Consider the following 57,671-nt stretch of genomic DNA (forward strand, 5'->3'; position numbering starts at 1 on the left):
TGGTTCCTGCACTTCTGGAGACATTTTGAATCGTTTTATGATTCTTCTGTTTACCAAGAGTCCATGTAAAGAGTCCCTCTCCTTTATCTGTATCCTCTGGAGCGTCATACTCTTTCAGCACTCTTTCCAGAAAACGCTCTGGATCTTCTCCTTTTTTACTACAATCCCAGTCAAGCCAGGTTGACAAATATTTTCTGCGATTCCGTCGAGTTCGACGTGGTTGAGCTTTGTACGACAATGTAACTTCTACCAGAATCTCTAACTCTTCTCCCTGAGAGCGCAGTTCTTCTGGCAGTTTCACTTGATAAATGTGAGCATGTCGAGCTTTGATAGAACGCTCTCCTCCTCGCGTAAGTAAAGTAATGCGGTTGGGAGCATTACCTAAAGCGCGATCAAGATTTGGAATGCCATAACCTATTTGACGAAGGACGTGAAGTTTATCTACATCATCCGCCCTTGCCCAGTCTGGCCATCTGGCTGACTGAACTATTAATGCACGGTACAAAAGGCAGCTTTCGTCAGGCAACTCAGCAGCCAGACAAGCTACAATGTGGCTCACTTTTGGTGCTGCAAATGATGTCCCAACTTGGTCACTTGCGATCGCAGGACCACCATCTAGGGTTGAGCGCACTAGTTCAGGGCATAAATCTTTCGGGTAACTAAGGTTAGGTGGGAAGCCTCCATCGTGAGCAAAATCGCCGCCATACTCGACTACTTCCGGTTTAATCGTGTCCCAGATTCCTAAGCCAGAGCAGGAAAATGCTGAAGGTTTATCCTTCTGGGAGAGGGAGAACCAAGGCAATACGTTGCAAGAATCTAAAGCAATTGAGCCAACTGTTAAAGCTTGAACACTTTGTGCGGGATTCGCAATCCTACAGGAATCCTCTAAAAGATAATCCGGGTATAGTCGATTGGCTGAGAGATGTTCTCTGACAGATAATCTTGTATGCCCTATCCTAATGCTTAAAGGTAAGTTTCCAGCAGCCACGATGAAGAGGATATCCTTTTGCCAAGTTAGTTGATCGATAGCAGATGCCCAAGCACTCATGTATCGGGTTTGGCAAGGAACAGATCCAGTAATCGAATGGTTAAAAATCCTCGTTCCTGTTTGCTCGTGGTAAAACTTCACAATATCACCCAGGAGATTAGGGGGAAATAGTGTTTTAGGTAGCTTGCAGTTTGCATCAAGAACTCTCGCATTTTGAATCCGACAAACTGCTTGTTGCTTTCCACTCCGGGGTATAGTCCTTGGATACAGTACTGCACCAGCTACTCTAGTTCCGTGTCCGCCATTGCTAACGTAGTCAGCAGTTTTATTATTCTCTCCAGGCACCCAAGATGTTGAATTTTGTGAATCAATGGCTTCTTTTAGCAGCGAATGCCTCTCTTGAATACCACTATCCATAACACATACTTTAGGAGCATTTGATTCGGGAGGTTCTAAGTGAAAAGAGCTATCATCACCATTGGATAAACCTTGATGTTGAACAAAATCAGAAAATATATCTGGTTCACTAATATCAAAAACATAAGGGAAGTTGAGAACTAAATCTTTTAATCCTTTTCCTGATATTTGGATTCGACAGGAAAAACTGTCTGGCAAGTGAGCTGCAAGATTAATTGCACCATCTCTAATCGATAAAATCCTCCCAGAATAAGGTTCATCTTCAACAAATCTTGTTAACTCCTGCTGTCTTTCCCAAGCTAAATCGTCCCACTGGTCTTCTCTTAGCTCTCGTTCATTAATCCAACGATTAACTCGCTCGGTAAATTTATCATCACTCTCATCAGGTTTTCGTTTTGGATAATCAGGCAGTTGAGACTGATTCCCTACACAAGCAACTCCTACATCCACCGTATAGACTTGCTCACCTTCAATCCGATCCCAGCGAGCGAGTAATTCTGGAGAAAGGATGTACTCCGGTCGCCTTGTTCCATCAAGGATTTCCCAGATTCCTGCAACTTTGCCACCGCCATGCTCTTCCCTGATAAATTTCTCTATCTTTTTTTGCAGGTCACTAAGCTCTACATCTGCCGATGCACCGATGATATACCCATCTTCTAATTCAGCGATTATCTCAATGCCATAGGTCTTAAGACCGTCTGGATCGAACGAAGAAGGATCGATCTGTAATATGAGAGGTAATGCCTCAGGAAGAGGCGGCTTTTCCTCATCCTCCCGTTGCTCTTGAGTTTCTTTCCAATCGGCAACCAAGGATAAGGCTGAACTCTTAAGCCTGCTTCCGTGTCCCCAGCGGTCATCCGCATTGGCAGCAGTTTGAGGATGCTGTTTCCTTGGTCCTGATGAAGCAGGTGCAGCGTTTCCCTGTTTGGTCAGCTTAAGCTCGATATGGGGGTATTGGTTAGCTCGTTCAACCATTTAGTTCTCCAGACAAGCCAACGATCAGCTCCAGGAAATTTTGATTTCTTCGATCGCTTCTGCTAAGTGTTCCTGGATTACTAGCTCCTCTCGTTCGAGAATCGCTCGTTTGGCAGCATCTTGCGCTGCTCTCACAGCTTGATCTGCCGAGAAGCCTTTCATTTGCTTGATAATCAACGACCAGTTAATCGAGCCAACTTCAATGCCAGATAGGGTTTGCTTTAGTATAAATTCTAGCTCTTGTTCTCCTGGCTTGGGGACTTCAATCAAGTCATCAAAGCGTCTCCAAAGAGCAGTATCTAGAGACTTATTCAGGTTTGTCGCTGCGACTAAAAGACCAGACGAAGACTCGTACTCGTCCAGGATTTGGAGAAACGTGTTCACCACTCGCTTGATTTCTCCGACTTCCTGGGTATCCTCTCGCGATTTGGCGATCGAGTCACATTCATCCAGAAACAACAAACACGGCTCTGCTGAAGCCTTGTCGAACACTAGCCTCAAATTGTTTGCTGTCTCGCCTAGAAAGGACGACACCATTGCATCAAAGCGGACTTTAAGCAGAGGCAAACCAGTGTTCCAAGCTAAACGCTCAGCTCCCAGTGTCTTTCCACAACCTGGGAGACCATACAAAAGAATTTTTTGCCTGTAGCGTAGTCCGTGATGAGCCAATCTATCTCTTGCCGCATACTCACGCTCAATCCGCTGGAAACGTTTCTCAACAGCTTCAGGCAGTACCATGTGATGCCGCAGTTTCTCTCTGGGTATGACGGTGGCTAGGGGAAGATTGAATCGCTTACTGGTGGGCAGTTCGCTGAGAGCTTGTAGGTTCTCCGATATCGGAGAGATTGGCTTGCTCTTTGATGCAGGCTTTTCCTTTTGGCTCTTTTTCGTGATGTTTTCTAGCTGATCGGCTAGCAGCGTATGTCCTTTTTGGCGCTCTTCCTCTATTACTAGGTACGTCAGTTTGTCGATCGCCTCTGGGTCGGAACTAGCGATCGCTCTAAACAATCTCTTGAGAAGCTCTGCTTTCATATCGCCCCTCAGTATAAGGGGTAGTGTCCGGCTATTTTAGCCAATTACTACCTCTATCCGTACATGGATGCCCATGTACTACTATTTTAGTACAAATGTACTAATCAGGAGGTAATCGCCCTTCAAGCATAGACTTTGACTGAGAAGGGGCATCGCACTCTGGAATTTTTAGGGCATTCTAGAATAGGCGAGTTTTGTCACCCTGCCATCTGTCCCTCTTAAACAGTAGCTTCATGCCCTTCAGCAATTTCACCAATCCTTACGAAAAACCGGAAAATGTGCCAGAGAGGTATCGCAAGCACTCAGTAACCAGTAAGCGCTTCTTACCAAATGGCTCCTACGTCAATGCTAAGGAAGACCCTGTAACTATCTGGGCGATTGAAATTCTGGAGACAGAATATGGTGTGCCGTTAGAAGCGATGGAGTTAGAAGCTTCTGCCACGACTGATCGGACACAGCAAACTAGCAGAGTAGCATTTGGCAGAGCAGATTTAATAATCAAAGATGACCGCTACATTGGCTCTGGCTTGGATGTTGCTTTCATCATGTTGGAAGCAATGGAACCAGGCAAGAGGTTTGAAGGCGATGAAGAACTGGGGTGGAACTATCATTTTAAGCAGCTCAATATTTATATGAGTGCTTCGCCGTCAGCGCGTTACGCGATTTTGACTAGCGGCAAGCATACAGTTATATATCGTCGTGATTTAGAATACCCCCGTGCCTTGGAGCCAATTGGAGATTTACCCAAGTACGAAAGCGCCCGTGAGGCAGCGAAGCACAGTCCTTTTACTGTAATCCTCAATCCTAGTGAGCCGGATGGTATTCAAACAGGACTAACGCCGCTAACCCGCGATAAGTTTCGAGAGGTTCTGGGAGATACGCGCTCTGGATGTCATTCAATCTTGCGAGACAATGAGGGCTTGCAGCCACAGGAAGCGGTTGATGCGATGGTTAAGTTCCTGTTTGCTAAGTGGTACGACGAGCAGGCAACGATTGACTTAGTAAAAGAGACGGGTGAGTCACGAGCCTATGTGTTTAGCGTGAGTGTTGAGACTGACCCAGAACGCCTATTAGTTCAGGTGCGAGAAACGTTTGAGCAGGCGAAGCAGTGGGAACGCGACACGCTGGCAAAAAAGTTTGGCAAAGACCTTTCTGCACGGTTGGCGTTTAATGAGGCGGATGTCCTGCAATTTAAGCCTCATACGACGGTTAAAATTGTTGAGCGTTTACAACCTTGGAGTCTGCGAAAATCTACGGCAGATGTGAAGGGTGGAGTGTTTGAGGATTTTTTGAGCAAGACGTTTCGAGATGACTTGGGGCAGTATTTCACGCCTACGCCAGTTATCAATTTAATGGTGGGGATACTGCAACCAACTGTAGATGATTATGTGGGCGATCCAGCTTGCGGTTCAGCCCGGATGCTGACGCACGTTTTGGATTATGTGCGTAAACGGGAGTATGAGAAAGCTGTTGCCAATAATGGGGGTAGCGCTGATGGGATTAATCCTGAAGAACCCACCGAGGAGTTTATCAAGTTTCGGGATAATCACTTATTTGGTGCTGAATACTCCCGCAACGTGATGCACGTAGCGCGAGTTAATACGTTGATGAATGGCGCACAGTATGCTGATTTGAAGGTAATGGACTCGTTAGAGCGATTGAGTAGCATTACCGGAGGGATTACAGAAGGACTTCCAGCACGTCCGGGGTTTTATCCTGGGGGGCTGACGATGATTCTGACTAACCCTCCTTTTGGGTCTAAGGTGACAAATGCTAATGTTTTGAAGGATTTTGCGGCACGGGATGGGGTGACAAAGAAAAATGGCAAGGTTGTCAAAAGTATTGCCCAGGAGGTGGCTTTTGTTAATCGTTGCCTGGAGTTTCTTGCACCAAAGGGTAAGTTAGCGATCGTGTTGCCTGATGGGGTATTGGCGAATAGTTCAATGCAGGATATTCGGGACTGGATTTTACGGTGGGCAAGGTTAAAGGCAGTGGTCAGTTTGCCACAGGCTACGTTTGCGCCTTATGGTGCGGGTGTGAAAACTAGCATTATCTTTCTCGAAAAGCGTGAAAAGCCTTTAACTGCGGGAGGTCAGCTAGAACTAGGACAAGAAGTTTTTGAAGCTGATGAAGACTATGAAGTTTATATGGCTCGGATTGATGATATAGGTTATGACCCTACTGGACGGGTTTCTGCCTTAACAGATGAAGCTCATAACTCTTTAGATCTCAAAGAGGCAATTGCAGATTTTTCGGCTCGTCTGGGGTGGTAAGTAATGAAATCAACAATCCGAAGCTTAAGTGAGGTTGAATCTTCTCAGCGATGGGATTTTGGTTATCACGATCCAGATTATCTAGCAGTAATGAAAAGCCTAGATCGATGCTATCCCGTTTCTCGACTAGGTAATATTATCACTCTCTTAACAGACATGGGAGCATTTTCTTTATATAAAACAGAGTTTTTTGTCGATGAAGGTGTGCCATTTCTGCGCGTTCAAAATATTCAAGAGTATGGGGTCGATCTGACAAAAAATACAAAATATATTTCTGTGGAGTATCACGAACAACTCAAAAAATCTCAACTTCAACCAGGTGATATCTTACTTACAACCAAGGCAGTAATTGGTGTTGCGGCTGTTGTAGACGAACATCTTGGAAAATGCAATATCAGTCAGAATCTAGTACGCATCCGTTTAAAAAATGGTATTAATCCCCATTATGTAGCAGTTTTACTGAACACAAAATTAGGACGAATGCAAACTGAAACTGCCGCTACAGGACCGAATCAGAAATATCTAAACTTTGAGCGAATACAGGATTTAAAAATTACTTTGCCACCTCAGCCTATTCAAGACTGCATTGCTCAGGTAATGCAAGATGCTTATGCTACAAAGCTAAAAAAGATTACAGAAGCCGAAAAAGTAGACCTATATGCTAGTAATTATGTTTTAAAAAAGCTCGGAATTCATTGGTCAGGAATTGAGGATGTAAAGCAGTTCAACGTACCAATTACTGAATTAGTAGGGTCAAGATTTGATACCCGATATCAATCACCTAGAGTTAAGTATGCTCTAGCTTTATTAGAGAGTTGTGATTATCCTGTAAAGCCTCTTGGAGAATTGATTGCACAAATACACTACGGTGCATCAGTCAAGAATGCCTATTCAGATCAGGGTATTCCATTCATCCGTATTGGAAACCTAAAGCCAAATTATCTAGATGTTGCTGATATTGTCTATTTTGATGAAAGTCAACGAAACCTCCTTGGCAAAGCCTTTGTAAAAACAGAAGATTTGCTAATGTCTCGTAGTGGTTCTGTAGGTATAGTGGCGGTTGTGCCACCAGAAGCAGATGGGTTCGCCTTCGGTTCATTTCAAATTAAGTTTCGTCTTCATCATGGCTCGGCAAATCCGTTTTTTATTGCATATGTCCTGAATTCACCAATTGGCAACGCCCAAGTTGAACAGCAGAAGACAGGTTCAATTCAGATGAACATTACCATAGAGGGTATCAAGGCACTGAAAGTTCCTCTCCCAGCGATTGGCCTTCAAAATGAAATAGTTCAAGAAGCAGATGAGCAACGTGTTCAAGCAAAGCGTTTACGGACTGAAGCTGAAACTATAGTCACTGAAGCAAAAGCGCGTGTAGAGCGGATGATTTTGGGAGAAGAAGACGCGGTATGAAGGAGGGCAGCAAATATAAGCCACTCCTTGAATTTCTGCGTGACAGTAATCAAGACGAAGTAACCCTAACTTTTGCAGAAATCGAGGCGCTAATAAATGACACCTTGCCTGATTCAGCGCGAAGTAAACGGGCATGGTGGAGCAATCGCAGCAAAGGCGCACTGCAAGCATCAGCCTGGATGGAAGCTGGGTATCAGGTTGAGGATGTCGATTTTGCTGAGCAACGGGTGACATTTCGCAAACCTATTACTAAACCACCAGTTGAACTTGTGACTGACACTAGGGTGTGGAATAGCGAACAAATCAAGGTACTGCGTCGCCACATGGGTTTAACACAGGCAGAGTTTGCAGAAAGGCTCGGTGTGCGACAAGCGACAGTTAGCGAATGGGAAAAAGGTATCCATGCACCAAGTCGTGCTATGTCAAAATATCTGACCATAGTTTCAAAGCAAGCAGAGTTTTATAAGGAAGAAGGAAGCTAAGGTTTCTGCCTTCGTTGATTGACATTTTAATACTAATTCGTATAAATTGCCAGATAGCCAAACAAAGTTTTCTGGCAATAGTCAAGCATGAACGCTCACCGAGGCGAACCCAAAGCCCTCTTCCTTTCCCCAGACGGCAACATCTACCCCGACACCCTAATTTGCTCCAGCATCCTACCCGCCGAACTCAACGGCAAACCCTGTCCCTATTCCCAAGCAGGTCGCATTCCAGAACCCTTACCCCTCAATCCCGACGACCCAAACTACAGCATCGACAAAGGGCAACCCGGCGACCTCTGCCCACCATGCGCCAAACAAAACCTTAGCAACCTCGGACACTGGCAAGGTCACGACAAGCAAAAATTCCCTCAAGAACTCCTATCGCTGCGCTTGTTCAAGTGCCGGATGTGGTTTTGGCTAGTCGTCCCAGGACTCCACGAGGCTGACCCCACCAAGCTTGTAGCCCAAAACGGCTCGGATAAAGAGTCACGGCGAATGGAATTCTCGGCTACAAAAACAAAGTCCGCCTGCGCGAACTGAAATTCGAGAAATTTGAAACCTGTGTAGGCAGGTTTTGTCTGTGTAGCTGCGGTTTCAACCGCCAAGCACTTACCAACGAAAACAACCATGCAACCGCTACGCCACCGCATCAACCCCAAAACCTTCGTCATCACCCTCAGACAAATTGCCAAACATCTGAAAATCAACCAAGAGCGCATCCTCAACTGGGAAAAATGGCACAACGTCCTTTGGATACACATCCAAGGACTCGGCGGTTACTTCGTCAGTTACCGCAAATTAGAACAATGGATTGCCGCCTGTCGCGCCCTAATTCGCTGCTGTCCCAACCTCAACGCCCTCGATACCCTCTGGCAGTCCATTTTGCAAGAAGCCCAGCGCTATACCGAAGACGCGATCGCACGACTCAAAACCATCTGGCAGCAACGATACACCGACTTATCCAACCACCAACAAACCTAAAAGCGTCAGAAGTCAGCAGACAAGTTTCCTACGCTCCCTGCTGACTTCAGGCTCCCCTATCAAAGGAGACTTTAACTATGGTAAAACCATCCGAGAGTGGGCAAGATTCCTCTGCCTATCAACAAGCCTTAGACGACTTCAGCATCACCCAACTACTCTCCCGGATCAGCAACTACTCCGATGCCAATTTTGATAGCGCTTGGATGCATCTGACAGAACAAGAACTAGAAAGCATAGCCGCCCTCCTCATCCAGCAGCTAACTGCCAACCTCAAAGGCAATCTAATTGCCAGCTACCTGAATATCCTCAGACATCCACAAGAGGAGATAATTTTCGACCTTCCCACTGCTGAACTCAAAGCACTCTCTACGCCAACTGCGTTACCACCAAACTTCCCGCAACAGACAACTGCACCTCTATTCTGGTGCGGCGACCCTATCCGCTGGATTCCTCAACTAGACGAGAGCGAAACCAATACAGGCATCATTATCGGGCGCTTCTATGCATATGCTCAACATCGAGCGCAGTGGGCATGGAAATACCTGATTTGGCTCACCGACTCGTCGTCGCTTGTTGTCGCCGACACCGCCTGGGAGCAAGACATCCAACCCCTTGTCGAGGAGAACGCCGCATGAGCAATCCTCGCCCCCTCGGTGAGCGAGAACGCACCCTAATTGAACTCTACACCAACTGTCAACTGGAACTCTCACCTCGAAGGTTTTATGCCAAGTGGGATGTCGATTACCAGATAATTGCCAACATTTGTTCCCGCTCCCCTTCCACTGTCCGGCGCTGGTTCAGAAGAGGTCAGAACTACCGCGCCCCCACAAGCTGCGATATGCGTCATCTCGCCATGATGGACTTCCTCCTAGAGCATTTTGAGGAGATTCCTGCCGAAATCTTCAACCTGGTTTGCCCTCCAAATTGAGGAGCAGGAAATAGAGAGCAAGAAAATGCTCCACATAATTCAAACTTTGTCAACCTTTTTCAAGTACCCATCGTACCCCTCTAGGCTCCTCATCCTCTCCTAGGGTAACTACAGCGCACTCATCTTTCTAGCCATTGAATACTAACAACCCATGAAACATACCGAGTGGTTGCGCCTCAAAACTGAAGGCGAAAACATTTGTTCAATTCTTAGCCAACAGGGTTATCGCTGCACCAAGCAAACTCGCCGCCTCTCCTGGAAAGTCACTACTGAAGGTGTCTCCTACGTCCTCACCTGGCTCCCTGCCCCAGCAGGAGATTGGGCTGTCATTCCCAAAGACGATTCCTCAGCACGAGAACAACTCGTATCAGTTGTGCAAAACGCCTTGACTAAAGGAGAAAAAACTTCGGCTTCTCAACTAATTTCTTCAATCGAAGACCTTCACCGTCCTTGGGCGATCGCACGCATCTTACCCGACGCTCGACACTACATAGTGGCGCGTTTCTTCAACCGCCAAGATGCGGAGGATCACAAAAGAGTTTTACAGCGGTTTATGCCAGCGGCAGTGTTCGATATTGTGCTTGACTTACCTGATGAGAGAAAGCAAGAGATTGAGATTAAACCTTAAGCCTCTTAAGCTTTGGGGTTTTAGAAAGACTTCCAACTCAATATCATAATCACTATCATCTATTGGAGAGATTGTAGTACTCTGAGAATAGCTTCCTGAAGCTAGGAAGGAAGAATCAGTTAAGTGCAAGAAACATCCTTCACTATCTGACAATCTCTTCAATTTTTTTTTAACTAAATCAGCGGTAGTAGCTTCAGTATTTTCTTCAAAACTGAGATGGATTGTCATCTCATTTTGCTTTGTTATCTCATTTAGCGCAGGCTGAAGTACTCTAATTAATGCGCCTTGGATAACTGACAGTAAACTTACCTCACTACACTCAACTCGGCAGAGGCGAATGTTATTCTCTTTGGCTTCGAGTTCTTGCAAAACTGAAGATCGCAGAGGGTTCATTTTTAACTCCGCAGTATTTCCTATGTAAAGGATGCGATCGCCTTCCAGAACTAAGTAGATGGCTGGATAATCTGGCAAGGAGTGGCGTTGACTAAGTGATTGTGGCAGAAAAGCCGTGGTAGAAAGCAGACCACGCCCAATTTGTTCGACAATCTCCGATCTAGAGAGTCGCAGTTGGGCAGCCAAGGTATCAAGTCCTTCTATAGCTTTAGGCGTTAGGGAGAGGTTGACTGGCTTTTTTAGTTCGTCATGCAGTTCAGGGACTCCTTTGACTTTCTTACGTCCTCTTGGCATGAATTTCTCTCACTCTCAGGCTTTCGGGTGTTTTTTTAGCATAGTAGCTGGCGCTGTTTTTGTCTTGGGTCAAACCAAATGTGGAAGTTTCGTCTGAGTATGTATATAATTTACGCATACTCAAAAACCAAATAGATAAGCTCTATCTGATACCACTTGCTAGGGGTGAGTGGTAGAAGTTTTGCAGCAGTTACTGAGAAGCTTCAGAAGCAGTTTTCTTTCCCACACTTCAGTTCCCTCAATTACCTGTCAATCTCTGTTGCATTATTTCTGCCAGCCTCCCCGAAAAACATGGAAGTCTTAGCAAGGCGAATAGTTAGTACTTGCTAATTCAATCAGTCTTATTAGTAGATAGCAGCAAGTTTTGAGTAATACAGCCTGAGGTAGGTGTGATATGCGACACAGGACGAGCGTATGGCTAAACGGAAAAGGCAAACAGATCAGGAAGTTATTGACAAACGAATTAAAGAGGGACGAGGTAAGGGCAGAGGGGCTGATTACAAACCGTGGCTGTTGATTCAAGATGTTCCCTCTCAAGGACTGGCAACGCGAATCAAGGGCTGGAAGACCAAGCGAGTCCATCACTTTCTCAGCAATCTCGAACTGAGCTATTTTTACGTTCTCGAATGGTCACCAATCGTCTTTGATATTCGGGAACAGTATCCCCTGCTTCCCCTAGAAGACACTCTTACCATTGCCGAACAGTGCGGCATCCGTCACCCCACAGACCCGAAAACGAAAGAACCTGTTGTCATGACAACAGATTTCTTTATCACAGTCCCTCGGACTATTGAGGTAATTGAGCAGGCTCGTACAGTGAAGACAGCAAAAGACTTACAGTCAGAGCGGACGCTAGAAAAGCTAGAAATCGAACGCCGTTACTGGCAAGGTAGAAACATCAATTGGGGAATTGTCTCTGAACGAGAAATTCCAGAAGCACTTGCTAAGAATGTTGAGTGGTTACACCCATTCTTCCAGGTTGAAAACCTCTCATCCTTGGCAAAGCGTGAACTGGCTCGAATCACAACTGTACTAACCCTAGAGATATCCAAAGATGACACACCACTGGCTGACATTGCTGCTGACTGTGATGATCGGCTTGGTCTAAAGCCTGGTACTAGCCTGTCAGTTTCTCGTTATCTAATCGCCAATCGGCAGTGGTCGGTTGATATGAATAGATTAATCGAACCCAGTAAGCCGTTAGTTCTTCTAAATACCCGATTGGTAGAGCCATACCAGGCAATAGGAGGTGCAGGATGAATTTGTGCCTGAACATACTGTTTGAGTGGCAGAGTGAGGAAGCTGAAACTCGTATCGAGCGCGTGCTATTGCTCGATCCGTCCGGTACTGACGTGGTGACAATCGAGATTAATAACCCAAAGGCTCTACCAATCTGGCAAAAATCTAAAGAGTTGCAAGCAGCACTCACATCTAGGGAAGTTCGTCTCCTGGAAGTTGACCCATATGCAGCACTTCTTCGACCTGAAAATGCGATTCCTGAAAGTCACCGAAAGCATAGAGATCGGGCTTGGGAAGCGATCGCCCCATTGGTTGAAGGTGAAAGTGAGAAGGTATTTAATCCAAGCGATCGAGGTCCTCTTGTGGAGGCAGCGGTAGAACGCACAGGACATTCAAAGGCGACAATTTACAGTTACCTGCGGCGCTACTGGCAGGCAGGACAAACAAAAAATGCCCTCCTTCCTTTATTTGACAAGCGTGGCGGAAGAGGTAAGCCGCGTCAGAGTCACGGTTGCAAACGCGGTCGTCCGAGTAAGCTTGCCAAGGCATCGGAGACACCCCTTGGAGTCAATGTTGATGATGAGATTCGGCAAAGCTTTCGCCGTGGTCTCAAATTGTTTTACGAGAACCAAAAAGGCAGAACCCTAAAAGACGCTTATCAGCTAACACTGGAAAAATTCTTTCACAGGGGTTACGAAATGCAGGACGGAGTACTAGTGCCTGTCTTACCACCTGCCAGCGAACTACCGAGCTTTGCTCAATTTCGCTACTGGTACGAAAAAGAGCGCGATATCACTCAAGTACAAATATCCCGTAAGGGCGAACGTCGATTCAACTTACGTCACCGAGCTGTACTTGGAGATTCAACCCAGATGGCATTTGGTCCGGGGTCACTCTACCAAATTGACGCAACGATTGGTGACATCTATTTGGTAAGTTCTCTAGACCGAAACCGCATTATTGGTCGCCCTGTAATCTACTTTGTCATCGATACCTTTAGCCGACTGATTGTAGGATTTAGCGTCAGCCTGGAAGGACCGAGCTGGCTAGGTGCTATGTTGGCTCTTGAAAATGCCACTACAAATAAAGTGGCTTTTTGTCAGGAGGAGTTCGGAATTCGGATTGATGAAGGTGATTGGCCCAGCCATCATCTCCCTGAAGGAATCCTGGCAGACCGAGGAGAGCTTGAAGGTTATAACGCCGACAATCTTGTCAATGCCCTTAACGTCCGGGTATCCAATACACCTCCCTATCGAGCTGATTGGAAAGGCATTGTTGAGCGAAATTTCCGTCTCAGCAATGACAAGATGATTCACTGGATACCTGGAGCGGTCAACCGCAACCGCGAACGGGGTGATAAAGACTATAGGCTTGATGCCGTTCTCGATCTCCACCAGTTTGAAAAGCTGATAACTTTGTGCGTTCTTGAACACAATAATAACCACCGCATGAACTGGTATCGCCTAGACGAGTTCATGATTCAGGAGTATGTTGACCCTTACCCGATTGAACTCTGGAATTGGGGAGTCAAAAACCGGGTCGGTCATCTCCGCACAATGGCACCGGAAATCATCCGCTTAAACCTGCTTCCGGCAGCAGAAGCTTCCGTCACGCATCGAGGTATTTACTATCAAGGCTTATACTACACCAGCGAACTAGCTCTGCGCGAACAATGGTTTGTCAAGGCTAGAGCAAAGGGTAGATGGAAGATTCCTATTGCCTACGAGCCTCGTAGGCTTGACAGCATATACCTGCGCCTCAATGGTGGTATGCGTCTGGAATCATGTCACCTAATCGACGTAGAGAAGACATTCAAAGGTCGAGATTGGTATGAAATCATTGACTACTTTGAGCGGCAAAAACAATCCGAGCAAGCTTCTAGGACACGGCAACAGCAATCCAGTGCTACTTTCCACGCTCAAGTAGACCAGATTGTTGCCCAGGCCACAGAGCAGACTGAGAAAGCATCTACAGTCCAGAGTAAGCGCTCCCGCATCCAGGAAATTCGGGGAAATCGCAAGTTAGAACGCGAACACGAACGGGAGACTGGGGCTTGGCAATTGGGGATAGATGAGGTTTCTAAGCCACCAGGGCAAGTAATTCCGCTGCCATCAGTTGCTCAGCCCGAAGAGGATGACGAAGCTTACGTGGCACCACCCAAGCCTATTGATAAATTACGCAAACTGCGGGAGAAGAACTGGAACAATGACCAATAGTAATTCAGCACCATCGCTCTTAGTCGGTAAGGGAGCGGTTGAATTGGCTTCATACCGTGACCCGCTAATTTCCAGCTATCGCGGCAATCCACTTATAGAAGCACTACCCCCCATTCTCTCAGAAGAAGAAGCGATGACGCTTTTAGGACACTATCCAAGTTATGACCAAAACGAGCGCACTCTACCCAACCACTTACGTTTCCATCTAGTACGTAACGCCTTGAAATTTGTCGAACCCCTTCCAATTCATTTGGATTTAGAGCAGCGCTTTTCTTGCATGATTCGGACAGGATACGAAGCTCGCAATCCGTTAACGCCAGAGTTCCGCAGAGACTTCCAAAAGCGATTAAATGCTCTAGATTTCGATGGGTTGCCTCAAAATTATCTACGTTCAACCGCTACAGGTTTCACGATTATCGGCATCAGCGGTGTGGGTAAAACAACTGCAGTGGAGGCAATCCTGTCTATTTATCCCCAAGTGATTGTTCACAGCCACTATGGTGATCGAGATTTTACGCTGATGCAAATTGTGTGGCTGAAGCTAGACTGTCCCTTTGATGGTTCAATCAAAGGTTTGTGCCTTAACTTCTTTCAAGCAGTTGACGATCTCCTAGGAACCAACTACTCCAAGAACTATGGTCGAGGTCGCTTTACCGTAGACCAGTTAATACCATACATAGCTCGTGTAGCTTCCCTCCACTGTATTGGGGCCTTGGTAATTGATGAAATTCAACACCTGAACGAAGCAAAAAGTGGTGGCTCCAAAAAAATGCTCAATTTCTTCGTTCAACTGGTCAATACCATTGGTATTCCTGTTGTTCTGGTAGGGACTTATAAAGCCATATCTATTTTGAGTGGAGAGTTCCGCCAAACCCGTCGAGCTAGCGGTCAGGGAGATTTGGTTTGGGACAGGATGGAACAAGACGATGTTTGGGATTTATTTGTCGAATCACTTTGGCGATACCAGTACATCAGCAAACCTTGCCCGCTGAAGCCAGAGCTAAGTCAGGTTCTCTATGACGTAACTCAGGGAATTACTGACTTTGCTGTCAAGGTCTATATGTTGGCACAAGTCCGGGCGATCGCAACTGGGAAAGAGAGTGTGACAGAAAGCATTATTCGGTCAGTAGCAAAGGATAGTCTGCGTTTAGCACAACCAATTTTGTCAGCTTTAAAAACAGGTGATATCAAAGTCCTCCATAGCGTTGAGGATGTCCATCCTATCGACATTATAGCCTTTTTAAAAGAGGCTCAAAAGACTACCAAGATCGTAGGTCATCTCGGTTCTTCACCAACTATTCAGAAAAGCTTGGAGGACAGTGAAGAAGAGGTTGAGGTTCACCTCCAAAATCCAGCTCCTGATTCCCCTACAACAGAAGCAGGATGCAATTCAATAGATGTTACTTCCCAGCCTGAAATCAAGAAGAGACAGAAGAAACCTCGTAAAAACGCTTTACAAAAGGAGGGTTTAATGAAAGTTGTGGCTTTCGGAGAGGAACGAGAAATTGCTGCCTATCAAGCTCTCAAACAAGAGGGCTATATCCGGTCTGCTACCGAATATCTCCCAGAGGAGGTCGTAAGATGATTGGTTTCTTCCCCGATCCCTATCCGGATGAACTGCTTTATAGCATCTGTGCAAGATTTCAAAACCTAGTACAGTATTCAAACTCTGAACTACTAGTCCAAGAACTTTTTGGAATCAGACATGCAAGGGCAGTTGTTGGCCTGCCTAGTCATCTAGGTCACTTAGTTGCAACTATTCCATCTGGACATCGTTATACAGTTGATCGCCTAATTGATGAAGCTACGCTATTGCCTTTCTACAGCCCATTCCTTCCACCCGATCGCGTTCGCTCTGTTCGAGAGCAAATGGGTGGCTCTGGCAGCAACATTCATTGCCATATAGGCATCAGCAGCACTATCCGTTCACCAGCTTATCTCCAGTTCTGTCCCCTATGCGCGGTAAAAGATAAAGAACAATTGGGTGAACGATACTGGCATCGCCTCCATCAAGTTCCAGGTGTTGAAGTCTGTCCTACTCATGCTGTTTTTTTGGAGAAGAGCAGCGTTTGTCCGAGAACCCAAATTAACCCATATAACTTTATTTCTGCTGAACAGGCAATACAAGTAACCTCGTGGCGATTGTTGGATCTATCAGATCCCTGTCATGAAAAGCTTTTGAAACTTGCTTATGATGCTGCTTGGCTGTTAAAACAGCACGGTTTAGTGTTTAGTCTTCAATCTATACGGGATCGTTATATGTATCTTTTGCCTGAGCGAGGACTCGCTACATATAGTGGTAGAGTTCATCAAGGTCAGCTACTTAAAGCTTTTAAAAACTCCTATCCTCTCGATCTTTTACAATTACTTCAGAGTGAGCTTGATGAGGAGATTCGCGCAAATTGGTTGTGTCGCTTAGTTTGGCATTCACAAGGAAGCCACCATCCTTTACATCATTTGTTGTTGATTCACTTTCTAGGACATACAGCAGAAACATTTTTCAAACTCCCTAGTGAATTCAAACCTTTTGGGGAAGGTCCCTGGTCCTGCCTCAACCCTGTTTGTAAGCACTTCCGAAAAGCACAGATTCAGGAGTGCAAAATTAACTACAACTCTCGTGACGGTATGCCACTAGGTATATTCAGTTGTAAATGTGGCTTTGTCTATTCGAGCAATGATTTTGACCAATCGACAACAGGTGACTTTCGAGTCAGCACAGTGAAGTCCTACGGACCTTTATGGGAATCTGTTCTGAAAGAGCTGTGGGAGAATTCATCACTTTCTCTTCAGGAAATAGGGCATCGGCTTGGAGTAGGTCGTACAAAAGTTAAGAATTACGCTATCGCATTACAGCTCTCATTCCCACGTTTAGGTCCTACCAGGCAAACACAAATAGGAGCTCAACAACAGCATCGTCTGGCGAAGAAACAACTGAACGTGCCAAACAGGTTGGAAATTTACCGTAACGAGTGGCTTTCCCTACTCAATGAGAATCCTGACGCTAGCCGAACATCATTACGCCGCCAAGCTGACCATATTTACGGATGGCTTCGTAGGCGTGATTCAGAGTGGCTGGAAGCTCATCTGCCACAGCCTCGCAAAAACAATGGCTCCCGTTCCGTAGATTGGGAAAGCCGGGATGTTCAGCTTGCAAAAGCAGTCAGACAATCAGCTATACGCCTCAAGAGTGCCACTGGATGCCTTGTGAAAATCACAAAACGCGCAATTAGTAAAGATATTAACCAAATTGGAGTAATCCAGAACTATCTAAATAAATTACCACTGACCGCTCAAGCCCTAAATGAAGTGGTAGAAACACGAGAGGAGTATGTGGTTCGATATACTCGATGGGCTGTCGAGTGCTTGGAGTTGCATGATACAAAGATAAAATGTCCAAGATGCGAATCTGACCAGATCAGTAAGAATGGTTGGCAGGGAAGAAAGCAAAATCATATTTGCCAAGAGTGTAATTTCCAATTCGTCGAATCTGGCTTCGGAAAAGGTTATTCATCAGAAACAAGAAAGCATTGCTTGAATCTTCATGTTAATGGTTTGGGATTTAGAGCCATAGAGCGAATGACAGGAGTTAAGAATAACACAGTTGCTAGGTGGATTAAACAAGCAACTACCCCTCTCCCAGAAGCTCCAGAATAAAAGGAAAATCTTGAGAGGATGGATACTGTGAGCAGTTCAGAGATATCGAATGGCTAAGCAAGGATAAATATGCGTATGAAGTAAAAGGATGACTGGTTTTTTTCCTGATCCCTGTCCAGATGAACTACTCTACAGCATCTGTACCCGATACTTTGATTGGTTGCAGTATCCGAGCAGAAAGTCTGTTTTTCAAGAGCTATTTGGGAGTGCAAAAGCTTCCGCTATTATCGATCTGCCTTCTCGTCTCGATAACTTTGTCGCTGCTCTACCTCTAGGACACTGCTACACAGTTGAGCGGCTCATTGATGAGCATACATTGTTACCCTTTTATAGTCCCTTCCTGCCATCAGATCGAGTCAGCCATCTGCGGCAAGATATGGAAAGAGATAACGGACTCTTAGCTCAGATGCGTTCTGGAATTACAGGTAGCTGCATTAATTTACCAAAGTGGCTGCGTTTTTGTTCCTTATGCGCTGAGGAAGATGAGAAGCAATTTGGCGATCGCTACTGGCATCGGCTCCATCAAGTTCCTGGTGTAGAAGTTTGCCCATTTCATGATGTCTTTTTAGAAAACAGCAAGGCACGGGCACAGGCTAAAAGAAGTCGCTACGAACTTATCTCAGCTAACCAGGCGATAGAGAAAACATCCCCACGCCTACTAAATTTAGCTGACCCCTACCACAACGTTCTTTTGAGGATTGCTCAGGATGCAGCTTGGCTATTGCGTCAGCGCAAGTTAGTTCCGGGACTTGAGTCAATACGCGCTCGCTACCTCTGGTTACTGACTGACCGTAACCTGGCAAGTCGAGAAGGGAAAGTTCGTGTCACGGTGTTACTGGAAGCATTTAAACGTTGTTACTCCTATGACTTATTAGAAAGGCTCCAATGCGTTCCCAACGAGCAAGACAAAAATAATTGGTTATTTCGTCTGGTGCGATCGCCCAAACAAGCACAGCACCCTCTTTACCATCTACTGCTAATCCAATTTTTGGGATACACAGCAGAGGAATTTTTCCAACTTCCTGACTCTCCTCCTGACGCTTTCCAGCCCTTTGGCTCGAAACCCTGGCCGTGCCTTAATCCAGTTTGTCAACAGTTTCGGCAGCTAACTATACAGGAATGTCAAGTTACCTACGACAAGCAGCACAGTCGAATCACAGGTACTTTTAGCTGTACCTGCGGTTTTACTTACTGCCGACTTAGTCCTGATTCTTCACCAGAAGACCGATTTCGGATTGGCAAAGTGAAGTCTTACGGACAACTATGGGAAAAGACTTTAAAGAATTTTTGGGAGAATCCAACAGTTAGTGTCGAGGAAATTGCCAAGCAGTTGAGGGCTGATTACCAAACTGTTAAACGTCAAGCACTCCGACTAGGGCTTTCTTTTCCTCGACCCGGACCAACCGCTAGAGTAGCGAAAATCAATGGAGAGTTATTGCGTGATACTCAAAATGGTCAAGTAACTCAACCAAGTAAATTAGAAAGCTACCGTATGGCATGGCTAGAAGCGGTTAAAGAAAATCCTCATGTAGGACGGACTACGTTAGAGCGGATGTTTCAGCGCATCTATTCTTGGCTGTATATATATGACAAACAATGGCTTCAATCTCATCTACCACTGCGTAAGAGAAGAGTTAAGTTTTCTCCTCAAGTAGACTGGAACCAACGTGATATTGAGTTGGCAGCGGCGGCAAGGCAATCAGCCCAGCGTCTTCAAAGTTGTCCAGAACGCCCCACAAAAGTAACGAAAACGGCAATTGCTAGCGATTTGGGGCAACTCAAACTGATTCAGCAGCAAAAAGACAAGCTGCCGCGTACAACAAAGGCTTTAGAAGAGTTGGCTGAGACTCGCGAAGAGTTTGCAATTCGCCGGATTCAATGGACTAGTAAGTGTTTCCGAGAAGAGAACGTGTATCCAAAACGGTGGCAGTTATTGCGTCAAGCTGGCATCAGTCCTGACTTGGCAGAAGTACCGCAGGTGAAGGAGGCGATCGCAGCAGCTTTGGCATCTTTAGACCCGCTAGGTGTAGTTCAAACAGATGAGTCGATTTAGCTTCCCAATTCATCTAAGTAATTGTTGTTGAATCGAAGTCTAACGGCTGTTGTGTCTAATTTTAGGCACAACAATGTGCATTCTTGGAAAACAATAAAAATCTCATTAGAATTGCTGTGTCTACTTTTAGACACAACAATGTACATCCGTTAGAAAGCAAGGGAAAACCAACAGGGGAAAACTACTTACTGTTATCTCTGCTCAGGGAAGAGGGTTGCAGGGAAAGTGAAGAGTTCCACGCTCAGGTATTTGGGAAGTATTGCTGCCAACCCTCGGCAAGCCAACGGCCAGTATTTGGGGAGACTGTTGCAACTAAATTACTTGCCCTCGAACTCAACAGAGAAGATAGAGTAAGGATTGAGGCGCTAATTGCTCAGCGGGTACAACGGGGTAAGAATCCTCATGGCGATGCTGATGCCTGCGTAGAGTGGTACACACCGCCAAAGTTTGTAGAAATGGCGAGGACAGTCTTAGGAGGTATTGACTTAGACCCGGCTAGTGCCGCCAAGCCACAGGAGTGGATAAAGGCTGGAACTTACTATACTGCCTTAGAGGACGGCATGGAGCAACCTTGGTTTGGGCGCATATGGTGCAATCCTCCCTATGGTAAAGACCAGCCCAAAGGCAGGAAGGCACCAGATTGGTTAGAGAAAGCACTCTCCTGCTACGAGAACCGAGAGATAGAAGCAGCGATACTTCTGCTCAACCGCACTGGAGCAGCTTGGTATAAGCAGCAGATGCGGCGGGTAACGGCAATTTGTGAAGTGCATAGGCGAATACCCTTCATCGATGCCATCGGGAAGCAGCAATCTTCCCCGCGCTATTACAATGATTTGCTTTATTTGGGTAAGGAAGTTGAAAAATTTAAGACCATATTTGAGATAGTGGGCGAAGTTCGCACTTTGGCATAATTCCTTTGCTAGGTTTCGTTCGGCTATCTACTTCCTCGAACCGAGAGGTGACGCAACGTATTGTGTGACTAAACCAACCTATGTGGTCGTTACCTCCCATTAGATAGATGAGTATGACAGTGGCCTGTAAATAAAAATTACTACTCAGTGACCCCGCGATTGTACGGAGGCTAGATTGATAGAGGACTATCCAGTCCTTGATTAATGGAGATTTCTACCTATATCAGAACACATAAAAACTGTGAAAGCTGATAGGGTAGTCGATTGCTCATTATTTAATTGAATTTTTCCCGGATAACTATAGGCAATCAATGAAAACTTGTTATTAGCTAACTTTCTGAAAGGAAAGACTTTTTGGTAGATGCTTTTGTGGAAGCATTGGAGGGAACTCTCGTAAGAGAGTTCTATGTATTTATAGGGATGAAGCGATCGTCAGCAAGCCATCACCAATGTCTAGTAGAGCATTGGTAGTGTATGTGGTGTTTAATCTGCCGGAGTCTCCCCTGAAAAAATTTCGATTCACGCAGATATTGTTCAGAATCATCAAACGAATTAGAAGGAGTTATAGACAATGCCAAAAATTAAAATGCACGATATTGTTGTCATTCTGCCAGGAATTACAGGGAGCGTTCTTCAAAAGGATGGCAAAGATGTCTGGGCAGTATCAGGACAAGCTGCCTGGCAGGCTTTGAGGACTTTAGGGGATTCGCTTCAGTGGCTAAAATTGAAAGGAGACGATCCTAACGCTGAGTATTTGGACGATGGTATCAAGGCAACTCGTTTGGTTGACGATGCACACCTTATTCCAGGTTTGGTCAAAATTGATGGCTACACTACGACTGCACGATTAATAACAGATCACTTTGAGGTTATTCCTGGCGACATTCGCGAAGATAAGAAAGCAAATTTCTTTGAATTTCCTTACGACTGGCGACGAGATAATCGTGCTAACGCCAAAATACTCAAAAAATATCTGGATTTGCGTTTAAAGCAATGGCGTAAAGAGACCGGAATCAAGGATGCCAAAGTCATTTTAATGGCACACAGCATGGGTGGACTCGTTTCTCGGTATTACTTGGAAGTGTTGGAAGGATGGCGGGATTGTAAAGCCCTTATCACCTTCGGTACACCCTACCGAGGTTCTCTTAACGCTGTTAACTTTTTAGCCAACGGTTATAAACAACAATTTTTAGACTTAACTGAAGTAATGCGATCGCTTCCTTCAGTGTACCAATTGATGCCGATATACAAAATGTTAAAAATTGGCAACGATTACCATCGTATTGCCGAAGCACCTGTAGAAATTCCCTACATTATCAAAGAACGCGCTGAAGACGCTCTCAAGTTTCACCGCGAAATTGAAGATGCTGTCAATAGGCATCAAAATGATGCAGCCTATCTCAAATCCTACAAAATCATTCCCATAGTAGGTACTAAACAAACCACTTTCCAATCAGCAAATTTCAATGCTGGTCAATTAACAGTCAATTTAGAGTTACCTACAGGGATTGATTCACTCTTAGGTGATGGTGATGGAACTGTTCCCTACTTGTCAGCGATACCCATAGAATTATCTAGTGAATACAGGGAAACTTACATCCCTGGGCAGCATGGTTCGCTCCAAAACAATGACAAAGTTTTAGGACAACTCCTAGAACGTTTAAAAGGAATGCAAGTGCAAGGGTTAGGTGTTATCCGCGATCCATTTGATGTTGAAGTAAGTCCAAAAGCCGCAGAGCAACCAGCTATTAGTTTGACTTTGGATGACCTGTACTTAGCAGATGAGGCTATCGAGGTACGTGCCAAAATACTTAATACAGATAGAGATAACGGGAAACTGAAAGCCAAAATAGAATCTGTTTCTGTAAAGGGTAAATCTTTGAATGTAGATTTTCAGGAGCAAAACGGAGAATGGGTACTAACACTTGGCGATTTACTTCAAGCTCCAGGTTTATATCGTCTCAAAGTACAAACGGAAAAAACTGGCGCTCAAGCTCCTATTCCTGTTAGTAGCTTATTTGAAGTAGTGAAATAATCTCACTTGTAATGAGCAATTAAGTAAATGAATTTTGTAGAGGCATGATTAAAAAATATCAGGGCGGAGAAATTTCCTCTAACGCACTGATGACATTCATTTCTCTACAAACACATCTTCATTTTTCACAGCTTTTGATTGATAAAAGAAAGGAATTTTGTATGTCACAGAATGAATGGAAATGGTCTAAATCAAACGAAAAATCACTAGCACAGTTTGTGAATGAAAAAGCATTTGAGCTATTGCTGAAGTTGCCTGTTAATCGCTTTGATTTAATCAACACTCCTGATGATCGCAAAGAACTAATTAAGGCAATTTATGAAACTCTAATTAGTCTTGATATTCGCTATGCTCATGAAAAATATCAACCAGAGAAGGAAACACAACTCATACGAACTCCTTCTGAAATTCTCTCTAAACCGGGGGAAGGAACTTGCCTAGATTTAGCGCTTCTCTTCTGTAGTCTTTGCTTTGGATGTGATTTACTACCATTACTGATTGTAATTGAAGGTCACGCATTGGCAGCAGTATCTCTTAACTATAAGCGGCAGAATGATGAATGGAATAAAGCTTTTGAAGCAGAGCGTAACTTATTTAATAATAATGAATTGTTTGCAGGAGAAGAAAAACGAGAGAAACTATTGGAGCTAATTAATGATAGTGATTACATTGCTATCGAATGTACGGGTTTTGCTCACTCCAATACTTTGAGTGATTTGGAGCAGCCAGAAGCCAAAAAACGGGAGCAAGATGGAAGTTTAAAATTTGATAGAGCTATTGAGGTTGGTCGTCAACAAATTAGTAACCCAAAGCGACCTTTTAAATTTGCAATTGATATTGCAGTCGCTCAATATGCTTGGAAGATTAAGCCTTTAGAATTCCCAAGTTTATCAAGTGAAGCAACTCAATTAATTACAGCTGTAGCAACGCAAAAATTTGGTACGCTCAAAAACGGTAAAGTACTAGGTATTGATGCAAGCGGTCTACAGGGAGGTGCAAATTTAGAATTGGTACAACATCTTGATACTGGGGAAAATGTAGATATAAAAGGCATCATATTAGGTAGTCCTTAACAACTTTGTTAGTCTATTACTGCAATAATTGATTGTACTCACAATATTAAGCAATCTCCTCAAAAAATTACTGAACGTGAGTGGATTGCTGAGGAAATTGACCGATGGCTGCAACAGGGTAATGAACGGTTCTTCATCCTAACGGGAGAACCTGGAGTGGGGAAAAGTGCGATCGCCAGTCTGAAATTTTAATTGCAATCATTACGGAATCTCCAGCCATGACTGTTCTGTCTTCAACCAAGGATGATTTGTTCAATCTGGATTTGATCCGCTCCTATGTGAACAAGGAACTGAATCCTCGATTTGTTGAACGCCACTGGTTGAAGCAACAGGTTGAAGACAAATTAGCTGCTCCAGATTGTCGTTTTTTGTTGCTGACCGCAGAACCGGGAGCAGGTAAGTCGGCTTTTATTGCTTGGCTGGCGCATCAGCATCCCGATTGGTGCCGCTATTTCATCCGTCGTGACCAGCGCACTCCTCTGGGTGATGCGGGAAGTTACTCATTCCTGTTGCAGGTGGGATTTCAATTGGCAGCGACCTATCCCCATTTGTTTAAGCAAGAACAAATCAAGATTGTGGTAGAGCAGCGCATTGGTACAGCGACTAATAGTGAAATTGTGGGTGCTGAAATTGCCAAAATGTTTGCATCTCCCTTTTATGAAAAGGTTATCCAGATCCAGCAGCAAGTAACGCATAGCAAGGATACCAACATCACGGGAGTTCGCGTTGGCGAGTTTTATGCTAGTGAGCGCGATTTACCAATAGAAAATCTTCAGTTCATGGCTTTATTTGATCCAGCCAAAGCCATGATGAAGCAGGTGCAGGAGGCTATGGATCATCCACAGCGCCAGATCGTGGTGTTGGTGGATGCACTGGATGAATTGCGTTATCAAGACAGTGAACTGTCGTTACTCAAGTGGCTGACCAACTGCCCAGAATTACCTGCTAATCTGCGGTTTGTGTTAACCTGTCGTCCCGATGATGATTTATTGAGAGCGTTTCGAGGAACTCAGCAGGGTCGTATTCAGGAAATATCAATTGCCGAGGAAGATCCAGATGTAATTCAGGATTTGACTCTCTATACCCGTTTTCTGATTGAAACGCCAGAAGTGAATCAAACCCTGAGCGAAATGTGTCAGGACTTGGATGAGTTTACCCATCAGGCAATTACAAAGGCAAACGGCAATTTTGGCTATTTGGGAGCAATTGGTCGTGCGGTAGACGAGGCAATTCGCCAGAATCAGCAGGAACTGCTTAGAGAAATCCTTAAACTGTCTAAATTACCAGATACTCTGCAAGATCTATATGCTTTCTTCTTAAGCAAAATTAAAGATGCTGTTGCCAAGGAAAAGGTTCCAGTTGAAGATGCAGAGGGCGAGATTGGTTTTGTGCCAGTTTGGTCTGCTGTGTATAAACCTATTCTCGGCATTCTTGCAGTTGCTCTTGAACCGCTTACTCCTACCCAAATTCAGAAACTGGGCTTGATACAGGCTGAATTTGACTATGTGACAGGAGCCATAGAAAAGTTACAACAGTTCTTGGATCGGGTAGGAAACTGTTACCGCCTCTACCACAACACCTTACCAGAGTTTTTTACCTCATCGAAGACGAAAGAACGGACAGATTATTCCTACTGCTATGTGGATGCCATTAAGCAACATCAGCGCATTGTAGATTATTACATGGCAGATGAGCAGCCTTGGCACAGTAAACCGACTAGCGATCGCTATCTTTGGCATCATCTTGCTTATCACCTAAGTGGAGCTAGTAAAAATTCTGAATTACGTGCGCTGCTATTTAACTTTGACTGGCTGCAAGCCAAATTAGATGCTACAGATGTTAATGCCCTAATTGCAGATTTTGATTTTTTATCCAATGCTCCAGATGTGTCTTTAGTGCAGAGTACCATCCGCCTGTCAGCGCATATTCTGGATCAGGACAAGACACAGCTACCAGGACAGTTGCTAGGGCGCTTGTTATCCCAGGAAATACCTGAGATTCAGGTGATGCTGGCTCATGCTCAACCCAGAAAAGCTGTTCCTTGGCTGCGTCCTCTATCACCGAGTTTGAGTCAGCCTGGGGGGCCGTTGCTAAGAACTCTGGAAGGTCATACTGGTAGCGTTTTCGCAGTAGCAATCAATCCAAATGGAGAGCAGGCAGTTTCAGCCTCAGCGGATTGTACGCTTAAAGTCTGGGATTTGAATAATGGAAAGACTTTACAGACCCTCAAAGGTCATACGGGTGGAGTTTTGGGACTGGCAATCACCCCAGATGAGCAGCATGTAATTTCAGCTTCAGCCGATCGCACCCTCCAAGTTTGGGATCTGGAGAGTGGAAAAACTCTGCAAACTTTGAAAGGTCATACTGGTGCAGTTTGGGCAGTCGCAATTACCCCAAATGGACAGCAGGTCGTTTCAGCCTCAGACGATCGTACGTTGAAGATCTGGGACTTAGAGAGTGGAACAGTTGTGCGTACTCTGGAAGGTCATTCTGACGTAGTTAGAGCCGTGGCTATCACCCAAGACGGGCAGCGGTTGGTTTCGGCTTCAGATGACTCTACATTGAAAGTCTGGGATTCAGAGAGTGGAGCAATCCTACATACTTTAAACGGTCATACGAAGCGTGTTTTTGCAGTAGCAGTAGCTAATACCCCTAACGGAAAGCGAGTCATCTCTGCCTCAGCTGACCATACTTTGAGAGTGTGGGACTTAGAAAGCGGAACAGCCTTACACACTCTAGAAGGTCATAGTGACTGGGTTAGAGGAATAGCTGTATTACCTGGCGAACAGCGAGTCGTCTCCGTATCGGATGACAAAACGTTAAAAGTTTGGGACTTAGAGAGTGGGATAGCCTTGTGTACCTTAGAAGGTCATACCAATGGAGTTAGAGGAGTAGCTATCACTCACAAAGCAGGACAGATTGTTTCTGCGTCAGACGACCAAATATTAAAAGTCTGGGACTTAGAAAACAAAAGTGCCTTCAACCTCCTAGAAGGTCATACTGATCGAGTTTGGGCAGTAGCAATAACACCTGACCAGCATTTAGCTATTTCAGCTTCTGATGACCGCACTTTGAGAGTCTGGAACTTGCAAAATAGAACTCCCTTACATATTTTGGAAGGTCATACCAAAGGCGTAAGAGCAGTAGCCGTTATTCCAGAGACTTCTTGGATAGTATCAGGTTCAGATGACTGCACTCTCAAAGTCTGGGACTTACAAAATGGAACCCCTTTACGTACCTTGGAAGGTCATACTAACTTGATCAGAGCAGTAGCCGTGACCCCAGATGGAACGCAGGTAGTTTCAGCTTCCGCTGATTGCACCCTCAAAGTCTGGGATTTGGAGCGCGGAACTGCCATACATACTCTAGCAGGGCATACCGACTGGGTGAGAGCTGTAGCTGTGACACCAGATGGAACGCGGGTAGTTTCAGCGTCCGCCGATCGCACCCTCAAAGTTTGGGATTTGGAGCGTGGAACTGCCATACATACTCTGGAGGGACATACCGATCGTGTTTGGGCAGTCGCTGTAATGCCGCAGGGAAATTATGCTATCTCTGCTTCAGGAGACTGCACGTTAAAAGTCTGGGACTTGCAGGATGGGATAGCCACGTATACCCTGCAAGGGCATAATAGTCCAGTCTTGGCAGTCTCAGTAGCGTTGCAAGGGCGCTTGGCTATTTCTACCTCACATGACCGAACTTTGAAAGTCTGGGACTTGAAGAGTCGGACAGCCATCGCCAATTGGGGTAGCGATGGTTCACTTTTATCTTGCGCCGTAGCTTCGGACGGAGTCACTCTAGTAGCAGGAGAAGTATCAGGTCGAGTCCATTTCCTGCGTATAGAGGGAACACACCTGCTTGACTGACAAAACTATCCAGATTCTGTACCTCTTTTATTGAAAAGTTTATTCATCAAGACTCTAATATCATTTTTCAGCTATTAGGAGAATCTTAATCCGATGAAATTTGGCATTGATATGGGACATAATTGTCCACCTGATATAGGTGTTACTGGTATTCGTCAGGAAGATGACTTGACAAGAGAAGTTGGGACACTAGTGATGGAAAAATTAAGTTTACTGGGACATCAAGTAGTCAATTGTACTCCTAGTTCAGCATCGAGTGTAGGAGATTCTCTAAGACAAAGGGTTGAAATGGCGACTTCTCAAGAAGTTGATATTTTGGCTTCAGTTCATTTTAATGCTTTTAATGGTCAAGCCAAGGGTTCTGAAATTTTTGCTAACAGTGATTTAGCAAAAACAATAGCAAACATAGTACTAAAAAACATCGTGGGTTTGGGATTTATAAATCGAGGAGTAAAAAATGGCTCTCATCTCTATATCTTAAAAAAAACAAAGATGCCAAGTATTCTAATAGAATGTTGCTTTTGCGACTCAAAAAGTGATGTGGAACTCTACAATTCATCAACTATGGCTGAGGCAATTGCCAAAGGATTGCTTGAGTCAATATCAATATAAACTTTTGCGATCGCTCTCAAAATTTAAATAACTACAAGCACCGTAAAGTAAGAAACAATGACTGGAACTGTTGCAACTCAAGTCAAAGCGATCGCCTTTGACCGTGATATCGAAAGACTCACCGAAGGCTTCACGGGTCGGGAGTGGGTCTTTGAGGAGATTGACCGATGGTTGCAACAGGACAATGAACGGTTCTTCATCCTAACGGGGGAACCGGGAGTGGGGAAAAGTGCAATCGCGGCTCGTCTCACCCAGCTCCGGCAGGATATTGCTGCCTATCACTTTTGTATTGCCGGACGCAGTGGCACCATTGAACCCAATCATGTGCTGCTATCTCTGGCGGCTCAGCTCATTGACTACTTTCCAGACTACGCGGAAGCCTTGGCAAATACCATCAAACCGTTAAGGCTTTCGGTGAATGTGGAAATCACAATCGAAACCATCAAAGACAGTAAAGTCAGGGGTGTTGTCATCAACAACTTGTACACCCAGAATCCGCAGGAAGCTTTGAATGTCCTGCTGCGGCTAGCGCTTGCGGCTCTACCCAATCCACCTCAGCAACCTGTCCTGCTCCTGATTGACTCCCTCGATGAAGCCGTAACGTTGAGAGGTAATAATAACCTAGTTACTCTATTAGCTGAGACGAACGACCTACTGCCGTGGGTGCGCTTTGTCTTCACCACTCGACCAGAGCGACGGGTACTGCGCTACTTTGAGCGCTTGAAGCCCTATACCCTGGCGGCAGAATCGCAAATGAACCTAGACGACATCCGCCAGTACATTGAGAATCGGGTGGGTAAGGAAAAGATGCAGGCGCGACTTCAATCAGCTGAGGTTGAGCCACAAACTTTTGTGAATCGCCTAACTGAACTTTCGACTGGTAACTTTCTGTACACCAAAATTCTGCTCAACGACATCGAAGCTGGACGGCAAAGCCTCAATGATCTGTCTGCATTACCCCAAAGTTTAGACGAAATCTATCACGGCTTCCTTAAGCGCTTCACAGTGACTGAGTGGGAAGAGCGCTACCAGCCCATCTTAGGAGTATTGGCAGTAGCCCAGGAACCAATTACTGAAGTACAGTTAGCTCACTTTACTGGAATTGGGCAAGGCAAGATTCGACAGAATCTGGGAGTGGTGCGCCAGTTTCTCGACATTAGTGATGATGGGCATGGGCGTGAGACTTTTAGTGTGTTCCACCAATCGCTACGTGATTACTTGCTCAACGAACAGAGGAATATAGACTTTTGGTGTGAGGCAAAAGAGCAACATCAGCGCCTTGTAGATTATTACATGGCAGATGACCAATCTTGGCATACTAAACCGACTAGCGATCGCTATCTTTGGCATCATCTTGCTTATCACCTAAGTGGAGCTAGCAGAAATTCTGAATTACGTGCGCTGCTATTCAACTTTGACTGGCTGCAAGCCAAACTAGATGCTACCAACGTCAATGCTCTGCTTGCAGATTACGATCTTCTGCCAGATGCTTCAGATGCGCGTTTAGTGCAGGGCGCAATCCGGCTGTCAACCCATATTCTGGCTAACGACAAAAAGCAACTAGCTGGACAACTGCTGGGTCGTTTGCTGCAATACGAAGCACCTAAAATTCAGGACATGCTGGAGCAGGCCAAGCAGTGGAAAGCTGTTCCCTGGTTGCGTCCCTTGACATCCAGTCTAATGCCTCCTGAAGTACCGCTACTGCGTACACTAATGCGTTCCCTAATGGGTCATTACTCATCTGTCAAAGCAGTGGCAGTGATGCCAGACGGACAACGGGCTATCTCTGTCTTCTCGGATAGCACTATCAAGATTTGGAATTTGGTGAATGAATCTGAGCGCACCCTGTCTTTGGATGACTATACTTGGTCTATCGAGGCGATTGCCGTGACACCAGACGGTCAGAAGCTTATCTCTGCTTCGCGATCATTTAACCTCACATCCACTGAAACGTGTATCCTCAAAGTTTGGGATTTGGAGAGTGGAATTGAACTGCTTACCCTGGGAGACTACACTCTGTTCATCAGAGCAGTAACGGTGACATCAGATGGGAAGTATGCCATCTCTACTTCAGATGGCTCTGCCATCAAGGTTTGGGATTTGGAAACCGGAGGCGAACTACGCACTCTGACAAGTAGTCGCCTGTTTGTCGAGACAATAGCGGTGACACCGGATGGAAAGTACATTATTTCTTCCTTAAGCGGTGGTACTCTTGAAGTCTGGGATTTAGAACGTGAAGCCCGACTATACACCATCTACGGTCACAGCGAGCAGATTACGGCGCTGGCAGTGATGCCAGATGGTCAGAGCTTTATTTCGGCTTCTTGGGACAACACTCTCAAGGTTTGGGATTTGGTAAGTGGAACTGAACTTCGTACTCTAAGTGGTCATACTGGCTGGGTCTTGGCAGTGGCAGTGACGCCAGATGGAGAGTACGCCATTTCTGCTTCAAACGATTGTACCCTCAAAGTTTGGAATCTCAAGAGTGGAGCGGAACTACGTACCCTTTTCGGTCACACTGACAATGTCATAGCAGTGGCAGTGACACCGGACGGAAAATGTGCTGTATCCGGTTCTCAGGACAATACGGTCAAAGTGTGGAATCTCAAAAGTAGTGCTGAACCGCTCACTTCAGCCGCTCATGCTGGTGGTGTACGAGCAGTGGCGGTAACCCCAGATGGGCAACACGCTATCTCAGCGTCAAACGATACTACGCTCAAAGTATGGAACCTGGAAAACAGGGCTGAACTGCGTGGACTGATTGGTCATACTAGCAACGTCACGGCAGTGGCAGTAACGCCAGACGGGCAGCAGGTTATCTCAGCCTCACATGACAACACTCTCAAAATTTGGGATTTAGAAAGCGGGACTGAACTGCATACCCTAAATGGTCACGGTCAGGGAGTTACCGCGATGGCAGTAACTTCAGACGGTCGATTTGCTGTTTCTGCCTCGATGGATCGCACCATCAAAGTTTGGGATCTCAAGAGCGGGACGGCACGACTCAGCTTTCTCAGCCAGAAAGACCGTGTTCAGGCAATAGCTGTTACACCAGATAGCCAACTTGCTATTTCCGACTTAGATGACAAAAACTTCAAAATCTGGGATTTAGAAAGTGGTGCCGAGCGGCTTGCTCTGTGCGGTCATAGAAGTTATGTCACTACAGTAGTGGTGACACCAAACGGTAGATACGCTATCTCAGGCTCAGAGGACTGGACTCTCAGAGTATGGGATCTACAAACTGGAGCCGCGCTATTCACACTATACGGTCATACCGCAGCTATCACAGCAGTGACCATAACACTTGATAGTCAGTATGTTCTTTCGACCGCACGCGACCATACTCTAAAAGTGTGGGATCTAGCGAATAGGACGGTCACTGCAAGTTTCACGGGGGAAAGCATACTCCACACTTGTGCTGTCGCACCAGATGGAGTGACTATTGTCGTCGGTGAGGCGTCAGGACGGATGCATTTTCTGCTCTTGGAGGAGATTCAAGCTTACCAAAAGCAATGGACACCCCAAATTGCTAAACCGCAAGGGGGATTTAAGACTCTGGTGACTGAAAGTCAGTCTCGGAAAAAACCAGGTAAAAAACGACCACGCGGCTTTGGTGATTTTAGTCAGTAGGTTTCGTTAGCACCAGGTTACGTCATCATCACAATTCCTTCTTAAAGTGAAATGTAGTACTTGTCTCATGGCTCTCGAACCGCTTACCGTCCTACATCGAAAATACTCACAGAAGGCTTTCCGGGTCGGGAATGGATCTTTGAGGAGATTTACTTATGGTTTCAACAGAACAATGAACGATTCTTCATTCAACTGAGGAGCGAGGAATCGGTAAGAGTGTGATCGCTGCCTACCTAACTCAAACCCACAAGGACATTGTTGCCTATCACTTCTGCCAAGCAGCAGAATTGGAAACCTTGAAACCGGGATGGATTTTGTGATCGCCCTCTACTAACTAAATCAGCTTTAACTTCTTACCTTAGGGATAGACTATGCCAGTAGCTAGTAGCAGAGTAGGACTCGATTTCACAGACTACGTAAACCCTCGCATCCAAAACTTCACAGGTCGGCAGTGGGTGTTTGAGAAGATCCATGACTGGCTCTCTGACCCCAATGGCTCACGTTACTTTCTGCTGACTGGGGAACCGGGGAGTGGGAAGACAGCGATTGCTGGTCAAGTATACCAACACAGACTGAATCAACAAGCAATTTCTAAAAATGTGAGTTCCAATTTTCCGAATGCTGCTCACTTCTGCTCTGCTTCCCGAAGTACCTGGGTTGACCCGAAGAATTTTTCCGAGTCAATTGCTTTACAACTGTCTCAAATCTCTGAGTACGCTGAGGTATTGCTGAATATTGGGGAAAAAGAGGTCAATATTCGCGTTGAGCAAAACCTGGGCACAGTCAAGGACAGCACTGTTCAAGGGGTAGTCATCAATAACCTCGATGTATCAGGTCTCAGGAGTGGTCAGGAAGCTTTCAATCGAGTGGTGCTAGACCCACTCAACACTATCTACGGCAATGGTTTTGACAAGCCTATTACCATTCTGGTGGACAGTTTGGATGAGGCATTAACGTTTGAAGGAGAGAAAACCATTGTTGATTTGCTCTCAGCAGTACAAGACTTGCCCGAACAGGTGCGTTTCTTGCTGACTTCTCGCCCCAAGATAGAAGCTTTAGAACCCCTGCAAGATCGTGCAGTGGTGTATTCCCTGACAATGGGTGAGGGATTACAGCATAGCCAGGAGGATGTCAATCAGTATGTCTGGCAAGCCTTGAAGCAGCAGCCAGAACTCGTAGCGCAACTCGCCCCCGATTTGCCTCAAGGCAGCTTTGTCACTACAGTTAGTACGAAAAGTGATGGCAACTTCCTCTACGTCACCTATCTGCTGAAAATGCTCGCCCAAGGACACTTAGAAATAACTAAGACCACGTTGGAGCAGTTACCAGACGGTTTAGATGGTATCTACCGGGAATTTCTGTATCGTCTAGTTGGCAAAGACAAGAGTACTTGGCGGAGTCAATATGCTCCCGTCTTAGGGACATTAGCGATCACTCAAGAGGCGTTGACTAGGGAACAATTGGCTGGATTTACACAGATGAGCAAGTCTGAAGTTGCAGGAGTGCTGGGAGAACTCCAACAGTTTTTGGAAGATGAATCCTTGCCTGCAAGCCAACGTACCTACGCCATCTATCACCGTTCTTTGGCAAACTTTTTGCAGGATGAAGATCGAGCGGGAAGCTACTGGTGTGATGCACAAGAACAGCATCAAAGGATAGTAAATTACTACCGAGCAGGGGCTAAATCATGGTTGGAAAGAGATTGGACAAGCATCAAAGATGACTATGCTTTTCGTTACCTGCCATATCACCTGAAACAAGCCGGACAGCATCAAGAGCTATGTAAATTATTAACTAGTGCTGCGAATTGGATGCAGGCTAAGTTCATTCATTATGGCAGTGATGAAGGATATGTCACTGATTTACAACTCGCATTGAATGCTTTCACTAACCCAGGAGTACCTGAGCAAATAGCACAACTAGTTCAGCTTCACACAGCACGGCAGGTTATCTATCACCGAGCAAGTCGCTATAACGATACAGATCTAAAGACTCTTGTCTGGTTAGGTGGTGAAGCGCAAGCTATACAACATGCTCGCTTACGTCCCAGTGCTTCACAAAGGTTTGATAGTGTTTGGGCAATCTACAATACACAACGAGCTAAAGGTCAGCCTCCTAATTCTGCGCTATTGAGGGAGATGTGGGAACAAGCTCAGTTGATTGATTCTGAAGAGACTCGGATAGCAGCATTGGGGAAGATAGCTACTGCTTTATCTCAAATAGGACATCTGCCTGAAATTACGGCAATAATTACTGAAACTACACAAACTCTAAAAGGACTACAGACTCGCTACATCAAAGATGCCATTGAATCTATCCATCTTGTAGTTTTACATAGTTCAAGCAGGGAGTTGGATAGGACAAAGTTGGAACCATTCAGGGAATTCGTTACTGTTTTGCTTCAGCTAAGACTGTTTACTGAAGCTGAGGAAGTTGCTCAGGCTATCACGGACAATTTTGAACGAGTGAATGCATTGACTCGGTTAGCTGTTGCTCTAGCTCAAGCAGGACAGTTCGCTAAAGCTGAGAAACTTATAAAAACTATTGAATGGGATCTTGAACGACTATACGCACTGAAAGTTTTAGCCATTGCTCTAGCCCAAGCAGGACAGTTCGCTAAAGCTGAGCAGATTGCAAGTACTATTCAAGAAAATCCAATTCAAGCAGAAGCATTCAGCCAGTTAGCCATCGCTCTAGCTCAAGCAGGGCAGTTCGCTAAAGCTGAGCAGATTGCAAGTACTATTCAAGAAAATCCAATTCAAGCAGAAGCATTCAGCCAGTTAGCCATCGCTCTAGCTCAAGCAGGACAGTTTCCTAAAGCTAAGAAACTTATTTCAAACGTTCATTCCAGTGAACATCAAGTTGAAGCCTTAAGTCAACTAGCAACTGCCCTAATCAAAGAAGAACAGCAGTCCGAAGCAATAAAAGCATTTGCCGAAGCAAGAGAAATTGCTCAAATTATTGAAAACTACAAGAATAAAATTGAGGCATTGATTAAATTAGCAACTGCTCTAGCTCATGTGGAACAGAAGCCTGAAGCAGTAGAAGCCTTCGCTGAAGCAAGAGAAACGGCTCAAGTTATTGAAAACTCTAAAGAGCGAGATAATGTACTATGCCAACTGGCTATTGCTTTGGCTGAAGTACAATATTTCACTGAAGCTGAGCAAGTAGCTCAAACTGTTGAAGACTATCGACACAGAGCAGAGACATTAAGGCAGTTAGCAGTTGCTCTAGTTCAAGCAGGAAAGCAAACTGATGCTCTGACAAGCTTCACTGGAGCAGGGGAAATAGACAAAGCTCTTGAGAGCAGTAGAAGTCTAACTAAAGCATTGAGACAGTTATCGTTTGCTCTAATTCAGGGTGGACAATTCAGCAAAGCTGAGGAAGTAGCTTTAGCCACTTTAGCCATCGAGAATGATCCGAGTCGGATACTAACATTCAATGATGGAGAGATTGCTCAAAACAGTAAATCTGACGTTGTGCTGAGACAAGTAGCCCGCACTCTAGCTGAGGTAGGACAGTTCGTTGAAGCTGAACAAGCAGCCCTAGCTATCAGTTTTCGAGAAAGTCGTTCTGAAGCCTTGAAGGAGTTGGTTCTTGCCTTAGCTCGGACAGAACAATTCAGTGAAGCCAAGCGATTGACTCAATCCATTGAAGCTATTGGTAGTCGAACATCGGCACTGAAGGAGCTTGTAAATGCACTAGTTCGCATAGGGCAGTTTACTGAAGCCGAACAACTGGCTCGCTCCATCCAAGTTCCTAGAAGTCGAGCGTTAGCCCTGAAGGGGCTGGCTAGTGCTTTAGCTCAAGCAGGACGATTTACAGATGCTGAGCAGGTAGCTGAAGCTATTGACGATAGTAAGATTCAATCCGAGACAGTTACAGACTTACTTAAAATCAGACAGACAGTTGAAGCTGAGAAGGGCTTAACCGAAAGTAGCAACGTTGCTCAGAACATTAAGTTGGAAAAGAAACAATTAGATGTGCTGGAGCATTCACCTGTCACTGCAACTCAAGCTATGAATTTTGAGGAAGCTCTTGTAGCCACTGGCTTGCTAGAGTTGAACGAATTTTTGTCTGTCTTATCAGAATGGGCACCTGCTTTTGAAAAGGTTAAATCAGGGCTGTCAGTAACAGTTTTATCGGAGGCAGTGCGGATTGCTGGATGGGTGCATCCAGATTGGCGAAAGATATCAGAGCTTTTGAATACTCAAGCTGGTTGAAGAGCTTTACTGGTCACAGTATAAGCTGCCAATTCTCCAGACAGCACTCATCACTGAAGACACTTAGAGTAGGAAACGATGGCTGGAACTGTTGCAACTCAAGTAAAAGCGATCGCCTTCACCAACCACATCCAACAATTAACAGCAGAAGGCTTTAGAGTTAGATGCTCCAGAATTTGTGAGTGCCGCTTCAGAATTACCAAGATTTATCCTACAGATGGCAAAGATTTAGTGATTGAAATAGTTCCTTGAGTTGGAGAGCGAGCGCGTCCATAGCAAAACTTTCTTTTCTAACTGTATAGGTAGGCTACAACAGAGCTATCAAAATTCATGAGTCAGCCTACTTGCCGACGAAGAAGCGGATAATGACATTACTGAACTTCAAGTCAGAAATCAACTTCACTGAGTACGTGGGCGATCACACCCCCAACTTCACAGGTCGAGACTGGGTATTCCAAAACATTTATGATTGGCTATCCAAGTCCAATGCTTCTCGCTACTTCCTCCTGACTGGGGAACCTGGAAGTGGCAAGACAGCGATCGCTCAACGCCTCACTCAATTCTCCCATAGCAAAGAATCCCTACATCCAGATTTGTTACCCAGTTTCCTGAATGCCATTCACATTTGCTCTGCCCGCAACAGCACCTCAGTCGATCCCAGAAACTTTTGCAAATCAGTTGCACTACAACTTGCAGAGATTCAAGACTATGCAATTGCCCTAGCCAATATCGACACAAAACACGTCAATATTCAGGCGACTCAAAATCTAGGAACGGTAACAGACAGCACCATTCAGAACGTGGTAATCAATAACCTGGATGTTTCAGGAGTGATGACCGCTCAAGAGGCATTCAATCTACTGGTTTTGAACCCACTTCAGTACATCTACCAAAACGGCTTCAACCAACCAATAACCATTCTCGTAGATGCGTTGGACGAAGCACTAACCCATGAAGGAAAACCAACTATTGTCGATTTACTCTCAAAACTGGAGAATCTACCCGCTCAAATTCGATTCATTCTGACTAGCCGGAAAGAAGCACGAATTGAAAACAAGTTTCTAGACATAGAAGAGCTTTACCTCTCGGCTTCAGAGTTCAATCAACTGAATCAGCATGACGTTAGGGAATATATAGAGAAACGGTTTGTTCAGGATGAGCCGATATCAGTCCTTGTCGCCGATTTGAAACCTCAACAGCGAAAAGAATCCATTGAACAGATTGCTGAAAAATCAGAAGGCAATTTCCTATATGTCAGTTTTCTATTAAATGCGATCGCCAAGGGGCAGCGATCGCTCTACAATCTGAAAGGATTGCCAGAAGGACTCGATGGATTGTACTACCAATCCCTGGAACGAGTCGTTGAACTAGGCAAACGAGATTGGTATGAAACTTACGCGCCATTCATAGGAATTCTCTCTGTAGCACGTACCAGTCTCAATCTGAGTCAACTGCAAGCTTTCACCAAGCAATCTGAGTCCCTCGTCTGGCAGTGTCTCACTCACCTGGGGCAATTCCTCGAAGAAGTTGAACCAACAACAAAACAGGAAGAGGAAGGGCACCAGTATCGGCTCTATCACCAGTCAGTCGTTGACTTTCTCAGGAAGCGATCGCTACGCATCAACCAGAAAAAGCGGCACAATCTCTACTATCTCTCCGCAAAAGAATGGCATCAGCTGATTGTAGATTACTACATAGTAGACAATCAGCCCTGGCATAGCAGAGCGATTGATGACTATTATCTCTGGAATTATCTGCCTTATCACCTACTTGGTGCAGAGCAGGTCAACCGACTCCGCAAACTGCTCTTCGATTTTGACTGGCTGCAAGCCAAACTCGATGCTACTGACCCCAATGCTCTGATTGGAGACTATGACTTTTTGCCAAATGATCTCGATTTGCAGCTAGTGCAAGGTGCCGTCCGGTTAGCTGCACATATCCTAGCCCAGGACAAAACGCAATTAGCTGGGCAATTGCTGGGTCGTCTGCTTTCCTTCAATAGATCAGAGATTCAGCCCTTACTAGAACAAGCTAAACAATGGAGAACTGCTCCTTGGCTGCGTCCTCTGGTTTCCAATCTGACACAACCAAGCGGAGCACTGTTGCGTATCTTCAGTGGTCATAGGGATTACGTCAGTGCCCTCGCAATACTCTCGAATCAGCGGGTAATTTCCGCCTCAGGCGATTGTACTCTGAAGCTCTGGGACTTAGGGAGTGGCGAATGCCAACACACATTCTCTGGTCATAGCGACTGGGTCACAGTTGTAGTAGTAACTCCAGACAGTAACTACGCTATCTCTGCCGCAAGAGACTTTACCCTGAGGTTGTGGAACTTAAACAGTGGCGAGTGCCAGCACATCCTTATAAACCATTGCGGCTTGCCCACTGCTATGGCGGTGACTCCAGATGGCTCTCACGTCATCTTTGCCCTAAATGACTGTACCCTCAAATGTTGGAACTTAAGCACTGGCGAGTGCCAACGCATCCTTGAAATCCTCGAAGATTACGGTCAGGTCACTGCTATAGCAGTAATTCCAGGCACTAATCACGTTATCGTTGCCTTAGCCAACTTTACCTTGCAACTATGGGACTTAAGTACAAGCGAATGCCAACTTACCCTTGAGGGTCATCGTGGCTGGATTAGCACTGTGGTAATTACTCCAGACGGAAAGCAGGCCGTCTCTGCTTCACACGACAAGACTCTGAAACTGTGGGGCTTAAGCAGTGGTAAGTGTCAATTTACCTTTGAGGAGCATCATGGTTCAGTGAGTTCCGTGGCATTGACCTCAGACAGTAATCACGTTATCTCCGCCTCATACGATAAGACTCTGAAGCTATGGAACTTAAGTACTGGCAGGTGCCTTGGTACTTTTGAGGGGCATCGTGATTGGGTTAATGCTGTAGTGGTAACCCCGGACGGTAAACAGGCTGTCTCTGCCTCCGATGACAAAACTCTGAAGCTATGGAATTTAAGCCACGAGCCGTGCCAGTTCACCTTTGAGGGTCATCGCGACTGGGTTAATGCTGTAGTGGTAACCCCGGACGGTAAACAAGCTGTCTCTGCCTCACGCGACCACACTATCAAACTATGGGACTTAAGCCATGGTAAGTATCGATGCACGCTCCAAGGTCACAGTAGCTCAGTCAGTGCAGTAGCGGTGACTCCAGACAGCAACTACATTATCTCTGCCTCAGTGGACAAAACTTTGAAGCTATGGAACTTGAGCACCGGTGAGTGCCAACGTACTCTTCAAGGTCATAGCGGTCCAGTTAGTGCTGTGGTGGTCACCCCAAATGGTAATCACATTATCTCTGCCTCATACGACAAGACCTTAAAGCTATGGAATTTAAGCACTGGTGAATGCCAATGCTCTCTCCAAGGTCATACCGGTCCCGTTAGTGCTGTGGTGGTCACCCCAAATGGTAATCACATTATCTCTGCTTCAGCCGATAAAACCTTGAAGCTATGGAATTTAAGCACTGGAGAGTGCCAACGCACTCTCCAAGCGCACAGTGGTTCGGTCAATACCGTGGTTGTAACCCCAGATGGTAATCACGTTATCTCTACCTCAGCTGACGAAACATTGAAGCTATGGGACTTAAGCATCGGTGACTTTCAGCTAGCCTTCGAGCGTCATTACGGTTGGGTCAATTCCTTGGTGGGTGCTCCAAACGGAGATTGGGTTATCTTAGCCTCAGCTAACAAAGCCTTGAAGTTGTGGAACTTGGAGAGTGATACGTTCATTGCCAGTTTCAGTGGGGAGAGCCAATTCCTAAGCTGTGCAGTTGCACCGAATGGATTAACTATTGTTGCCGGAGACCAGCGAGGTCAGTTACACTTCTGGCAATTGGAGGGCTTGAGATAGGTACTATCAGAAAGCTGACAAGGAATTCCTTGCTCAAGTCAATGTAAAACTAGGGTGCATATTGTGAAGGCATTTCAGAAGAGATTGCTGCAAGTGAAAGCACAGCAATCTCTTCTGAAATACCTTACGCCTCATTCTTTTATAAGAAAGCGATTTGACTTTACAGAGTTTGAACCTTTCTTGATAAAGATGATTCATGAAGAATTAATATCTGAAAGCTTTTTTCTAGCAGTATTTGTAGCACAGCTTTAGGTCTAAGAAAACGAATTTTATGTTCTTCCTTACAAAGTGTTTTATGGAGCAATGGCTACAGTCACTGGATTTTAAACTCTTACTTTGCTAATGCGCTCATAGGTATAACGCTCAAACTTACCCAGATGCAGTCAAAAGCTCTCCTGCTCCTGCTGAAGCCTTATAGCGGGACTTAAACAAATATCAAGCCCAAACAAAGCCCAAACTAGCTTTATAAGCTAAGAATACGTCCCGATTATGGTTCAACCACTCGATAAAACGAAAAGATATTGCTGTACGAAATGCCTCTAAAGCTTCAGGAAAGGTATTTAAAGGTTTGTTTGCCCACCTGCGTCTGAGTCCTCCTGTTAAGGTGTGCCATAAAATAAAAGTATAGGCACAGAAAACTAGAATGAAATGTCTCAAGAGACTGCGTTTGTCTCTAACTTGATATTCCTTAAGTCCTAACCAACCTTTAGCTTCCCGGTAAAAAACTTCTACCCAATTCCTTTGAGAATAGGTAGTTACTATCCACTCAGATGTCGCTGTTGAGCCGTCAACATTGGTAATAAAATAATCAATATCACTGGCTTCATCAAATGTTGAGGCATTCATGACGATAGCAATTGTTCTCTTCCCTTCGAGGCGTGATAGTTCAACTTCAATAGATGCCACCCATACAGTCTTTTTTTTCTCTAAATTGAGCTGGATAGGGGTGAAATCCTTGCTAGGTAATGATTTAGCTAAATTATCTAAACGTATTTCTTTAAAAGTACCACCAACAGATGCAATAATTACCTTTCGATTTTTGGCGATTCCTCCTAGATACTTGAGTTTCCTTTTTTCCAGTTCAAGGAGAAAGGTCGTGTTATTTCCATAGCCAGCATCAATCAGCACGAGACCGGGTCGGTATCCTCTGTCTAAGCTTCGGTCAATTAAAGCTAATCCTAACTCTGGCTTCTTCTTAAATTCAAAGTCTTTTTTTCCTTCAGGCAAAGAACTGGCGTGTTGATATAACTCTATATCTAAAGGCAAGCTTTTTGAGCCATCATACAGATGAGTGGTTACTACCACTATCCCATTGTCAGTTTTCCCAATTTCTCCAATGTATTGCCGCCCTACTCCCTCCGTAAAATTGCCACTCTTCCTATGTCCTGAATCATCAAGGATTAGGGTAAATCCTCGACTGATCTTTGTTTGACTACACTTGTTCATGACTTGTAAGCGACGCTCATTGACCTCTGGCGCTGACCAAGGGGCTTCTGTCAAAAAATGGTGCAATCTGTGGTAAGTCACCCCCACAGCGTTATTCGCCATTTGAGAGAGGTTTTTTCGTTCGCTTTCCCCTAATAATCCGCCTACATAGTTCCTAAACTCCCGTTTTTGGGCTTGATGGCTAAAGATATCATCAAAGCGTTTACACCATCTGTCGAAGCAAGGGGGCATAGCGGCGGGAGTTGTCTCTTTCATGACTCAGACCTCGACGTGAGAGGCTTTCTCTGCCAGTATTATACTCTCATTAGCTCTTGTTTTTCGTTTAAGTCCCGATAGGCTTCTTCTTGCTTCAAAGCAACTGGCGCATGTCCCACTCCTGCTATGAGAAATCGTTTCTCTGAGCTTCCAAAATCCTCTAAGGATTTTAGGCGGAAGCAATCTTTACCTGTTAACTACTTCAAATTAAGTGCAAAGTTCGCTAGTCAAATTACCAAACATCTGCTGTTGCTCGTATATGGTCTATCTATCTCGATTTCCGCTAATAGCGTTCCACTACTCCAGTTCGGAGATCGTGGTAGTGAAGTACTTGTTCTCCAGAACAATCTCCAATCTCAGGGTTTCTACAGTGGACCGGTGGATGGATTCTATGGTGACTTGACCAAGTCCGCTATCGAAAATTTCCAGCAACAGAATGGATTAGCTGTAGATGGTATTGCTGGAGACAACACACAGTTACGACTTCAGAACAGGTTGCCCTTGTCTTCGAGTACAACCCTAGCTCAGGCTTCAGGTACCATCTTTGGTGATATTACTATAGGTGAGCTTGCTATAGGATTTATAACCTTGGGATTTATATTTGCGGTTGTTGTACCAGGTGTAAGAAATACTTCCAAAAGCACTTCTAGTTCAGAAAATAGTAAAATCATTGAAGGAGTCCATGTTTCCATTATCATCAACAAAGGCGTTCGGGTTCCCATTGAATCTTTTGACCTTGGGACTCAATTAAAGATTCAAATCATCAATTCAGAGGGTAAAGTTGTTAAATCATTCGATGATATTCTCAATGAGAACTACTCTAAGTCTATTGATAGTTTGCCAACAGGAAAATATAAAGTGGTCGCTACTGGTAAGCAAAATGGCAAAAAGACGACAAAAGAAATAAATGTTACCTTTGATTGATTCTAGAGCAACCACATTGTGGTACGCAGTCGTAGTTCTTACTTAAGTGACGGTAGCTGTCCTAAGCAAGCTAAGTGTGCTATACGAACCAACACTAGGCAAGGTAACAGAGGGGAAATAGGTAGTTGCCTCAAGCCACCTGGTATCAAAGCGATAAGCCAGTTCAGATTTTTATTCTCTCTCGAACCGCCCGAACACAGAAATAGAAACTGGCTAGTTTAATTAACTATTTCTGACCTTTACTGGAAAACCCACATAAAATCAAGCATTGCAAGCACCTTGAGTTCAGCTAACTATTCTCCTTTTACAGTTGGTTTTGTTCAACGAGAATAAAGTTGGAAACTAACTGGCACATACAGCTTAAATCAATTTGTGCCCATCAGTGACCAGTTTTCCAAACAGATCATTACACTTATCTATGTCCATTGAGATTCTTAGGACTTACGTAACTCGCTACGACATCCACTTATGTCGGGAAACTTATGAATTGCCCCCCCTAAAGTGTGTGTTCAAGCAGAAAATGCGTAAGTCCTATTTCTATTAGTAGCGTGGTAGCCGAGGTATATGGGGCGGAAGTTTAAATTATCTGATATGCCACATAGGGCTAGTCTATAGAGATAGGGGCGATCGCATATTCGGTGCAAGACCTTTGGGTGCATCGCAATGGGGGTGCGCCTTCTAGCGAGTCCTAATTCTTTATAGGAGTAACTTTGGAGATTTTATAACTCAAAAAGGAAGCGTTATTGTCTAGTCTAAATCAGCAAACAGCCAGATATCAGCGTGATAAGCTTTATGAAAAGCTCGCCAAACCCGGCAAGAATTATTCTGTCTATAGTAATAAACATTATCCAGGTGAAATTCTCTTAGGAGAGTACCAAGTTGAAGAGATTTTTCAGGATAAGGATTCAGGCTTTTATGCGCTTGGTTCAGTATCAACAAGCGGAAAAAATCCTCCTGTTTTGGTAATTCGAGGATTTGGTAACTGGGGCAGTCTGGAAGACTTTCCTAGAGAATTTTTGCCCTACAAGGATATTTCAGATGTTGTAATGACTCAGTCAGACAGTCATCTCCAAGCCGCTAAAAAAATTGGAGTAATCGAATGGTTACGAAATCAGGTAAGTAAAGGAGAAAAGCCTGATGTAGTAGGTCAGAGTTTAGGTGGAAAAGTCGCACAACAACTGGCAGTAGAAGTTCCAGAGTATATTGATTCGCTTATTACGTTCAATTCTATAGGTATCTCATCCCAAGAATTTGAAAACTACCAGGGAGAAGTCGCAATTTTTCACTATATAAATCCAGTTGACTTTGTTCCTTATGTGTTGGGGGATAAGTTTTTACCAGGAACTATTTTTCAAGTTTACAATCCAACGATTAAAACCTCGGACTTCTTAGGTCAGCATAACAATTTAGTCTTAGAGAAAGCTGATACTGTGATTAAAGAAGTCAAAATCGAATCCTTTTATTGGGTGCGAGAACTTTACCAATCTATCAGAAGTTACCGAAGAATGGTGCAAAAGGAAGTGGAAGAGTTAAATCAAATCGCTAAACAAGACGATGAGGACGATGAAGTCAGTACAAACAAGTCTAGTCAGGCGATTCGACAACAGTTTGATGTTTCTCTCCAAGCCGTTCAGCAAGAGTTTAATAATATCACGCAAGCAATCCGTCAGGAATTGCTTGCCAACACTGACCGTAAAAGTGCGGCTGAGTTGCTTCAGCAGCGAGTGAGTTCTTCTGTTGAAGTCATTCAAAAAGAAATAGAAATCTTGAGCGTAACCGTTCAACAAGAAATTAGGGACTCAGGAAGAACGTTTAAGAGCTTTAGTCAAAGGCTTAAAGAGGAACTCAAGGATTCGGTTGGCATGGTTAAACAAAAACTTGAGAAGTTGTTGCAAGTGGAAACCAAGTCGAAGATACAACAAGAGCTTGATGTCAAAAGCGATCGCATTTAACATCAACATCCCTCAACTGCAAAAAAGTGTAACGACCATTTCCATTTGGCTGAAGTCAGGAATAGGGTTCTCATCACGACATAACCCCACTTTCAATTCCACACCCGACGTAAATTCAATACAAAACCCGGTAACACCCCTTCACCCGATAATTCAGCCGGATTCTCCAACACGTTCACATCCTTACCCGGTCGATAAATTTCCACCCGTCGCTGCTGCGGATCGATTAACCAGCCAAGTTTTGCGCCATTGTCGATATACTCTCTCATTTTATCTTGCAGGGACTTAAGGCTATCTGAGCTAGAGCGTAACTCAACCACAAAATCCGGGCAGATACTAGCAAACGTTCCTTTTTGTTCTGGAGTAAGCACCTGCCAACGTTCTCCACTCACCCAAGAGGCATCAGGGGCGCGAGTCGCACCATTGGGTAAAATGAAGCCAGTCGAGGAGTCAAAGACTTTACCCGGTTCACCCGCATTACGCCACCACAAATACAACTCTCCAGTAACACTGCAATTGCGCTCTCCAGTTTCCCAGCCTGTTGGTGGGTTCACTATCAACTCTCCTTGTGCGGTTCTTTCCAGTTCTAAGTCTCGGTTTGCTGCTGCCAAAGCGGCAAACTGTTCCTGGGTAACGTACAGCCCAATTGTCTTAGGCAACTCAATTGATAGGGTGTCGGTTTCTGGACTGGTGGGTGTCTTTACCATATTGACCTCTTACCTCTTACACAATAGGGTTTGGGTGAATGATGCCTACCTACCCTATTACTCCCTTCCCACTATAAGATTAGGTATCGATAATAGCTGAAATGCCTATCAGTGCTAGGTTTTAATTACAGAGTCTTAGGCCGGAATGGAAGTAACTAACAGATTCTATAGGCTTTCTCTTCAATCACCTCCGGCACTGCGCGAACGCGAGTAGTGTCTCGTACTCCCCAGGAGAACCCCTAACTCCGGTATTACAATCACCCTTGCTGGAGCAAAAAAATTGGATGCACTAAACTAGACCTTCATGCGATCGCTCAAAATTTCGCAACCGTCTTGAGTCACGAGTACTGTATGCTCAAATTGAGCCGCTAGAGAATGATCAGCCGTTACTACAGTCCAGCCATCCGGTAACAATTGCGTGTGCTTGGAACCTGCACTCACAATTGGTTCAAGTGTTATTGTCATTCCCGCTCGAAGCTTCACATTTGGCATCTGGCGGGTACGGAAAAAGAATACAGAAGGGTCTTCGTGTATGTTCCGTCCGACACCGTGACCTGTTAAATCTTCTATGATGCTAAAGCCATTCGCTTCTACATGGTCTTGCACAGCACCAGCAATATCCATGAGATAATTTCCGGCTTTGACTTGCTCGATACCAATATAAAGCGCTTCCTCAGTTACACGAATTAATTTTGCGGCTTCCGGAGAAACCTCACCCACTGCGATCGCAACGCAAGAGTCACCGTGAAACCCTTGATAGTAAGCACAGGTATCCACCTTCAGAACATCACCTGACTCAATGACTCGCGTGGGACTGGGAATGCCGTGTACAGCCTCGTTATTAATACTGGTACAGAGGGTAGCAGGAAATCCTTGGTATCCTTTGAGGCTAGGAACTGCGCCCATTTCCCGGATGCGTTTCTCGGCATAAGCATCTAACTCACCTGTCGTCATCCCTGGCTTAACTTGCTCGGAAATTTCTTTCAACACTGTTGCAACAATTTGTGCTGCCTCACGCATAATTGCAATTTCTCGTTGTGACTTGATTTCGATCCCACGGCGTTGCTTTTTGGTAGGGGAAGGTTGAGGGGATTGGGAAAGGAGTTCGCTGAGAAGATTCATTGATTTTACGTTGCTAGGTTAGGCTAATGTAGCATGGCTTAGCATCTCGTGCAAAACTATAAGGCAAGGCGTTACTATATGTGAAGGAAATACACTATGGAAACTCGCATGGGCGGTAAAACTTCACTGGCTGGTGTGACAACCTACATTCCCCCAGAGTGGAAAAAAGAGCTTGAAGAGTGGGCGGAGGACGAAGAACGCTCAGTTTCTTGGATACTCTTGAAGTTAATTGGCAATGCACTCGAAGAGCGGCGTCAGAATTCTTCAACAACAACAAGTGCAGAAACCGCAGAACTGGTGGGTTTAGCCACTAATGGCAAGACAGCAGCTAGATAAATTCGGCAAGAAAGCAATATACGCTGATTGGAAAAAGGTGAAAGGGGAAGGGGAAAAGGTTTTTACCTTTCACCCTTCCCCTTCTCCTAAAACCGATTAGTTAAATAGGCGATGTGAGATGTTCCCGATGCTAAGACGCAGTGACAAGTCCACTGTGTTTGAGTAAAGGCTCAGTGCTCGGTTCCCGTCCCCGGAATGCCTTGAAGACTTCCATTGGAGGCAAGCTTCCACCAAGAGCAAGGACTGTATCACGGTAGCGCTTGCCTGTAGTTGCGATCGCTTCTTCGTTGTCTAAGCCAGCATCTTCAAAGGCAGCAAAGGCATCAGCGCTGAGGACTTCCGCCCATTTGTAGCTGTAATAACCCGCTGCATACCCACCTGCAAAAATGTGCCCAAACGCGCACAAGAAGTTATCTTCTTGCAGGGGTGGCAAAACCGTTGTCGTTTTCGCAATGCGCTTACGCACATCAACCGCCGTTTCATTGCCACCTGGCAGATAACGATGGTGCAATTCCAAATCAATAGAGCTAAAGTGCAACTGCCGCAACATTGTGCTACCACTCATGTAATGACGTGCTGCCAACAGCTTTTGGTAATAATGCTCTGGCAGAGGCTCACCCGTTTCATAATGCTTCGCCATTCCCATAAGTGTAGGACGGTCATAGCACCAGTTTTCCATAAACTGGCTAGGCAGTTCCACGGCATCCCACTCTACATTGTTAATGCCGGATGCCCCAGCATAATCCACCTTCGTCAGCATGTGCTGCAAGCCATGACCAAACTCGTGGAAGAGCGTCTCCACTTCATTAAAGGTCATCAGGCTAGGCTTCCCATCAACGGGAGGAGTTTGGTTACATACCAAGTACGCTACAGGTAAGCGTGTCGTGGATGTGCCATTTTCATAAATTTTGGCACGACCAATACAATCATCCATCCAAGCACCACCCCGCTTTTCAGCAGGACGGCTATAGGGATCTAAGTAGAAGTTAGCAATTGGGGTGCCTGTCTCATCGGCAATTTGGAAATAACGGACATCTTCGTGCCACACAGGGGCAGTACCATCTGCTGCTGTTACGGTAACACTAAAGAGCCGCTTCACTAGGCTAAATAACCCATCCAGCACCTGGGGCAAGGGGAAGTAGGGGCGCAATTCCTCTGCACTAAAGGCAAACTTTTCTTCCTGCTGGCGTTCTGCCCAAAAGCTGATGTCCCAGTGTTTTAAGTCGTTGGCTTCCTCAGCCCCCTTAGCAGCCGCAAAAGCTTTTAACTCTTCTAAATCTTTAACAGCAGCCTCATAACTCGCACGACGCAGTTCCTCCAGCAGTCCCTCCACTGCCTCAACATTAGGAGCCATTTTACTGGCTAGGCTCAATTCGGCAAAACTCTCATAACCCAATAGCGCTGCTTTTTCTTTACGCAGTTCTAAAATCCGCTCAATTAGTGGAGTATTATCCAACTCACCTGTAGAAGCACGGCTGACAAAGGCTTTGTAGAGCTTTTCTCGCAAGTCACGACGAGTGCTGTGCTGCATGAAGGGAACATAGCTGGGGTAGTCCAGGGTAATCCGCCAAGGTCCATTTTCCGCCGTCGCATTTTCCTCTCCAGCCGCACGAGCGGCTTGAGCCGCCAGACTCGTTAAGCTGGGTGGTAAACCATCCACCTCATCTTTGCTAGTTAGGGTCATGCTAAATGCTTTCGTAGCATCAAGCACATTGTTAGAGAACTTAGTAGAAAGCTCTGCAAGTTCAAGTTGAATCGCGTTAAAGCGATCACGTTTCTCCCCCTCTAACCCAACACCGGAAAGCTCAGCATCTCGAATTGCCGCTTCGACAATTCGCTTTTGCGCTGGCTCCAAACTGCTCCAGTCATCGCCTTCACGCAAGGCTTTGAACGCTTTGTAAAAAGGTTGGCTTTGGTTGAGTTTGTTAGAAAACTGTACGACTTGGGGCTGCACCGTTTCGTAAGCCTCGCGGAGTTCTGGGCTATTTTTTACACCCATTAAGTGGCTTACCACTCCCCAAGTCCAAGTTAGACGTTCGCCTAAGCGATCGAGCGGTTCAACTAAACCGTCCCAAGTCGGCGTTACTTTCGCTTCTAATTTGGCAAGTTCTTCATCCAGTTCAGCCAGTAGTTGCGTCATTGCAGGCACTACATGCTCTGGCTTAATGGTTTCAAATGGAGGTAGCCCCTTGCCAATTAACAAAGGGTTATCAATAGCAGTCGCGTTTGCAATCATAATCAGTCGTTTGTTGCCGAGGCTCAGATTAAAGGCTTTTCTTTAATTAAATGGTCTATTTTGCCACTTGACAGTGATCCCTGTACTTCGGAATCATCGTTAGGAACACTTAACTTGAGTAACCAATAGCATTAGTCAAGCTTTAGGCTTGCACAGTTTCCCTTGCATTAGCGTTACTGGCAATACAAGTAGACCACTGCTATTTATTATCGAGAAGTTTTCTATAAGTTGCTGAGGGGTTAACCGTAACTATGCAGTTACGCTAACCCCATTGAAGTATTGAGTTTGACGCTCTAAGCACGCTTGAATACAGAAGAGAATCGGTCTTTCACACTAGCCACTGTAGTTTGAATCAAGTTCCCAACGTTCGCTTGTGGACGAGTTGCTACGACAATTGGCTCATCGTTGAATTCCTTAAGGCGATGCCCATACTCCAATTCAGCTTGGTGCTTACGCAGCTTTGGGAAGAGGCGGAAAACGCCTTTGAGTAATTCTTCCTCTTGCTGAAACACAGCTTGGTTAATCTGATTGCTACGATTTACGGTCATTGAACCAGCAGGAAACCAGTTTTTCTGCCCCTTGATGCGTACATAAATATTGAATTCTGGCAACCCTGACTTCTTCATCTCGTTATACTGTGAGGCTGCCGCTGTTCGTTTTGCCTTATTTTTCTTGACTGTCTGCTTCTGCGGTTGAACCTTACCAAATCCGATTTGGGTTGTCACTGTTGCGTACTCCTTTACTGTCTTAACAGAAGTTTACACTATTTTCATAATGGCTGGAAGGTTGGAAGAAGAGGAGGAAGGTAGCGATATCTGGTAGGGGCGCACAGCCCCTACAAATGGGGTTTCAAGGGTGGAGAAAGCGTAAGTCCTGAAGTGAAATGCTATGGCTTAGTAGAATTCCTTACTTTGGTAAAGGTAGAAGCAGGCGGCTGGAAAAGCGATCGCCTTTTAGTGGATAGAACTGAAGGTCGCCTCCCCAAGCACTAAGGATATCGCGGCAAATCTTCAGGTTCAGCGTCGATGGCGCTAAAGGTGAAGCCGCGAGAGTCTTTAAACAGTCCTCAAGCAAGCCGCTTTCGGTAATCAACAATTCCAGTAAAGCTGGAGATGAGTCGGGAGGTGTTGGGTTGCACCAGAGGTTAATCCAACTACCAGGTGGGGCATGGAAGCAGGCTGTGATTAGAAGTTCAAAAAGGATACATTCAAGTTTTAGAGCGTCGCAATAAATGCTCTGGTTGCCCAGGTTATGGACTTTTCGCATAATCTGGCGCTGGTGATATAGGGGTTCAACACAACGAAGCGATCGCTTCAACAAATGGCTTAGAGGCACTGGACGTAGATTTACTTGTAGTTGCCACTGTTCCTTCTTCAGTACTGGTGTCAGTAGGGTAAGCGTCTGTTCCAACTGATGCAGTAGAGGCTGGCGGCTGATTGATCGCAGTGGTTGACCACTATCTAGGGTAGGTGTGGCATTTATTTCACCGAAATCTCCCAAAGTGTCTTGATTAAAATCTTGCGTATTCGGTAGTGATGTCCCTGGTTCCACCAATAGGGTTCTAACACTTTGTACGACTGAGTGATAAAGCGCTTCTAAGCAACGATGTTTATACCAATTGAGGATTTGCAGGTTTCCGCTATCTTGAGCATGGAGGCTGAGGCGGTGTCGGTAGTGGCGCAACCAGGTAAACTGAGTCGTCAGAGTTTCGAGAGGCAGCAGCAGATGCCAGGGCCACTGACGTTTCTCGTGATCGGCAAGGAGCAAAATTCCTGTAGTTGGTTTTACTCCTGTATGGAGCGCGATCGCTAGTACCTGACCAATACCAGGACTACTCAACCACTTACGAGTAGAAGCATCCAAGGCAGTGAGTGGACGGCAGAGGAAGCTATTAGTTGCTAAGACTTCTTGAATCAAGCTGTTGCTGGCAACCGGGATAGCTAAATCGGGTGGGAAGGAAAAGCGTGGCTCAGCAACAACAGCAGCAACACTTGCTGAAGTACTTTCAGGTGTCCAAGAGAGTAGCACTGCCAGAGGACATTCCATCAGTGTCGCCAAATACTGTACCCAAGTGTGGTCAAAGAGGGGTAGGTCTAGGGGCGCTTCTTGGAGAGTAGAAAGTCCAGCTTGTAGGGTTTGGTGAGCAAGCAGCGACAATCTGGCGTTTTCCTGTAGCTGATCTACTGTGAACAGTAAACTCATTTGTTGCACAGCAATGCTTAACAATTCCCGTTGGGTGTGGTTCCAGGTACGGGGGGCACTATGACCGAGGAGAAGTAGAAGTAAACCTTCTGTTTGTCCTTCTTGGTTAGAGTTGTCTATTTTTAAGGGTTGGGAACTCAGGTTTAATTGCCCAAGAGATATCAACAAGGCTGAGCGTACACCTAATTGGATTAAGACTTTACGCCAGGGAGTTAGCCGCCACTCTAAATCTAGGTCTTCAAGTGCGATCGCGTCACTACCTTTGAAAAGCTGACGATCTTCTGCTGAGAGAGGTGCGAGGGAAGTAGTAAGGGAACGGCGGTTCGGGGGTTGTGTTCCGAAAACGAGGGTAAACTCGCCCAAGGCGTTTTCTTGTAGCACTAAAAAACGTTCGGCATCAAGGCGATCGCCAAGTAAATCAGCACACTCTTTGAGTGCTGTTGGGGTATCGTGGCTACGAGCGATCGCTTGAGCAATCTCTGCTGTAAAGTGAGTATCCTTTTGAGCTTGCTCAAGTGTGGCTTCGAGTTCCTCATTTCCTTGTACTAGTGCGATTAACTGAGCCGTAGCACGAACATAGCTTGTTTCCCCCTGCTCCCAGATGCGGGGTTCACTATCTTCCACGGCGAGAAAGCCTAGTAATTCTCCATTCACTTGAATCGGTGCCGCTAGCAGGGAGCGAGTTCGCAGCCGTGCCAATAAACGTTCTATACTTTCAGGTTTTAGCAGGCTTCTCCCTGCGCCAATAGCAACCATTTGACCCGCAGCCAGCGCTTGATAGAAGTCGTTCGCTTCGGCTACCTTTAAACCTGCCGTTGTTGTTCTGGATTCTGCCAAACGAGCGAGTGACTGCCGATTACCCATCCGGTGCCAGAAGTACCGCCGTTCTGGAGAATACCAGTAAAGATTGGTGCGTGTCGGTGCAACAAATTCCTGGGTCATCCTCACTACTGCCTCTAGGCGCAGTGTTAGTGAGGGAAGTTCCAGGAGTTCGTCGAGTACCTGGAAGAGGTGTTGGTCAGGACGCTTAGTGGCGGTACGCTGCCAATCGGCTTCGATCTGGTATAGAGCAGCAGCTAATCCTCCCAGTACAAGCGATAGCTGGGCTTTTTCAGCAGGACGAGGCGAGAAACCCCACTGATCAGAACCCAACAACACTACACCAAAACAGCGGTCTTTGTAGCGCAATGGGAAGACTATTGTGCCTTGAATCCCAAATTCTTGAGCTGCCCGCCGCCAGTCTCCAGCACGGAGTTCTTGCTGCAAATCTGGAACCCCTACAGGTCGTTGCTCAATGACTACCTGCTCTAATAAGTCACCGGAACTGAGGTTAAACCGTTGCTTGAGAAACGTTATGTCACCTGTTGGGGTGATGCCCCCTTTACCAACTAATCGATGATCCAAGCGGTCATAAAGACCAATCCAAATCAAGCGGTAGTCGAACTCGTTGGCGAGGTAATCGAGGGTGGTTTCAATGAGAACTTCAGCATTCTCCTCTTCCCTTAATGTTTGAAGGATTCGTCCGAGGGCAACGAGTTGATTTTCGTTGTCCGGTTGTAGGTGTTGCTGCCCCATGATTATCAAAACCCTTCACGCGGGAGAATTATGAGTTATGAGTGGGATAGCAAGTCTGTTTAAACGCTGCTCCCTACTTATACTCATAACTTTGTTTACATGGATATTTATCAAGCTGGTATTCGTCCGATTTTATTTTCTGCCCTAAAAGCTGATCCAGAGTGGTTGCATCAACGGACTTTACAGGCGTTAGGTTGGCTAGAACGCACGAGTGAGCGTCCTCTAACTCAGTGGGTTCAAGCTCAGTTACAGCATAATTATTCCCTTCGTTCTCCAGAAATGGAGCAAACGCTTTGGGGGCTAAAATTTCCCAATCCTCTCGGCTTAGCGGCTGGATTTGATAAGGATGGGGTAGCGGCTGGGGTTTGGGGCGCTTTCGGCTTTGGCTTTGCGGAACTCGGTACAGTAACGTTTCAGGCGCAGCTAGGAAATCCCCGTCCCCGTCTCTTTCGCTTGAGTGCCGACAACGCGGCATTGAACCGGATGGGATTTAATAATCAAGGTGCTGAGGCTCTGGCAACCCGGTTAGGGCAACGCTTAGGGTATCCGCGATCAGTGCCGCTTGGCATCAATCTTGGTAAATCTAAAGTAACACCACTCGAAGACGCGGCGGCTGACTATCTGGGAAGTTTTCGCTTGTTGAAGGATTTAGGCGATTACTTTGTGGTTAATGTGAGTTCTCCGAATACACCGGGATTGCGATCGCTTCAGGATGCTACTCAACTAAGTCAGATTGTCGATGCTCTGCAACAGGAAAATCAAGGACTCAAGCCAATTCTGGTAAAGATTGCCCCAGATTTAGAAGAGGATGCGATCGCGGATGTCCTTAATCTCGCTAAAAACTACCAACTCTCAGGAATTATTGCGACTAACACAACAATCCGCCGCGATATGCTCAAAACTCAGCGAATCGAGGCAACAGGTAAATCCGTAACGGAAGAAGCTGGCGGCATTAGTGGCGCACCACTACGTCAACGTTCTACACAAGTGATTCGCTTCATCCACCAACAAACTCAAGGTCAACTACCGATTATCGGGGTAGGAGGTATCTTCACCGCTGAGGATGCCTGGGAGAAGATTACGTCCGGGGCAAGTCTGATTCAGGTTTACACGGGTTGGATTTACGAGGGGCCGTGGATGGTAAGGCGAATCTTAGAAGGGTTACTGCATAAGCTGGAAGAGAAGGGATTGACTAAAATTTCTGAAGCCGTAGGTTGGAAAGATTAACAAAAACGTATTCATTTAAAATCTAGAAGCTGAAGCGTACATAAAAACCAAGCATTTTAGCCCTTATCCTTGCTGAGCTTGTAAAGGAACCACTTGCCCTCTTTATCTATTACTAACCCTTTAATATCTGGGTGCCAGTCAATTTGAGTGAGAATATAGTTTGCCTGGAATCGGTGAGCGACATCTACTAATTCTGAACTACTACGTTGACGATATAGTAAATTTGAGTTACTTACAGAAGCCTTCACTGAACCTAAGATAGCTTGCAAACGGTTTGTCCACTCTTGAATTCCCTGCACTGTATAGGGAAAGCTCCTAAAGTCAAAGACAACGGCTCTTTCAGAATAAAACCTAAACTGATCGCTTGATGGCGGAACTAAGATCAGGGCATCTTTACTACTTAACTGTTTGAATCGTAAAGCTAATGTTGTCACCTCATCTGTTGAAATCTGGTAGGTAGCTAATCTTTTGTTAAATACATTTGAGAGCTTTTCTGGCAGAACATTCAACAATCCTAAAGACAAGATTAGGCAAGAGCAGAAAGCCAGTGTATAGATGATTACCTTGCTTTTAGGAGCAGCTTGGGAAATCTTTTCTACAAAAAAAGGAAAAGCCAGAATCAAAAAGAGAAGAAACTGTTCGTTTACATCATCAGCTATAGCTACCCCTGACTCTGAAACTGAGTGATTTATCAATAATAATGGTAAGACTACTACTGTAGCCAAAGTTACAAATCGAGAGCGCAATATCTGTAAATGATGAGTAGCTTTGAAAGCGCATAAACTGCCAGCTAAGACAAATAAAACTATACCCCCATCTTTGGTAAGAGGTGTGATTAGTAATAGTAAACTTAAAGCAATATTTCCACGTCTGTAGTGTTCATCTACAAGAACACTAATAGCAATGAGAACCATCAATTGAGCAAAGGGAGTTGTTCTCGCTATCTGTAATTTTGCAATGAATGCCAAAGGATATAGTTCTACAAAAATGTAACCCAGCAAGAGTGCAAAAGCTGATGTAGCAATTACAAGAGAAAGCTTATTTTTATCTTTTGGGTGTAACGAATCTGCACTCTGGATACACAGTAATCCGCCAACCATGAACAGAATGAAATTTAGCCAAGACCTCAAACCAAATGTAGAGAAAATAATGTGATGAGGATGGCGGATTTTTCCATAAATGTAGACAAACTCAGCATTAGTAATTGTTCCAGTACTAGAATCACCAGTAAGCATCATTGGCACGTAGACTAGACTTGCCAGGATTCCTAAAAGGAGAAACGGTAACACCAGAATCGATAAATTGTTCTTTTTTTTAGCATCAAGAATCAGCAAGGAAGCCATCAGTCCCCCTGGCAGAACACCTACCAAAAACTGAAGCAGACAAGCAAACCCGAAAAACAAATATCCGAAAATCCATCTTTGACAAAGGCAAAAGTAAATCCCCCAAATCGAAAAACCCATTGCAAAAATAGCAGGGATAGGTTCGGGTCTAAAAAGATCGACGAAGCCGATTGTTCCATTAGCAGCACATAAACCCAAGAAAGCCAGTACAGCAGATGCTAACTTGGACTGACCAAAACGTTTACCAAGAGTATATAAACCGAGAACAAAAGAAGAAAAAGCTAAACTATAATATAAGAAATAACTGGTAGGCGTATTTAAACCTAATTTTGTGCTGAAATATATTAGGTGATTATAGTAGTACCTAGGATTAAACTTAATCATCTCTTGAACATAAAAGTCATTTTTATACAATTCAGGATTCAAGAGAGAGAGGATAGGAGGAAATTCAACATAATTATTTTCTGAGGGAAACTGATAGCCATAGGTAAGTAGAGAAGCAACTATTACAAAGATGTAGATAGCAGAGATTAACTGCCAACTTTGTTTTGAATGATTATGCATTTAATTTAACGAAGGATTGGGATAGGGAGGCGGATTTTAGAGGAGTTGCTTCATCCGTTAGAACACAGGAGTTGGCTGAGTTTCTAAAGTTTTACATTTATAGTAGTTCTCCGTTAAATGAGGTACAGCTAAAAGCTGTGAAACAACATTTGAGTCAGAACAAAAGCTGATGCCTGATAGCTGACAGCTTTCTGCTATAAAAGCTTCAAGATGAGTTTAGCTGCCAGCAGACCGATTAACCTGACAAAATCCAGAAATCAACAGCAGCACAATCACTACACAAACTGCACTAATTACTTGACCAAGACGTTCCTCCACACCTGCCTCTAGTGTTACCCTTACCTGATGTTGACCACGAGGTACCTTGAGGCGCACTAATCCTTCTGGCTGGGAAGGTGTGAGTGGTAGCTGATTGGTTCCATCAATTCTCGCTGTCCAACCAGGATAGTAAAACTGCTTAAGCGTTAGTTCTACATCTGTTGTGGCATTAGTTTGTAAAAGAATCTTTCTTGGCAGCCATTGCTGAATGGATAAGCTACCCTGTCCGGTAGTCACTTCTGCCTTTGGAGAATCTTGCCAAACTTGACTAACAACATACTGATCAAATACCTCTTTGGACACCCATGCTGGTCGATATTCTGGGGCATCTACCCTCAGCAAAAACTCTTGTTCAACTTGAAAATTCGGTATACCAATATTTATATAAGTAATAATAAAGCCGCTGAATAACGTCGTGATGAGTAGTAATCCGCCAAGTGTTGATGTTTTTTTAGAAAAGCTTCTCCCTATCTGATTAACTGAATAAATTGCTGTTGCGATTAAAGCTGTTGTGGCAACAGTTAACACAACATGAAAACGCCAAGGAAATTGTACTTTTTGCAGTAGCGGTAATAGTTTCCAGACTGGAGTACTCAAGGGGATTGTCATAAAACTGGAAGCGATCGCAACTATCAGCCAGTAAGTACTCTCGCGCCTAACTGCTTTTTTTATACTTTTACGAGCAATTTGGAAAGCGCAATAAAAAACTCCTACCATAAGAACAACTAGAATACTTAAATAAACTCTAAATACAACAAAGTTTTTACTTCTATCAAGTAGTCGATTAAACTCTAAGAGAAAATTGTTTTCATAATAAAAGAAGGGGCGCGTAGCCATTTCCTTAAGAGATGCATACTCCTGCATCGTCATTGCTGGTAATAGATAGATTGCTGCTAACCCAATTCCTAGCAAGACGGCAATAATCATTTTTGTAAATACATTGAGCCGCTGCCGTCTCGGTGTCATAAAGACTATATAGAAAATTGGGAAAGCCGAAAACATTAGTGTAGTCGGCAGATGTGTCATCACTAGGAGAGCATAACTAACAGCAAATCCCGGCACTGCCAATCGACTACCCTTAATTATCTTTCTGCTGAAATACAAAATTAAAGGCATCCAGACAAATGTCCAATACTCAGTGAAGGCAAAACGATAATAAATATCGATCGCCCAATGGTATGGCAATGTCATATAGATAACAGCGCTAATTAAGGCAGTTTTGTGGTTAGTCAGATCTTTTAGCCATAGATAAGCTGTAAAGCCAGAAGCAATCAGAGCTAACGCA

37 protein-coding genes (2 of these 37 cut by a window edge) are annotated in these 57,671 nt (G+C 45.1%); 26 read left to right on the forward strand and 11 right to left on the reverse strand.

The features are described from left to right. Both H6F98_RS22005 and H6F98_RS22010 read right to left on the reverse strand, forming a co-directional pair. Positions 1-2,380: the 5' portion of a S8 family peptidase gene (locus H6F98_RS22005; RefSeq protein WP_192220852.1), read on the reverse strand. 215 nt of this gene lie to the left of the window's left edge; the window shows 2,380 of its 2,595 coding nt (coding positions 1-2,380); its start codon is at positions 2,378-2,380; its stop codon lies off the left edge, out of view. 24 nt (positions 2,381-2,404) lie between these two features. Then, positions 2,405-3,412, reverse strand: coding sequence for a 26S protease regulatory subunit (locus tag H6F98_RS22010; RefSeq protein WP_192220853.1), 1,008 nt, complete (start codon positions 3,410-3,412; stop codon positions 2,405-2,407). A gap of 233 nt (positions 3,413-3,645) precedes the next feature. Between H6F98_RS22010 and H6F98_RS22015 the strand changes: the two genes are divergently transcribed. The 8 genes from H6F98_RS22015 to H6F98_RS22050 all read left to right on the forward strand — a co-directional run bounded on the left by H6F98_RS22015 (position 3,646) and on the right by H6F98_RS22050 (position 10,114). Continuing rightward, the gene (locus H6F98_RS22015; RefSeq protein ID WP_192220854.1) at positions 3,646-5,685 is read left to right on the forward strand and encodes a class I SAM-dependent DNA methyltransferase; all 2,040 of its coding nucleotides are present in this window, start codon (positions 3,646-3,648) and stop codon (positions 5,683-5,685) included. Positions 5,686-5,688: 3 nt separating this feature from the next. Beyond that, positions 5,689-7,095 carry a restriction endonuclease subunit S gene (locus H6F98_RS22020; protein ID WP_192220855.1) on the forward strand — a complete coding sequence of 469 codons (1,407 nt, stop codon included), beginning with the start codon at positions 5,689-5,691 and terminating at the stop codon, positions 7,093-7,095. Then, positions 7,092-7,577, forward strand: a complete 486-nt coding sequence (locus H6F98_RS22025; protein WP_192220856.1) for a DNA-binding transcriptional regulator — start codon at positions 7,092-7,094, stop codon at positions 7,575-7,577. Before H6F98_RS22020 ends, H6F98_RS22025 begins: the two co-directional genes overlap by 4 nt. A gap of 87 nt (positions 7,578-7,664) precedes the next feature. Further along, positions 7,665-8,117 carry a hypothetical protein gene (locus tag H6F98_RS22030; protein ID WP_192220857.1) on the forward strand — a complete coding sequence of 151 codons (453 nt, stop codon included), beginning with the start codon at positions 7,665-7,667 and terminating at the stop codon, positions 8,115-8,117. An 87-nt stretch (positions 8,118-8,204) separates the two neighbouring features. Then, on the forward strand, positions 8,205-8,558 hold the full coding sequence (locus tag H6F98_RS22035) for a hypothetical protein (RefSeq protein ID WP_192220858.1): 354 nt from the start codon (positions 8,205-8,207) through the stop codon (positions 8,556-8,558). Between the two features lie 77 nt (positions 8,559-8,635). Further along, positions 8,636-9,193, forward strand: a complete 558-nt coding sequence (locus H6F98_RS22040; protein ID WP_192220859.1) for a hypothetical protein — start codon at positions 8,636-8,638, stop codon at positions 9,191-9,193. Further along, entirely contained in the window at positions 9,190-9,486 is a 297-nt protein-coding gene (locus H6F98_RS22045) for a helix-turn-helix domain-containing protein (RefSeq protein ID WP_192220860.1), read from the forward strand. Before H6F98_RS22040 ends, H6F98_RS22045 begins: the two co-directional genes overlap by 4 nt. Positions 9,487-9,637: 151 nt before the next feature. Further along, on the forward strand, positions 9,638-10,114 hold the full coding sequence (locus tag H6F98_RS22050) for a hypothetical protein (protein ID WP_192220861.1): 477 nt from the start codon (positions 9,638-9,640) through the stop codon (positions 10,112-10,114). Here H6F98_RS22050 and H6F98_RS22055 read toward each other — a convergent pair. Then, positions 10,073-10,801, reverse strand: coding sequence for a ribbon-helix-helix protein, CopG family (locus tag H6F98_RS22055; RefSeq protein WP_192220862.1), 729 nt, complete (start codon positions 10,799-10,801; stop codon positions 10,073-10,075). The two genes, H6F98_RS22050 and H6F98_RS22055, sit on opposite strands and share 42 nt — an antisense overlap. 636 nt (positions 10,802-11,437) lie before the next feature. On the opposite strand from H6F98_RS22055, the gene H6F98_RS22060 reads away from it, so the two are divergent. The 14 genes from H6F98_RS22060 (at position 11,438) to H6F98_RS22125 (ending at position 40,179) form a co-directional block, all read left to right on the forward strand. Further along, positions 11,438-12,061, forward strand: a complete 624-nt coding sequence (locus H6F98_RS22060; RefSeq protein WP_396812952.1) for a TnsA endonuclease C-terminal domain-containing protein — start codon at positions 11,438-11,440, stop codon at positions 12,059-12,061. Beyond that, positions 12,058-14,256 (forward strand): Mu transposase C-terminal domain-containing protein, encoded by a 2,199-nt coding sequence (locus tag H6F98_RS22065; protein WP_192220864.1) that lies wholly within the window; start codon positions 12,058-12,060, stop codon positions 14,254-14,256. Before H6F98_RS22060 ends, H6F98_RS22065 begins: the two co-directional genes overlap by 4 nt. Continuing rightward, positions 14,246-15,841 carry an ATP-binding protein gene (locus H6F98_RS22070; protein ID WP_192220865.1) on the forward strand — a complete coding sequence of 532 codons (1,596 nt, stop codon included), beginning with the start codon at positions 14,246-14,248 and terminating at the stop codon, positions 15,839-15,841. The genes H6F98_RS22065 and H6F98_RS22070 overlap by 11 nt, the downstream gene beginning before the upstream one ends. After that, positions 15,838-17,910 carry a TnsD family Tn7-like transposition protein gene (locus H6F98_RS22075; protein ID WP_192220866.1) on the forward strand — a complete coding sequence of 691 codons (2,073 nt, stop codon included), beginning with the start codon at positions 15,838-15,840 and terminating at the stop codon, positions 17,908-17,910. The genes H6F98_RS22070 and H6F98_RS22075 overlap by 4 nt, the downstream gene beginning before the upstream one ends. An 88-nt stretch (positions 17,911-17,998) precedes the next feature. Then, complete coding sequence (locus H6F98_RS22080) at positions 17,999-19,963, forward strand: TnsD family Tn7-like transposition protein (RefSeq protein WP_192220867.1); 1,965 nt, start codon at positions 17,999-18,001, stop codon at positions 19,961-19,963. 116 nt (positions 19,964-20,079) lie between these two features. Then, on the forward strand, positions 20,080-20,874 hold the full coding sequence (locus H6F98_RS34190; protein WP_192220868.1) for a DNA N-6-adenine-methyltransferase: 795 nt from the start codon (positions 20,080-20,082) through the stop codon (positions 20,872-20,874). A gap of 571 nt (positions 20,875-21,445) precedes the next feature. Continuing rightward, positions 21,446-22,909 carry a lipase/acyltransferase domain-containing protein gene (locus tag H6F98_RS22090; protein WP_199348796.1) on the forward strand — a complete coding sequence of 488 codons (1,464 nt, stop codon included), beginning with the start codon at positions 21,446-21,448 and terminating at the stop codon, positions 22,907-22,909. 44 nt (positions 22,910-22,953) lie between these two features. Then, on the forward strand, positions 22,954-23,982 hold the full coding sequence (locus H6F98_RS22095) for a hypothetical protein (protein WP_192220869.1): 1,029 nt from the start codon (positions 22,954-22,956) through the stop codon (positions 23,980-23,982). A 218-nt stretch (positions 23,983-24,200) separates the two neighbouring features. Then, positions 24,201-27,848, forward strand: coding sequence for a WD40 repeat domain-containing protein (locus H6F98_RS22100; protein WP_199348798.1), 3,648 nt, complete (start codon positions 24,201-24,203; stop codon positions 27,846-27,848). Positions 27,849-27,941: 93 nt separating this feature from the next. Further along, the gene (locus H6F98_RS22105) at positions 27,942-28,460 is read left to right on the forward strand and encodes an N-acetylmuramoyl-L-alanine amidase (protein WP_192220870.1); all 519 of its coding nucleotides are present in this window, start codon (positions 27,942-27,944) and stop codon (positions 28,458-28,460) included. Between the two features lie 57 nt (positions 28,461-28,517). Continuing rightward, entirely contained in the window at positions 28,518-32,090 is a 3,573-nt protein-coding gene (locus H6F98_RS22110; RefSeq protein WP_192220871.1) for an AAA family ATPase, read from the forward strand. Between the two features lie 371 nt (positions 32,091-32,461). Continuing rightward, the gene (locus H6F98_RS22115; RefSeq protein ID WP_192220872.1) at positions 32,462-36,313 is read left to right on the forward strand and encodes a tetratricopeptide repeat protein; all 3,852 of its coding nucleotides are present in this window, start codon (positions 32,462-32,464) and stop codon (positions 36,311-36,313) included. A gap of 78 nt (positions 36,314-36,391) precedes the next feature. Beyond that, the gene (locus tag H6F98_RS22120) at positions 36,392-36,565 is read left to right on the forward strand and encodes a hypothetical protein (protein WP_192220873.1); all 174 of its coding nucleotides are present in this window, start codon (positions 36,392-36,394) and stop codon (positions 36,563-36,565) included. 113 nt (positions 36,566-36,678) lie between these two features. Then, the gene (locus tag H6F98_RS22125) at positions 36,679-40,179 is read left to right on the forward strand and encodes a WD40 repeat domain-containing protein (protein WP_192220874.1); all 3,501 of its coding nucleotides are present in this window, start codon (positions 36,679-36,681) and stop codon (positions 40,177-40,179) included. 435 nt (positions 40,180-40,614) lie between these two features. On the opposite strand, the gene H6F98_RS22130 is transcribed toward H6F98_RS22125, so the two are convergent. Continuing rightward, a complete protein-coding gene (locus tag H6F98_RS22130) occupies positions 40,615-41,880 on the reverse strand; it encodes an IS701 family transposase (protein WP_192220875.1) in 1,266 nt (421 codons plus the stop codon). A 126-nt stretch (positions 41,881-42,006) separates the two neighbouring features. On the opposite strand from H6F98_RS22130, the gene H6F98_RS22135 reads away from it, so the two are divergent. Both H6F98_RS22135 and H6F98_RS22140 read left to right on the forward strand, forming a co-directional pair. Further along, positions 42,007-42,804: a peptidoglycan-binding protein gene (locus H6F98_RS22135; protein WP_192220876.1), complete on the forward strand. Its 798-nt coding sequence runs from the start codon at positions 42,007-42,009 to the stop codon at positions 42,802-42,804. 743 nt (positions 42,805-43,547) lie between these two features. Continuing rightward, positions 43,548-44,756 (forward strand): hypothetical protein, encoded by a 1,209-nt coding sequence (locus H6F98_RS22140; protein WP_192220877.1) that lies wholly within the window; start codon positions 43,548-43,550, stop codon positions 44,754-44,756. A 92-nt stretch (positions 44,757-44,848) separates the two neighbouring features. Here the strand turns inward: H6F98_RS22140 and H6F98_RS22145 are convergent, their stop codons facing one another. After that, the gene (locus tag H6F98_RS22145) at positions 44,849-45,463 is read right to left on the reverse strand and encodes a Uma2 family endonuclease (protein WP_192220878.1); all 615 of its coding nucleotides are present in this window, start codon (positions 45,461-45,463) and stop codon (positions 44,849-44,851) included. A gap of 294 nt (positions 45,464-45,757) precedes the next feature. Beyond that, positions 45,758-46,585: a type I methionyl aminopeptidase gene (gene map / locus H6F98_RS22150; RefSeq protein WP_192220879.1), complete on the reverse strand. Its 828-nt coding sequence runs from the start codon at positions 46,583-46,585 to the stop codon at positions 45,758-45,760. Positions 46,586-46,681: 96 nt separating this feature from the next. On the opposite strand from map, the gene H6F98_RS22155 reads away from it, so the two are divergent. After that, on the forward strand, positions 46,682-46,921 hold the full coding sequence (locus H6F98_RS22155; RefSeq protein WP_242058641.1) for a ribbon-helix-helix domain-containing protein: 240 nt from the start codon (positions 46,682-46,684) through the stop codon (positions 46,919-46,921). Positions 46,922-47,051: 130 nt separating this feature from the next. Here H6F98_RS22155 and H6F98_RS22160 read toward each other — a convergent pair whose 3' ends face one another. From H6F98_RS22160 to H6F98_RS22170, 3 genes are all read right to left on the reverse strand, one after another. Continuing rightward, entirely contained in the window at positions 47,052-49,157 is a 2,106-nt protein-coding gene (locus H6F98_RS22160; RefSeq protein ID WP_192220880.1) for a M3 family metallopeptidase, read from the reverse strand. Between the two features lie 293 nt (positions 49,158-49,450). Then, positions 49,451-49,882 (reverse strand): HHL1-like protein, encoded by a 432-nt coding sequence (locus H6F98_RS22165; protein ID WP_192220881.1) that lies wholly within the window; start codon positions 49,880-49,882, stop codon positions 49,451-49,453. Between the two features lie 181 nt (positions 49,883-50,063). Further along, the gene (locus H6F98_RS22170) at positions 50,064-52,934 is read right to left on the reverse strand and encodes a GAF domain-containing protein (protein WP_192220882.1); all 2,871 of its coding nucleotides are present in this window, start codon (positions 52,932-52,934) and stop codon (positions 50,064-50,066) included. A gap of 99 nt (positions 52,935-53,033) precedes the next feature. Here H6F98_RS22170 and H6F98_RS22175 point away from each other — a divergent pair, with 99 nt between their 5' ends. Further along, positions 53,034-54,161: a quinone-dependent dihydroorotate dehydrogenase gene (locus H6F98_RS22175; protein ID WP_192220883.1), complete on the forward strand. Its 1,128-nt coding sequence runs from the start codon at positions 53,034-53,036 to the stop codon at positions 54,159-54,161. 56 nt (positions 54,162-54,217) lie between these two features. Here the strand turns inward: H6F98_RS22175 and H6F98_RS22180 are convergent, their stop codons facing one another. Next, positions 54,218-56,068, reverse strand: a complete 1,851-nt coding sequence (locus H6F98_RS22180) for a DUF6798 domain-containing protein (protein WP_192220884.1) — start codon at positions 56,066-56,068, stop codon at positions 54,218-54,220. A gap of 216 nt (positions 56,069-56,284) precedes the next feature. Beyond that, a protein-coding gene (locus H6F98_RS22185) for a YfhO family protein (RefSeq protein WP_192220885.1) crosses the window boundary here: on the reverse strand, positions 56,285-57,671 show its 3' portion. 320 nt of this gene lie beyond the right edge of the window; only the last 1,387 of its 1,707 coding nucleotides appear in the window; its start codon lies off the right edge, out of view — the gene reads right to left on this strand; its stop codon occupies positions 56,285-56,287.

The sequence above is a fragment of the Microcoleus sp. FACHB-SPT15 genome (genome assembly GCF_014849525.1).
Taxonomy (GTDB): domain Bacteria; phylum Cyanobacteriota; class Cyanobacteriia; order Cyanobacteriales; family Coleofasciculaceae; genus Symplocastrum; species Symplocastrum torsivum.

What these genes read in the sequence shown, in the direction of transcription:
- H6F98_RS22020 (WP_192220855.1), top strand. Translation starts at nt 5,689, where the DNA reads ATGAAATCAACAATCCGAAGCTTAAGTGAGGTTGAATCTTCTCAGCGA.
- H6F98_RS22135 (WP_192220876.1), top strand. Translation starts at nt 42,007, where the DNA reads ATGAGAAATCGTTTCTCTGAGCTTCCAAAATCCTCTAAGGATTTTAGG.
- map (WP_192220879.1), bottom strand. Translation starts at nt 46,585, where the DNA reads ATGAATCTTCTCAGCGAACTCCTTTCCCAATCCCCTCAACCTTCCCCT.
- H6F98_RS22065 (WP_192220864.1), top strand. Translation starts at nt 12,058, where the DNA reads ATGAATTTGTGCCTGAACATACTGTTTGAGTGGCAGAGTGAGGAAGCT.
- H6F98_RS22160 (WP_192220880.1), bottom strand. Translation starts at nt 49,157, where the DNA reads ATGATTGCAAACGCGACTGCTATTGATAACCCTTTGTTAATTGGCAAG.
- H6F98_RS22095 (WP_192220869.1), top strand. Translation starts at nt 22,954, where the DNA reads ATGATTAAAAAATATCAGGGCGGAGAAATTTCCTCTAACGCACTGATG.
- H6F98_RS22180 (WP_192220884.1), bottom strand. Translation starts at nt 56,068, where the DNA reads ATGCATAATCATTCAAAACAAAGTTGGCAGTTAATCTCTGCTATCTAC.
- H6F98_RS22040 (WP_192220859.1), top strand. Translation starts at nt 8,636, where the DNA reads ATGGTAAAACCATCCGAGAGTGGGCAAGATTCCTCTGCCTATCAACAA.
- H6F98_RS22105 (WP_192220870.1), top strand. Translation starts at nt 27,942, where the DNA reads ATGAAATTTGGCATTGATATGGGACATAATTGTCCACCTGATATAGGT.
- H6F98_RS22120 (WP_192220873.1), top strand. Translation starts at nt 36,392, where the DNA reads ATGGCTGGAACTGTTGCAACTCAAGTAAAAGCGATCGCCTTCACCAAC.
- H6F98_RS22145 (WP_192220878.1), bottom strand. Translation starts at nt 45,463, where the DNA reads ATGGTAAAGACACCCACCAGTCCAGAAACCGACACCCTATCAATTGAG.
- H6F98_RS22030 (WP_192220857.1), top strand. Translation starts at nt 7,665, where the DNA reads ATGAACGCTCACCGAGGCGAACCCAAAGCCCTCTTCCTTTCCCCAGAC.
- H6F98_RS22090 (WP_199348796.1), top strand. Translation starts at nt 21,446, where the DNA reads ATGCCAAAAATTAAAATGCACGATATTGTTGTCATTCTGCCAGGAATT.
- H6F98_RS22130 (WP_192220875.1), bottom strand. Translation starts at nt 41,880, where the DNA reads ATGAAAGAGACAACTCCCGCCGCTATGCCCCCTTGCTTCGACAGATGG.
- H6F98_RS22045 (WP_192220860.1), top strand. Translation starts at nt 9,190, where the DNA reads ATGAGCAATCCTCGCCCCCTCGGTGAGCGAGAACGCACCCTAATTGAA.
- H6F98_RS22015 (WP_192220854.1), top strand. Translation starts at nt 3,646, where the DNA reads ATGCCCTTCAGCAATTTCACCAATCCTTACGAAAAACCGGAAAATGTG.
- H6F98_RS22055 (WP_192220862.1), bottom strand. Translation starts at nt 10,801, where the DNA reads ATGCCAAGAGGACGTAAGAAAGTCAAAGGAGTCCCTGAACTGCATGAC.
- H6F98_RS22050 (WP_192220861.1), top strand. Translation starts at nt 9,638, where the DNA reads ATGAAACATACCGAGTGGTTGCGCCTCAAAACTGAAGGCGAAAACATT.
- H6F98_RS22170 (WP_192220882.1), bottom strand. Translation starts at nt 52,934, where the DNA reads ATGGGGCAGCAACACCTACAACCGGACAACGAAAATCAACTCGTTGCC.
- H6F98_RS22075 (WP_192220866.1), top strand. Translation starts at nt 15,838, where the DNA reads ATGATTGGTTTCTTCCCCGATCCCTATCCGGATGAACTGCTTTATAGC.
- H6F98_RS22070 (WP_192220865.1), top strand. Translation starts at nt 14,246, where the DNA reads ATGACCAATAGTAATTCAGCACCATCGCTCTTAGTCGGTAAGGGAGCG.
- H6F98_RS22080 (WP_192220867.1), top strand. Translation starts at nt 17,999, where the DNA reads ATGACTGGTTTTTTTCCTGATCCCTGTCCAGATGAACTACTCTACAGC.
- H6F98_RS22110 (WP_192220871.1), top strand. Translation starts at nt 28,518, where the DNA reads ATGACTGGAACTGTTGCAACTCAAGTCAAAGCGATCGCCTTTGACCGT.
- H6F98_RS22010 (WP_192220853.1), bottom strand. Translation starts at nt 3,412, where the DNA reads ATGAAAGCAGAGCTTCTCAAGAGATTGTTTAGAGCGATCGCTAGTTCC.
- H6F98_RS22100 (WP_199348798.1), top strand. Translation starts at nt 24,201, where the DNA reads ATGACTGTTCTGTCTTCAACCAAGGATGATTTGTTCAATCTGGATTTG.
- H6F98_RS22125 (WP_192220874.1), top strand. Translation starts at nt 36,679, where the DNA reads ATGACATTACTGAACTTCAAGTCAGAAATCAACTTCACTGAGTACGTG.
- H6F98_RS22175 (WP_192220883.1), top strand. Translation starts at nt 53,034, where the DNA reads ATGGATATTTATCAAGCTGGTATTCGTCCGATTTTATTTTCTGCCCTA.
- H6F98_RS22155 (WP_242058641.1), top strand. Translation starts at nt 46,682, where the DNA reads ATGGAAACTCGCATGGGCGGTAAAACTTCACTGGCTGGTGTGACAACC.
- H6F98_RS22115 (WP_192220872.1), top strand. Translation starts at nt 32,462, where the DNA reads ATGCCAGTAGCTAGTAGCAGAGTAGGACTCGATTTCACAGACTACGTA.
- H6F98_RS22035 (WP_192220858.1), top strand. Translation starts at nt 8,205, where the DNA reads ATGCAACCGCTACGCCACCGCATCAACCCCAAAACCTTCGTCATCACC.
- H6F98_RS22025 (WP_192220856.1), top strand. Translation starts at nt 7,092, where the DNA reads ATGAAGGAGGGCAGCAAATATAAGCCACTCCTTGAATTTCTGCGTGAC.